The sequence below is a fragment of the Thalassospira xiamenensis M-5 = DSM 17429 genome, assembly GCF_000300235.2.
Lineage (GTDB): Bacteria > Pseudomonadota > Alphaproteobacteria > Rhodospirillales > Thalassospiraceae > Thalassospira > Thalassospira xiamenensis.
Window position 1 is genome coordinate 1,256,482 of record NZ_CP004388.1, and the last position, 55,397, is coordinate 1,311,878.

General features: G+C 55.3%; 61 protein-coding genes and 4 tRNA genes (2 of these 65 only partly in view). 48 read left to right on the forward strand and 17 right to left on the reverse strand.

The genetic code is table 11. The features are described 5' to 3' along the window. The 3 genes from TH3_RS05820 to TH3_RS05830 form a co-directional block, all read left to right on the forward strand. Positions 1–276, forward strand: the 3' portion of a protein-coding gene (locus TH3_RS05820) for a sigma-70 family RNA polymerase sigma factor (RefSeq protein WP_007092255.1). Its footprint begins 279 nt before the window's first position; 276 of the gene's 555 nt are visible here — the last part of the coding sequence; its start codon lies beyond the left edge, outside the window; its stop codon occupies positions 274–276. After that, complete coding sequence (locus TH3_RS05825; RefSeq protein ID WP_007092254.1) at positions 273–1,004, forward strand: anti-sigma factor; 732 nt, start codon at positions 273–275, stop codon at positions 1,002–1,004. Before TH3_RS05820 ends, TH3_RS05825 begins: the two co-directional genes overlap by 4 nt. A gap of 132 nt (positions 1,005–1,136) precedes the next feature. Further along, a complete protein-coding gene (locus tag TH3_RS05830; protein WP_007092253.1) occupies positions 1,137–1,571 on the forward strand; it encodes a DUF7282 domain-containing protein in 435 nt (144 codons plus the stop codon). Positions 1,572–1,627: 56 nt separating this feature from the next. Here the strand turns inward: TH3_RS05830 and TH3_RS05835 are convergent, their stop codons facing one another. The 12 genes from TH3_RS05835 to TH3_RS05890 form a co-directional block, all read right to left on the reverse strand. Further along, positions 1,628–2,641 (reverse strand): nickel/cobalt transporter, encoded by a 1,014-nt coding sequence (locus TH3_RS05835; protein WP_007092252.1) that lies wholly within the window; start codon positions 2,639–2,641, stop codon positions 1,628–1,630. After that, positions 2,604–3,242, reverse strand: a complete 639-nt coding sequence (locus tag TH3_RS05840; RefSeq protein ID WP_007092251.1) for a DUF1007 family protein — start codon at positions 3,240–3,242, stop codon at positions 2,604–2,606. The genes TH3_RS05835 and TH3_RS05840 overlap by 38 nt, the downstream gene beginning before the upstream one ends. Positions 3,243–3,258: 16 nt before the next feature. Beyond that, positions 3,259–4,338, reverse strand: a complete 1,080-nt coding sequence (locus tag TH3_RS05845; RefSeq protein WP_007092250.1) for a zinc ABC transporter substrate-binding protein — start codon at positions 4,336–4,338, stop codon at positions 3,259–3,261. A 339-nt stretch (positions 4,339–4,677) separates the two neighbouring features. Beyond that, positions 4,678–5,559 (reverse strand): hypothetical protein, encoded by an 882-nt coding sequence (locus TH3_RS05850; RefSeq protein WP_139328194.1) that lies wholly within the window; start codon positions 5,557–5,559, stop codon positions 4,678–4,680. A gap of 150 nt (positions 5,560–5,709) precedes the next feature. Then, complete coding sequence (locus tag TH3_RS05855; RefSeq protein WP_007092248.1) at positions 5,710–6,336, reverse strand: hypothetical protein; 627 nt, start codon at positions 6,334–6,336, stop codon at positions 5,710–5,712. After that, positions 6,333–7,025 (reverse strand): hypothetical protein, encoded by a 693-nt coding sequence (locus TH3_RS05860; protein ID WP_007092247.1) that lies wholly within the window; start codon positions 7,023–7,025, stop codon positions 6,333–6,335. Before TH3_RS05860 ends, TH3_RS05855 begins: the two co-directional genes overlap by 4 nt. Then, complete coding sequence (locus tag TH3_RS05865) at positions 7,025–8,569, reverse strand: ABC transporter substrate-binding protein (RefSeq protein WP_007092246.1); 1,545 nt, start codon at positions 8,567–8,569, stop codon at positions 7,025–7,027. The genes TH3_RS05860 and TH3_RS05865 overlap by 1 nt, the downstream gene beginning before the upstream one ends. 10 nt (positions 8,570–8,579) lie before the next feature. After that, a complete protein-coding gene (locus tag TH3_RS05870) occupies positions 8,580–9,449 on the reverse strand; it encodes an ABC transporter permease (protein ID WP_007092245.1) in 870 nt (289 codons plus the stop codon). Then, a complete protein-coding gene (locus tag TH3_RS05875; RefSeq protein ID WP_040060629.1) occupies positions 9,450–10,388 on the reverse strand; it encodes an ABC transporter permease in 939 nt (312 codons plus the stop codon). It lies immediately after the preceding gene. A 332-nt stretch (positions 10,389–10,720) separates the two neighbouring features. Beyond that, the gene (locus tag TH3_RS05880; protein ID WP_007092243.1) at positions 10,721–12,298 is read right to left on the reverse strand and encodes a SpoVR family protein; all 1,578 of its coding nucleotides are present in this window, start codon (positions 12,296–12,298) and stop codon (positions 10,721–10,723) included. Beyond that, complete coding sequence (locus TH3_RS05885) at positions 12,295–13,644, reverse strand: YeaH/YhbH family protein (RefSeq protein ID WP_007092242.1); 1,350 nt, start codon at positions 13,642–13,644, stop codon at positions 12,295–12,297. Before TH3_RS05885 ends, TH3_RS05880 begins: the two co-directional genes overlap by 4 nt. Positions 13,645–13,790: 146 nt before the next feature. Then, positions 13,791–15,737: a PrkA family serine protein kinase gene (locus tag TH3_RS05890; RefSeq protein WP_007092241.1), complete on the reverse strand. Its 1,947-nt coding sequence runs from the start codon at positions 15,735–15,737 to the stop codon at positions 13,791–13,793. 663 nt (positions 15,738–16,400) lie between these two features. On the opposite strand from TH3_RS05890, the gene TH3_RS05895 reads away from it, so the two are divergent. The 7 genes from TH3_RS05895 (at position 16,401) to TH3_RS05925 (ending at position 22,162) form a co-directional block, all read left to right on the forward strand. After that, entirely contained in the window at positions 16,401–16,736 is a 336-nt protein-coding gene (locus TH3_RS05895) for a rhodanese-like domain-containing protein (RefSeq protein WP_007092240.1), read from the forward strand. A 209-nt stretch (positions 16,737–16,945) separates the two neighbouring features. Further along, positions 16,946–17,500: a helix-turn-helix domain-containing protein gene (locus tag TH3_RS05900; RefSeq protein ID WP_007092239.1), complete on the forward strand. Its 555-nt coding sequence runs from the start codon at positions 16,946–16,948 to the stop codon at positions 17,498–17,500. Positions 17,501–17,521: 21 nt separating this feature from the next. Next, entirely contained in the window at positions 17,522–18,061 is a 540-nt protein-coding gene (locus TH3_RS05905) for a GNAT family N-acetyltransferase (RefSeq protein ID WP_007092238.1), read from the forward strand. A 296-nt stretch (positions 18,062–18,357) separates the two neighbouring features. Then, complete coding sequence (locus tag TH3_RS05910) at positions 18,358–19,356, forward strand: TRAP transporter substrate-binding protein (RefSeq protein ID WP_007092237.1); 999 nt, start codon at positions 18,358–18,360, stop codon at positions 19,354–19,356. Between the two features lie 165 nt (positions 19,357–19,521). After that, positions 19,522–20,010 (forward strand): TRAP transporter small permease, encoded by a 489-nt coding sequence (locus tag TH3_RS05915; RefSeq protein ID WP_007092236.1) that lies wholly within the window; start codon positions 19,522–19,524, stop codon positions 20,008–20,010. Further along, the gene (locus tag TH3_RS05920) at positions 20,007–21,275 is read left to right on the forward strand and encodes a TRAP transporter large permease (RefSeq protein ID WP_007092235.1); all 1,269 of its coding nucleotides are present in this window, start codon (positions 20,007–20,009) and stop codon (positions 21,273–21,275) included. Before TH3_RS05915 ends, TH3_RS05920 begins: the two co-directional genes overlap by 4 nt. Positions 21,276–21,280: 5 nt before the next feature. Continuing rightward, positions 21,281–22,162 (forward strand): isocitrate lyase/PEP mutase family protein, encoded by an 882-nt coding sequence (locus tag TH3_RS05925; RefSeq protein ID WP_007092234.1) that lies wholly within the window; start codon positions 21,281–21,283, stop codon positions 22,160–22,162. A gap of 83 nt (positions 22,163–22,245) precedes the next feature. Here the strand turns inward: TH3_RS05925 and TH3_RS05930 are convergent, their stop codons facing one another. After that, positions 22,246–22,638 carry a RidA family protein gene (locus TH3_RS05930; RefSeq protein ID WP_007092233.1) on the reverse strand — a complete coding sequence of 131 codons (393 nt, stop codon included), beginning with the start codon at positions 22,636–22,638 and terminating at the stop codon, positions 22,246–22,248. A gap of 74 nt (positions 22,639–22,712) precedes the next feature. After that, entirely contained in the window at positions 22,713–23,105 is a 393-nt protein-coding gene (locus TH3_RS05935) for a RidA family protein (RefSeq protein ID WP_007092232.1), read from the reverse strand. Between the two features lie 170 nt (positions 23,106–23,275). On the opposite strand from TH3_RS05935, the gene TH3_RS05940 reads away from it, so the two are divergent. Continuing rightward, on the forward strand, positions 23,276–23,872 hold the full coding sequence (locus TH3_RS05940; protein ID WP_007092231.1) for a TetR/AcrR family transcriptional regulator: 597 nt from the start codon (positions 23,276–23,278) through the stop codon (positions 23,870–23,872). 84 nt (positions 23,873–23,956) lie between these two features. Further along, positions 23,957–24,775, forward strand: coding sequence for a LysE family translocator (locus tag TH3_RS05945; RefSeq protein ID WP_007092230.1), 819 nt, complete (start codon positions 23,957–23,959; stop codon positions 24,773–24,775). A 118-nt stretch (positions 24,776–24,893) separates the two neighbouring features. On the opposite strand, the gene TH3_RS05950 is transcribed toward TH3_RS05945, so the two are convergent. From TH3_RS05950 to rlmB, 3 genes are all read right to left on the reverse strand, one after another. After that, positions 24,894–26,789: a DUF4209 domain-containing protein gene (locus tag TH3_RS05950; protein WP_007092229.1), complete on the reverse strand. Its 1,896-nt coding sequence runs from the start codon at positions 26,787–26,789 to the stop codon at positions 24,894–24,896. Positions 26,790–26,963: 174 nt separating this feature from the next. Beyond that, positions 26,964–27,040: transfer RNA gene (locus TH3_RS05955), tRNA-Thr, on the reverse strand. Between the two features lie 154 nt (positions 27,041–27,194). Continuing rightward, a complete protein-coding gene (rlmB, locus tag TH3_RS05960; protein ID WP_007092228.1) occupies positions 27,195–28,073 on the reverse strand; it encodes a 23S rRNA (guanosine(2251)-2'-O)-methyltransferase RlmB in 879 nt (292 codons plus the stop codon). A 194-nt stretch (positions 28,074–28,267) separates the two neighbouring features. Here rlmB and TH3_RS05965 point away from each other — a divergent pair. The 36 genes from TH3_RS05965 to rpmD form a co-directional block, all read left to right on the forward strand. Further along, positions 28,268–28,352: transfer RNA gene (locus tag TH3_RS05965), tRNA-Tyr, on the forward strand. Between the two features lie 36 nt (positions 28,353–28,388). Beyond that, a tRNA-Gly gene (locus tag TH3_RS05970) sits at positions 28,389–28,462 on the forward strand. A 76-nt stretch (positions 28,463–28,538) separates the two neighbouring features. Further along, entirely contained in the window at positions 28,539–29,729 is a 1,191-nt protein-coding gene (gene tuf, locus TH3_RS05975; RefSeq protein ID WP_040059651.1) for an elongation factor Tu, read from the forward strand. 132 nt (positions 29,730–29,861) lie between these two features. Further along, positions 29,862–29,937: transfer RNA gene (locus TH3_RS05980), tRNA-Trp, on the forward strand. A 49-nt stretch (positions 29,938–29,986) separates the two neighbouring features. Then, positions 29,987–30,184 carry a preprotein translocase subunit SecE gene (secE, locus tag TH3_RS05985; protein WP_007092435.1) on the forward strand — a complete coding sequence of 66 codons (198 nt, stop codon included), beginning with the start codon at positions 29,987–29,989 and terminating at the stop codon, positions 30,182–30,184. A gap of 3 nt (positions 30,185–30,187) precedes the next feature. Next, on the forward strand, positions 30,188–30,718 hold the full coding sequence (nusG, locus tag TH3_RS05990; RefSeq protein ID WP_007092434.1) for a transcription termination/antitermination protein NusG: 531 nt from the start codon (positions 30,188–30,190) through the stop codon (positions 30,716–30,718). Between the two features lie 103 nt (positions 30,719–30,821). Then, the gene (rplK, locus tag TH3_RS05995) at positions 30,822–31,250 is read left to right on the forward strand and encodes a 50S ribosomal protein L11 (protein ID WP_007092433.1); all 429 of its coding nucleotides are present in this window, start codon (positions 30,822–30,824) and stop codon (positions 31,248–31,250) included. A gap of 4 nt (positions 31,251–31,254) precedes the next feature. After that, positions 31,255–31,953: a 50S ribosomal protein L1 gene (gene rplA / locus TH3_RS06000; RefSeq protein ID WP_007092432.1), complete on the forward strand. Its 699-nt coding sequence runs from the start codon at positions 31,255–31,257 to the stop codon at positions 31,951–31,953. Between the two features lie 282 nt (positions 31,954–32,235). Next, positions 32,236–32,754, forward strand: coding sequence for a 50S ribosomal protein L10 (gene rplJ, locus TH3_RS06005; protein ID WP_007092431.1), 519 nt, complete (start codon positions 32,236–32,238; stop codon positions 32,752–32,754). A 46-nt stretch (positions 32,755–32,800) separates the two neighbouring features. Then, positions 32,801–33,178 (forward strand): 50S ribosomal protein L7/L12, encoded by a 378-nt coding sequence (gene rplL, locus TH3_RS06010; protein WP_007092430.1) that lies wholly within the window; start codon positions 32,801–32,803, stop codon positions 33,176–33,178. A 364-nt stretch (positions 33,179–33,542) separates the two neighbouring features. Then, a complete protein-coding gene (gene rpoB, locus TH3_RS06015) occupies positions 33,543–37,709 on the forward strand; it encodes a DNA-directed RNA polymerase subunit beta (RefSeq protein ID WP_007092429.1) in 4,167 nt (1,388 codons plus the stop codon). 105 nt (positions 37,710–37,814) lie between these two features. Then, the gene (gene rpoC / locus TH3_RS06020; RefSeq protein WP_007092428.1) at positions 37,815–42,008 is read left to right on the forward strand and encodes a DNA-directed RNA polymerase subunit beta'; all 4,194 of its coding nucleotides are present in this window, start codon (positions 37,815–37,817) and stop codon (positions 42,006–42,008) included. Positions 42,009–42,382: 374 nt separating this feature from the next. Continuing rightward, entirely contained in the window at positions 42,383–42,754 is a 372-nt protein-coding gene (rpsL, locus tag TH3_RS06025; RefSeq protein ID WP_007092427.1) for a 30S ribosomal protein S12, read from the forward strand. A gap of 12 nt (positions 42,755–42,766) precedes the next feature. Next, a complete protein-coding gene (rpsG, locus tag TH3_RS06030; protein WP_007092426.1) occupies positions 42,767–43,234 on the forward strand; it encodes a 30S ribosomal protein S7 in 468 nt (155 codons plus the stop codon). 27 nt (positions 43,235–43,261) lie between these two features. Continuing rightward, the gene (gene fusA / locus TH3_RS06035; RefSeq protein WP_007092425.1) at positions 43,262–45,343 is read left to right on the forward strand and encodes an elongation factor G; all 2,082 of its coding nucleotides are present in this window, start codon (positions 43,262–43,264) and stop codon (positions 45,341–45,343) included. Positions 45,344–45,371: 28 nt separating this feature from the next. Continuing rightward, the gene (gene tuf / locus TH3_RS06040) at positions 45,372–46,562 is read left to right on the forward strand and encodes an elongation factor Tu (RefSeq protein ID WP_040059651.1); all 1,191 of its coding nucleotides are present in this window, start codon (positions 45,372–45,374) and stop codon (positions 46,560–46,562) included. A gap of 118 nt (positions 46,563–46,680) precedes the next feature. Further along, positions 46,681–46,989, forward strand: a complete 309-nt coding sequence (gene rpsJ / locus TH3_RS06045; RefSeq protein WP_007091508.1) for a 30S ribosomal protein S10 — start codon at positions 46,681–46,683, stop codon at positions 46,987–46,989. A gap of 16 nt (positions 46,990–47,005) precedes the next feature. Further along, complete coding sequence (gene rplC / locus TH3_RS06050; RefSeq protein ID WP_007091507.1) at positions 47,006–47,722, forward strand: 50S ribosomal protein L3; 717 nt, start codon at positions 47,006–47,008, stop codon at positions 47,720–47,722. A gap of 5 nt (positions 47,723–47,727) precedes the next feature. After that, positions 47,728–48,348, forward strand: coding sequence for a 50S ribosomal protein L4 (rplD, locus tag TH3_RS06055; RefSeq protein ID WP_007091506.1), 621 nt, complete (start codon positions 47,728–47,730; stop codon positions 48,346–48,348). Continuing rightward, a complete protein-coding gene (locus TH3_RS06060; protein ID WP_007091505.1) occupies positions 48,345–48,647 on the forward strand; it encodes a 50S ribosomal protein L23 in 303 nt (100 codons plus the stop codon). The genes rplD and TH3_RS06060 overlap by 4 nt, the downstream gene beginning before the upstream one ends. Positions 48,648–48,650: 3 nt before the next feature. Continuing rightward, positions 48,651–49,478 (forward strand): 50S ribosomal protein L2, encoded by an 828-nt coding sequence (gene rplB, locus TH3_RS06065; RefSeq protein WP_007091504.1) that lies wholly within the window; start codon positions 48,651–48,653, stop codon positions 49,476–49,478. Positions 49,479–49,494: 16 nt separating this feature from the next. Further along, positions 49,495–49,773, forward strand: a complete 279-nt coding sequence (gene rpsS, locus TH3_RS06070; protein ID WP_007091503.1) for a 30S ribosomal protein S19 — start codon at positions 49,495–49,497, stop codon at positions 49,771–49,773. A gap of 2 nt (positions 49,774–49,775) precedes the next feature. Then, positions 49,776–50,156 (forward strand): 50S ribosomal protein L22, encoded by a 381-nt coding sequence (rplV, locus tag TH3_RS06075; protein ID WP_007091502.1) that lies wholly within the window; start codon positions 49,776–49,778, stop codon positions 50,154–50,156. Beyond that, entirely contained in the window at positions 50,156–50,842 is a 687-nt protein-coding gene (rpsC, locus tag TH3_RS06080) for a 30S ribosomal protein S3 (protein ID WP_007091501.1), read from the forward strand. The genes rplV and rpsC overlap by 1 nt, the downstream gene beginning before the upstream one ends. A 12-nt stretch (positions 50,843–50,854) precedes the next feature. Further along, the gene (rplP, locus tag TH3_RS06085; RefSeq protein ID WP_007091500.1) at positions 50,855–51,274 is read left to right on the forward strand and encodes a 50S ribosomal protein L16; all 420 of its coding nucleotides are present in this window, start codon (positions 50,855–50,857) and stop codon (positions 51,272–51,274) included. A 6-nt stretch (positions 51,275–51,280) separates the two neighbouring features. Further along, positions 51,281–51,481: a 50S ribosomal protein L29 gene (gene rpmC / locus TH3_RS06090; protein ID WP_007091499.1), complete on the forward strand. Its 201-nt coding sequence runs from the start codon at positions 51,281–51,283 to the stop codon at positions 51,479–51,481. A 26-nt stretch (positions 51,482–51,507) separates the two neighbouring features. Then, positions 51,508–51,741 (forward strand): 30S ribosomal protein S17, encoded by a 234-nt coding sequence (gene rpsQ, locus TH3_RS06095; RefSeq protein WP_007091498.1) that lies wholly within the window; start codon positions 51,508–51,510, stop codon positions 51,739–51,741. 34 nt (positions 51,742–51,775) lie between these two features. Further along, entirely contained in the window at positions 51,776–52,144 is a 369-nt protein-coding gene (gene rplN / locus TH3_RS06100; RefSeq protein ID WP_007091497.1) for a 50S ribosomal protein L14, read from the forward strand. Further along, positions 52,144–52,461, forward strand: a complete 318-nt coding sequence (gene rplX / locus TH3_RS06105; RefSeq protein WP_007091496.1) for a 50S ribosomal protein L24 — start codon at positions 52,144–52,146, stop codon at positions 52,459–52,461. Before rplN ends, rplX begins: the two co-directional genes overlap by 1 nt. 11 nt (positions 52,462–52,472) lie before the next feature. Then, complete coding sequence (gene rplE, locus TH3_RS06110) at positions 52,473–53,012, forward strand: 50S ribosomal protein L5 (protein ID WP_007091495.1); 540 nt, start codon at positions 52,473–52,475, stop codon at positions 53,010–53,012. Between the two features lie 14 nt (positions 53,013–53,026). Beyond that, entirely contained in the window at positions 53,027–53,332 is a 306-nt protein-coding gene (gene rpsN, locus TH3_RS06115; protein WP_007091494.1) for a 30S ribosomal protein S14, read from the forward strand. 12 nt (positions 53,333–53,344) lie between these two features. After that, a complete protein-coding gene (gene rpsH, locus TH3_RS06120) occupies positions 53,345–53,743 on the forward strand; it encodes a 30S ribosomal protein S8 (protein WP_007091493.1) in 399 nt (132 codons plus the stop codon). 12 nt (positions 53,744–53,755) lie between these two features. After that, entirely contained in the window at positions 53,756–54,289 is a 534-nt protein-coding gene (gene rplF, locus TH3_RS06125; protein WP_007091492.1) for a 50S ribosomal protein L6, read from the forward strand. An 11-nt stretch (positions 54,290–54,300) separates the two neighbouring features. Beyond that, positions 54,301–54,654: a 50S ribosomal protein L18 gene (gene rplR / locus TH3_RS06130; protein ID WP_007091491.1), complete on the forward strand. Its 354-nt coding sequence runs from the start codon at positions 54,301–54,303 to the stop codon at positions 54,652–54,654. Between the two features lie 11 nt (positions 54,655–54,665). Then, positions 54,666–55,247 carry a 30S ribosomal protein S5 gene (rpsE, locus tag TH3_RS06135; protein WP_007091490.1) on the forward strand — a complete coding sequence of 194 codons (582 nt, stop codon included), beginning with the start codon at positions 54,666–54,668 and terminating at the stop codon, positions 55,245–55,247. Positions 55,248–55,253: 6 nt separating this feature from the next. After that, positions 55,254–55,397, forward strand: partial view of a 50S ribosomal protein L30 gene (rpmD, locus tag TH3_RS06140; protein ID WP_007091489.1) — the 5' portion only. It continues 51 nt past the right edge of the window; only the first 144 of its 195 coding nucleotides appear in the window; it begins with the start codon at positions 55,254–55,256; its stop codon lies beyond the right edge, outside the window.

The following is a 55,397-nucleotide window of genomic DNA, read 5'->3' on the forward strand; positions in this document are numbered from 1 at the left end:
CGTCATGAGGTGGTGGTGGATGATTTCGATATCGATCAACTGGCCGATCATGATGATCTGTCGGTTGCCGATGATGCCGAACGCAATGATGACCTGCGCCAGCTTGAATTCTGCCTTGGCGGGCTGGATGATGAGCGCCGCACAATGGTCAGGTTGGCCTATCTCGACGGATTTTCGCGCGCCGAACTGGCAGAACGGTTTGCCCAACCGGTCGGCACGATCAAGACATGGCTGCATCGCAGCCTGAAACAGTTGAAGGAATGCCTCGGATCATGACCGACCGGGAAGATATCGACATGCTGGCGGCGGAATATGTGTTGGGAACGCTTGATCCCGACATGCGCCGCCTTGTCGATGAACGGCGGACAAATGAGGCGGAACTGAATGCGGCGATTGCCGATTGGGAAAAACGCCTGTCGCCGTTAAATGCACATTACCGCGCAGAAATGCCATCGCGCGACCTGTTTCCGGCCATTCGTGCCCGTATTGAAGGGGCGCGGATCGAGAGGGAGCGTGTGCAGGCGGATAATATTGTTGAGATCGATCTGCTGAAACGCAAGCTTGCCCGGTGGCGGATCGGGACATTTGCCACCGGCGCACTGGCGGCAAGCCTGATGGTGGCGGTGCTGGTATCGGATTTTGCCGCCCCGGTTTCTGATCGGCAATTTGTCGCCGTGTTTCACCGTGACGATACCGAGCCCGCCTTTGTCATGAGCATTGATCTGGATACCCGTGCGGTGATCATCCGCCCGGTTTCGGCAACATTGCCCGAAGGCAAGACCTATCAGTTGTGGATTGCATCCGATGAGTTGGGCCCGGCACCCAAATCGCTGGGGCTGCTTGAAAACGCATCCGCGCCAACAACCCGGTCGCTGGGTGAATTTGATCCGGCCCTGCTGCGCAATGCGACCTTTGGCATCAGTCTGGAGCCCGAGGGCGGTTCGCCCACCGGGCGTCCGACCGGTCCTGCCATTCATGGCCGTCTGATCCCGGTCGAACACTGATTTCAAAAAAAAGTTTCCCGATCTGAAACCCGGCCTGTCTGGTCTGCGTAGCTTCGATGTGCGCAACACAGCGCGACACGAGCGGACGGCAGCAAACAGCCCGTCCCGGTTTAACAGACAAGGAGACTTCAAATGCTGGTGACCAAGAAAATGGTCGGTATTTTCGGTGGGGCTTTGATGGCCGGTGCCCTGAGCGTCGCCATTCCGGCGGCGGCCAACGCCATGGGGCCGATGGTCGAGGCGATGGATCAGGATGTTTCGGGCGGAACGGTCAGTGCGTCGAAAATCATGGCTGGTGAAAATGGCTGGCTGGTGGTGCATCGCACCGATTCCGAAATGAAGCCCGGCCCGGTTGTCGGTTATGCGCCGCTTAAAAAGGGCGAGAATATGGATGTTACCGCCATTTTGCAGGAACCGGTCAAATCCGGTGAGATGCTGATGCTGATGATCCATTCCGAACAGGGCGGCATGAAAACCGGCTATTTCGAATATACGCTGGGTGCCAAGGAAGACGGCCCGATCAAGCCGGATGGCAAACTGGTGATGAAGGTCGTGACCGCCCAATAATCCGGTTGGCAGTTTAAATCAAACGGCTCGCAAGCGACCTTGCGGGCCGTTATCTTTTACAGCCAGCCAAGCTGCCGGGCGGCCGAAAGCAGTAGCAACAGGCCAAACAGCGTAATCAGGGCGGCCCCTGTCAGGCCAACCCCACGCCGAAGCCAGCCCGAAGTGCTTTCCGACACAGTGAAAAGATGCTGGGTGCCGGTGCGAATGCCGATGGCCGCCAACCCGATCAGGCTGATGGTCAGTGCCACCCCGAGTGCCATGGCAAAGGCCGATGCAACCCCGATCAGGAACAACCCGTTGGCCAGCGTAAACAGCAGCACCAGTATCGATCCGGTACAGGGACGCAGGCCGACCACGACACCGCTTGCGATCATCTGCCAGCGCGATTTGATCGGGGCGTGGTTGTGGTCATGATCGTGATGATGGTGCGCATGATCATGATGATGATGGGTGTGATCATGATGGTGATGATCATGCCCGCCGTGATCGCAACAATCATCACGCCCCTGCAAGATGCGGATACACATCAATCCGCCCAGCCCGGCAATCAGGGCATAGGATATGGCTTCCAGTACCAGTCCGTTTTGCGTAACCGCCGCCGGGCCGAGATTAAGGATCAGGGTCAGCGAGCCGACAAGGACAATCGCCGTCACCGCCTGAACGGCTGCAATCAGGCTGCCCATGGCGACACCCTGTTTCCAGCCGGCATCGCGTGACAGGAAATAGGTGGTGGTGACCATCTTGCCGTGGCCCGGCCCCGCGGCATGAAACACGCCATAGGCGAATGAAAGCGCGATAATGGTCAGCCCCGGCCACCACGCATCGCCGGTTTTGGCACTACGCAATGTTGCGGTCATCTGCCGGTTAAGCTGCGTCTGGATCACCACCACCTGACCGACAATATCCGATAGCCATCCCGGCAGGCTGATCAGGCTTTCGCCATCATTTTGTGTCGTCTGATCGGGGGCATTCGGGGCCTGTTCGCTGCTTGTGCCGCGGCCCAGAAGGTTGCTGGCCTGGGCAAAGGCCGGATTACTCGGCAGAAACGAAATCGCCAGCAGAAAGGCCATGATCAGAGCCGGCATCCGCAACCTGTTTTTCGCAGGCAAGGTCGGCGCGGATCGGCGAAACCAGATCAAAATAGATGCGGTTCTTTTCATCTTCGCTCATTTCATAGTGGCATTTGAGATGGCGGTTGCCGCGAAACAGGATCGGATCGACCTGGGTGAAGGCAACATCAATATAGAATTCCGCATCATAGACCGACAGGGCAATCGCATCTTTTATCGGATCAAGCGGTTCTTTAAGCGTCAGGGTGAAATCGTAACTTACCCGGCGATCATCGGTGATATCGGCCTTGAAGTCCGTTGCGTCGGCAAATGTCACCAGTTCCTCGTTCCGGCGCAGGTGGGTGAGCCAGGAAACTTCGGAAAGCAATGCAAAGGCATTGTCGTGAACATCGGTGTTTTCTGCGTCAAAGAATCGCAAATCGTGATTTTTGTCGAACTGGTCGATCAGGGTCAGGCTGAACAGATCATCAAATACCCAATGCAGCCGGATCGCGGTGATTTTGTCATCTTCAAAAACCATCTGTGCATCGGCATCGATCCAGACATGCGGATGGGCCGATGCGGGCATGCCCGATCCGGCCCAAAGGACGGATGCGAGCATACCGGCGGCAAGATTTTTAGGACTGCGACAGGCAGTCAACCAGTGCGCCCACATTCTGGCGCAGGATGTTCTGATAGGCATCCGGTCCTGCCGGAATATCCGCGCCCAGCGGGTCAAGCGTTCCGATATGCGCGCCCGTATCGGCAACCACGGCCTCGACGATGGCCGGGCGGAATTGCGGTTCGGCAAAGACGCAGACAGCATTGCTGTTGCGGATTTTGTCTTCGATCTCATGCAGGCGCTTTGCTCCGGGCTTCTGTTCCGGTGAAACCGTAATCGAACCAACCGCGTTCAGGCCAAATCCCGCTTCGAGATACTGATAGGCATCATGGAAAACGACGAACGGCTTTTCGCGAACCGGTGCGAGTTCGGTTTCCAGATCATTCCCAAGTGCATCAAGGCTGGCAAGGAACTTTTTCAGATTGTCCTGATAGGTGCCTGCATGGGCCGGGTCGATTTCACCAAGTTCGGTGGCAATTGCTGTTGCGATGGCAGCCCCGTTGGCCGGATCAAGCCAGATGTGGGGGTCGGCACCTTCTTCGTCATGATGGTGACCTTCTTCACCCTCATGGGCGTGATCATGATCATGATCGTGATCGTGTTCTTCGGCATGGGCGTGTTCATCATGACCGTGTTCGTCATGACCGTCATGACCATGTTCATCATGATGTTCGTCTTCATGGTCTGCGTGATCGTGACCTTCGTGATCATGGTCATGCGATTCCCATGCGCCACCTTCGCGCATTGCCCGGACGGCCAGACCATCAATATCAGCCAGTTCAAGCTGATGGGCACTGCCCGACAGGGTTGCCAGCGGCTTTTTCAGGAAGCCCTCAAGACCGTGGGAGACATAAATCACCAGATCGGCTTCCTGAAGCGAGCGGGCTTCGCTGGGGCGTAGCGAATAGGCATGCGGCGAGGACGCCCCATCAATCAGCAGTGCCGGTTTGCCAACGCCTGCCATGATCGCACTGGCAATACCGTGGATCGGTTTGATCGAAACAACGACCGACGGATTTTCTGCCGCCTGTGCCGTAAATGGCAGGGCAAGCAACGGCAGGGCAAGCAGGGTGCTGCGAAGGCTTGAGAGGGGCATGATATCAATCCGGTTGGTAACAGGGATGGGGTGATCGGTGAGGATATGTTTGTTATGTTATATCATAACGTTTCGTCAAGCGATAATTACATTCCTGATCCGGCGGGGGTGTTTTGATCCTAATAGATGCTTTTTATTGATCAAAATAAGTGAGTTTCGTCTTCGTAACGAAAAATCCGCATCCGTAGTTGAAGGCGCATTTTTGCCGATTTCATTGCAGAACAAATGTTGGGGAATGGTAATGATGTGGTTGCCATATGCGACCTGAACCGGCAAGAAAAAATTCGCATCGAAGGCGGTTCCATCTTTTCGGGCCGGTTCAAATATCCTGCCGGGATGTTACATCCGGCACGGAGGACACTTCAGATCCGGGCTGCCGGTCTCGCGATCGGTATGCAAATCAGAAACGTTCAGCCAGAAACGGTCATCGATGTTTCTTGTCGTCTCACTCATGATGGTATTTTCGATGTTGAAAACGTGCCGCCGTTCTGTTTTCAGGGCATCAAGGGCGCGTGCAATCGCCGGGGCATTGTGAAAATGTTCCATGAAGGCACCGGTTCGATACGCTTCAAGAAGGCCGTCTGTAATGGTTTGCCACAGGGCGCTGTTTTTCCTGTTCACATAGATGAAAAAGTCGAACGGATAAACCAGCATGACGGTGTCATTGAGAACCACATCCGGATATTGCGCCTGGATTGCGGGCAATTCCCGATAGGCTTCGTGAACGGCACGGGTTAAAGCATCAAACCGCCTGTTTTCCAGCATTTCCCAAAGGTTGCTGCGCGGGCCGCGTTCAACACAGAAACCGTTATCTTCCATGATGTCGCCATCGGGCCAGTCAGACCCCACCCCGATGCAGAACTGGCGCAATTCGTCCAGGGTTTCGACATTCCTAAGCGCCTCGGCCCGGTCCTTTTTGACCATGAAAACACGGTGCCCCAGAATGCCGCGCGTGATGGGAATATTGACCTGGCGAAATCTGCTTTCACGCTCTGCACTGTAACCGGCAAACATCACATCGATATCACCGGCCAACAGCATTTCGCTGATGCGTGACTGTGTTGCGCCTTTTAATTCCTCGATATCCATAACGTAATCAGTGCCCGACAAGTCCAGCGCCATTTCGATGACGCCGAATTCATAGGCAAAAAATTTCTTCAGACCCTCGGGGAAGGCCATTTTGATGGTTCTGGTATCGGCCTGTGCGGTTTCCTGGAGCAAAAGGCAAACACAAACGACCCAAAATGCAAAACGCAGGATTTTCAAAACATTCGCCCATATAAAGGTCACGTGAGGCTCAGCCTACGATGTATATTGGGCGCGCTTTGCGATGTTAAAGAGACCTCCTCTGAATATTATGTATTGTTAATGTTACGGGCGTCTTGTCGAGGACGGCTTCATGCCCTTTAGCCATGGCAGGAAGCCATCGAGAAATCGTGTGGTCGCGGGCATGAAATGGCTGCCGTGATGATACATCGGGTCCAGCGTGGTGACGATCATCCGGCCCGGCGTGGTGACCGTGTCGTCATAAAGAACCGATCCCAGATCACCGACATCGATCAGCGATACCGCACCATCAGGTACGATAAGATGTCCGTGATGATGCCACGTCGCATCGGCCAGCGTGATGTGATCAAACAATGGATGATCGGGCGCGGTTACGTGAAGGCCAAGGCTGCCGCCTTCTTTCCACCACCAGAAATTGGTCGGCGTGAAATGCCATTCGATCCCCGAGATCCATTCCGCCGGTCCGGTCGATCCCATGATGACAAGTGTTCTGCCGCTTTCAAGGAACTGCCTGAATTTTTCACGGTGCGGCCGCAGCACGGACGGATCGGTACGGCATGACACAATCAGCGTGTCATAATCCTCAAGCACCGTATCGCCGAGTTCACGGGTATAGATCACACCATCGAAAAAGTCGCGATAGCGCGGTTCATAAAGCGTTCTGTGGTGGTAATAGGTCCCGCTATCAAGGGCTGCGATCCTATGGGTCATGATACAGCTTCCTGTCCTCTATCGCCGCTACCGGCCCACTGGCAAAGCTGTGGCACGATCCGTGCGGTGCTGTCCTCTGATCCGGCATACATCCATAAATCATTGCCTGCATGCATCAGGATGCGGCCGCCTTCGGGGCGATGATAAATCCAGTCGCACGGCAGACGGTCCGGGCCAACCCCGTGCAGGGCAATCGCCCCTTTGGGGGGCGGGTTGTAACCGCGGGCATAAAACCCCGCCACACCGCGCCGGAATGTCAGATGATGCGTATCCACACCTTCGAAAACCGGGTGATCAGCAAGGCGATGAATGATCAGGTTTTCAAGCGACTGGCTTTCAAGCGGAACAAAGGTCTGGAATTCCGGCAACATTGGCCATGCGACATGCCCGTTGAACACAAGCGTCCCGCCGTCGGCAAGGAACCCCTCGATCTTGGTTGTCAGCGTCCCGAAAAACCGCTGATCAAGATGGGCGGGCAACATCAGGGCGGCATAGGGCGAAAGATCGATATCGCTCAGGTCGTAATGATCGATCTGTGCGATACCGGGCGCATGATCACCCACATCGGGCAAATCATCCCCGGCCCCCTTGATCGGATTGATAAACAGGCAAAGTCCCATGGCTGTTTCCTGCAAGAAAAGCGGGTGAAATCCCGTCCCCGGCGACAGTGCCGGGGACGGGAAGACCATCAGTCTTTCGACACACTCTTGAAGTCATAGAAGAAGCCGGACGGATGGATGCGATAACCTTCAACATCCTTGGCCGACGCGCCGACCGAAACCTTGTGCACCAGCGGAATGATCGGTGCATCGTCATGCAGGATATTCATCGCCCTGCGATAGGCTTCGTCCTTTTCCGCACCGGGCGAAAGGGTCCGGCCGGTATCGACCGCCTCGTCAAATCCGGCATTGTTCCAGAACTGGTAATTCAGCCCGGCCTTCGAATGGAACTGCGATTTAAGGTGCAGGTCCGGGTGGCCGGTCATTTCCGGGGTCCAGAACACGACCGAGATGTCGTATTCACCGCGCTTGACCAGATCAAGCATTCCTTCCCAGGTATACATCTGCACATCGGTGGCGATGCCGTTCTGGTTCAGAAGGGCGGCGAGTGCCTCGGTAATCGCGGGCATTTCGGTCCGGCTGGAATAGCTGAGGATACGCAGCGTAAGAGGCTTGCCATCCTTTTCCCATTTGCCGTCATTCTGTTGATATCCGGCATCGTTCAGAAGCGACGTCGCCAAATCGGTGTCAAGCTTGAAGGGCGCATCGGCCTTGGGCGCCCAATCAAATTGCGGGCCAAAAAACTCCCATGCTGGTTCGCCAATCCCGTCAAGGGCACCCTTGACGATCAGGTCGCGATCCACCAGCGCATTGACCGCCTGACGAATGCGCACATCCGAAAGCGGGCTTTTATCCCCGGCATTGAATGCGCCGTAATAAAGCCCGGCAATCGGTTTGGAATAGACCTTGAAATTTTCATCGCGTGACAGGCGTGCCACATCGGATGGCAGCATATTGTCGATGAAGTCTACCTCGCCCGCCTCAAGGGCCAGCGTGCGCGAATTATGATCGGGGATGAAGCGGTATTCGACTTTCGAAAGGGCCGGTTTTTCACCCCAATACCCATCAAAACGCGTCACGATGGTGCGGTCCTGTTTGCGGTATTCCTCGAACTTCCAGGGGCCGGTGCCGACCGGTTTGACGAATTCACCTGCATCATTGAACGATGCCTTGGCATAAATGCCGGTGATCGCGTCGGTGAGCTGGTTGGGAAGTGCGGCAAACGGTTCGTTGGTCTCGATCTCCAGAACCAGCGGTGCGGTGGCTGACATCTGTTTGATGTTCAAAAGGTCGGCGGCATAGGGCAGAAGCGCAATCACCCGTTCGAGCGAGAATTTGACCGCCCCGGCATCAAGTTTTGTTCCGTCATGGAAGACGACATTTTCACGCAGGTTGAAATGCCAGACCGTCGGTGAAATGCGTTCCCACGATGTCGCAAGACCGGGAACGGTATTCAGGTCATAGTCCTGTTTGACCAGCGTATCGAGGATCTCGCTTTCATTGAAAAAGCGTGACCGGCGCGGCTGCATCGCCAGCGGCAGCGCTTCCCACATCGTGCCGACAACCAGCGTATCCTGTTCGGTTGCGGCTGCTTTCTGCGGGGCGGCTGCGATGGTGCCGATTGCCAATGTTGCAAAGGCAAAAGTGCAAAGGGCCTTCCTGAATATCGTCATAGTGATCCTTCTAGTGAAGATAGTTGATCTGACTGAGCCGGAAACGATCGCCAAGCGCGTCTCCAAGCAGGTTTACGGCAACGACAAAACCGGCAATGGTCAGGCCAGGTGCCAGAACCAGCCGCGGATAATCGCGAAGATAGTTGCGGGATTCGGCAATCATCAGGCCCCATTCCGGTGTTCCCGGTTCCACGCCCAGTCCAAGGAAACTGAGCCCGGCAAAGGACAGGATCACCCACGACATGGAATAGGCACCAAGGGTTAAAAGCGGCCCGATGATGTTGGGCAGGATATGGCGTCTGGCGATCCGGTGGCGTGGCGCGCCAAGCGCCTCGGCGGCCATGACATAGGGCTTGGCCCGTTCGACAATCACCGCATTGCGAACGATCCGGGCATAGTCGGTCCAGTGAATGGCGATCAGGGCGATGATAACGGCGTTAAGTCCAAGCCCCAGCACCCCGGCAATGATCATGCAAATCGCCAATGCCGGGAAAACCGAAATGCCTTCGCAGAACCGCATCAGGATACGGTCTGGCGTTCTGCCGATCATTGCGGCAACCGTGCCAAGCAGGCTGCCAAACAGGGATGATGCAATCACCACAACAATCGCCGAGGCGGTGGTAAGCCGCGCGCCATAAAGCAACCGCGAAAACACGCAGCGCCCCATCGCATCCGTGCCCAGCGGATAATCAAGACTTGGCGGCTGCAACCGAAACAGGAATTGCGCCTGATAGGGATCATGCGGCGCAAAAAACGGCAGGATCAGGATCGCCAACATCACCGAGAAGACGACGGTCGCATACATATTGCCATTTCGGCCAAGAAGGGCGGTCAGCTTTTCGTGGGCGATGGATTTGGGGACAAAGGATCGCGCCAGCATCTAGACGATCTCGCGCGTGCGGGGATCGTAAACCGATATGGTGATATCGACGATCAGATTGACCAGAATGTAGGATGCTGCAATCAGAAGGAAACAGGCCTGTATCGCCGGATAATCACGATTAAGCAGTGATTCCACCAGATACCGCCCGATCCCCGGCCATGCAAACAGCGTTTCGACAATGATCATGCCATCAAAAATCCGGGCAAATTGCAGCCCGGAAAATGTCAGAAGTCCCGGCACGATATTGGGAATGGCATGATGCAGAATGACGCGCCGCCGTCGCCCGCCCTTGGCGCGTGCGGTACGGATATAGGGTTTTGACAATTCTTCCAGAAGACTGCTGCGCACGAACCGTGACAGAACGCCTGTGATCGATGTTGCAATCACGAGGGTCGGCAAAATGGCATGTTGCCATGTACCGTGCCCGCCGGTCGGCAACCAGCCAAGTGCAAGCGAAAACAGCAGGGCAAGCAGCAGCGAGTACCAGAAATTCGGGATCGACATGCCGATCACGCTGATGATTCCGGCAACCCGGTCAATCTTGCTGTCGGGATAAACCGCACACAAAATGCCGATTGGCACCGCAAGAAACAGGGCAACCGCCAGCGCACAGATCGCAAGGATCAGCGATTGTTCAATCCGCAACAGAATGTCGGTGATAATCGGTTCACGGGTCACAAGCGAAAGACCGAGATCGCCCTGCATCAATCCGCCAAGCCAGCGCAAATACTGCATCGGCAACGGATCGTTCAGACCATGACTATCGGCAAATCTTGCAACCTGGGAGGCATCGGGCAGGGTGCCATCCATCTGCGCCATTAACAGAACTTCGGCAAAATCACCGGGCATCAATCGCAGCAGCATAAAACCCGCAACCGAAACGGCAAGCAGCAGAACAAGGGCATGTGCAATGCGGGCTGCCAGGCGGGACGCCATCGGATCGATTTTCCATCTTGTGTCATGAACCGGGAATTCGAACCGCATCGGACACGGTTCGAATTAATATCGCAAGTAATATGCAGTTGCATTAAAATGATGCAACTGATTTCCATTATTAATTAAGTGGCTTGCGAATATGTTGATTGTATCTGCTGATAAGGCACAATCTTTGGGTGTGGATGTGCTGAAGTCACGGTTTTAGATGGACAAGTTTGTGGTCTGATACAGCTTCAGGTTTTCTTTGGCGCGCAAAAAGGCAAATCCTGTTCCGCCGTACGTCAACGAAACGGATCGGATTCTGGGGCGGCTAAACTGCCGCAATGCCAATATCAGGTGTTGGCAAGGTCTTCGGGCGTGAAGTTCATTTCATGCAGGATTTCACCGGTTTCATTGTCAACCGCCTGCAAGGTCACGCCATATCCCCATAATTGCCCGATATAGCCCAGTGTCATTTCCGCTTCGGATTTTTCAAGCCGGATGCCGTCATGTTCGGTGTGCTGGATGTAAAGCTGCCGGTTGCCGCGCAGGTCGACATCAACCACCTGCATGTCGGGTTCGCGTACCGAAATGTCATGCATGCGTGCCAAGGCGCGGCGCACCTTGCGGTATCCGTTATCGTCGTGGATGGCGGCGACTTCCAGATGCGGGCTGGAACTCAGATCGTCGATCAGGAACATCCGCATGTCGCGCATCAGTTTGGGCGACAGGAATTGCAGGATGAAACTTTCATCGCGGTAATGCGCCCACGCTTCTTTTAGCGTTTCGACCGGCGCGTTATTGCCCGCAATATCGGGGAACCATTTGCGGTCTTCCTCGGTCGGGTCGACACAGATGCGGTGAATGTCCTGCATCATGGCAAAGCCAAGCGCATAGGGGTTGAACCCGGAATAACGCGGATCGTCATATTCCGCCTGAAACACCACGCGCGAATGGTAATCGATGAATTCCATCATCGCACCTTCGGAAATCAGGCCCTTGTCATAGAGGCTGTTCATGATCGCGTAATGGACATAACACGCACAGCCTTCATTCATCATTTTGGTCTGTTTCTGCGGATAGAAATATTGCCCGATATTGCGCACGATCCGCAAAATCTCGCGCTCCCAGGCTTGCAGGGTCGGGGCGTTTTTCTCCAGGAAATACAGCAGGTTTTCTTCGGGTAATCCGAACTGGGCCCGGCGTTCCTCGACCCGCATCTTGCGACGCATTTCATCAAGGTCTTCGTCGTCCTTTTCGGCCTGCGGCAAGGTCCGCCACAGATCGTTATAGGTTTCGTCCTCGTATTTGGCGCGTTCGCGTTCACGTTCCAGTTCTGCCGCCAGATTGGGCTTTTCCGGGTGGGAATACCGGTTTACCCCCTGTTCCATAAGCGCATGCGCCGCATCAAGAACCCGTTCGACCGCATCAAAGCCAAACCGGTCCTCGCATTTGGCGATATAGCGTTTGGCAAATTGCAGATAATCGAGAATACCCTCGGCGTCGGTCCATTGCTTGAACAGGTAATTGTTCTTGAAGAAATGGTTATGGCCAAAGGCGGCGTGGGCGATCACCAGGGCCTGCATGACGATGGTGTTTTCTTCCATCACATAGGAAATGCAGGGGTTGGAATTGATCACGATCTCGTATGCCAGACCCTGATATCCCTTGCGATACATCACATCGTCGCGCACGAACCGTTTGCCGAACGACCAATGATGATACATCAACGGCATGCCGATGGATGAATAGGCATCGAGCATCTGCTCGGACGTGATCACCTCGACCTGATTGGGATAGACATCCAGTTTCAAGTCGTTGATCGCGATATCCTCGATCGCGTCATAGGTGGCTTTCAGGGTGTTGAAATCCCAGTCGGCACCGGAAAACAGAAGTTCGGGGGCGGTGGCTGGTTCGGTCTTTTTGGTCATCCTTTGACCCCGCTTAGTTTTTCGGCGCGATTTTTGGCAAACAGTTCCCGGAAGACCGGGAAGATATCGGCGGCCTTGGTCACCCGTTTAAGGGCAAATCGCGCATTGGTGCGTGCAACTGGGGCATAGGCCTTCCAAAGGGCGGTTTCCCCTTCGGCGGACGAGAAAATCTCGGCCTCGCGCTCGTCGGTGATTTCGATATAGGCGTAATACTGGCATTTCGGCAATAGGTCCTCGGCCAGCAACGCCGTGCATTTCGCCCCGTCATTGGAATAATTGTCGCCGTCCGATGCCTGTGCGGCATAGATGTTCCACTGATCAGTCGGGTAACGATCCTTCAGCACGCGTTTCATTTCCTCTAACGCGGTGGAAACGATGGTGCCGCCGGTTTCACGCGAATAGAAAAACGTTTCCTCGTCCACTTCGGCGGCGCGCGATGTATGGCGGATGAACACCACATCGACATGTTCGTAGCGGCGATGCAAAAACAGATGCAGCAGCATGAAGAACCGTTTCGCCAGTTCCTTCATCTGTTCGGACATCGATCCCGACACATCCATCAGACAGAACATGACGGCCTGGGTGTTCGGATCGGGGATTTGCTGAAACTGGTTGTATCGCGTGTCGATGGGATCAATGAACGGGATCGCCTTCATGCGGCGCTTGGCTTCTTCAAGATCGGCCAGAAGCCCGTGAAGGGTATCCTCATCGGGCTTGGTCAGTTTGCTGGACAGGCGTTTTTCGGCCTTGGCCTGAAGGGCGGCGATTTTTTCTTCAAGGTCGCGGATTTCGGCGGTTTTCGGGCGGCGCAGGCCAATCCGGCGCGCCAGAGAATTGCGCATGGTGCGCACAAGGCTAAGGTTGGCGGGGGTTCCGTCCGATGAAAAACCCGCGCGCGCCGTGCGAAAGGCGGTGGTCTGTTTCAGGCTTTTTTTCAAAAGGTCGGGCAGTTCCAGATCTTCGAAAAAGATATCAAGGAACTCGTCACGCGACAGGGTGAACTGAAATTCGTCTTCACCGTCGCCATCGGGGCTGGCCTGTGATCCGCCTGCACCGCCATCGCCACCTTGCGGACGGGCAATCCGGTCGCCGGGGACAAACTTTTTATTGCCGGGCAGCACATAATTGCGATCCCCGCCGCGGCGTGCGTGATGAAAACCCGGTTCATGCAGGGTCTTGCCCGGAATGGTGATGGAATCGCCGCTATTGATATCGGTGATGCCACGCGTGCGAATGGTGTCTTCTACCGCCTTTTTGATCTGTGCCTTTGCGCGCCGCATAAAGCGCTGCCGGTTGCCAAGACTTTTGCCTTTCGGGTTCTTGCGGCGGTCGACGATATAAAGCATGGGCAGTTACATCCTTGCTTGCGCACGTATCGTTTCGAGAACCCCGGCCGACGGATCGTTGGAAAACCGTCGACCGGGAGCTCGGTGCACCGGGCGGACAAGGGGACAAACCGCCCGGTGCGGGTCGGCAAAGCCGCAGCTTGGGCTTAACCGGCCTTATTGACACGCATGTACCATTCGACCAGACGGCGTGTCTGACGTTCGGTATAGCTTCGATCAATCATGCGTTTGACGAACTCGTTGTGTTTCTTCTCGGTGTCGCTGTCTTTTTTCGATCCGAATGAAATCACCGGCAGCAGGTCTTCGACCTGGCTGAACATGCGTTTTTCGATGACTTCGCGCAGTTTTTCATAGGACGTCCATGCCGGGTTCTTGCCCTTGTTATTGGCGCGTGCGCGTAGGGCAAACTTGACGACCTCGTTGCGGAAATCCTTCGGATTGGCGATGCCCGCGGGTTTTTCGATCTTGGACAGTTCCTGATCGATGATCTTGCGATCCAGCAACTGACCGGTATCGGGGTCCTTGAAGTCCTGATCCTCGATCCAGGCATCGGCATAGGCAACATAACGGTCAAACAGGTTCTGGCCGTAATCGGAATAGCTTTCGAGATAGGCCTTCTGGATTTCCGCCCCGATGAACTCCGCATAACGCGGGGCCAGTTCGGATTTGATGAAATCCATGTAATCCTTTTCGCGTTCTTCGGGGTATTGTTCACGCCGGATCGCCTGTTCGAGCACATACATCAGATGTACCGGGTCGGCCGCGACCTCGTGGGTGTCATGGTTGAAGGTTTCCGAAAGCACCTTGAAGGCGAAACGGGTTGAAATGCCGTCCATGCCTTCGTCGACACTGGCGGTATCGCGATATTCCTGCATCGATTTTGCTTTGGGGTCGACATCCTTCAATGTTTCGCCGTCATAGACGCGCATCTTGGAATACAGGTTTGAATTTTCGTGTTCTTCAAGGCGCGACAGAACCGAAAACTGTGCCAGCATCTTAAGCGTGCCCGGCGCGCAGGACCCCTGTTCCAGTTCGGATCCCTGCAACAGTTTGTCGTAAATCAGGGTTTCTTCTGTCACCCGCAGGCAATAGGGAACCTTGATCACGCTGATACGGTCGATAAAGGCCTCGTTATTCTTGTTGGCCTTGAAGGTTTGCCATTCCGCCTCGTTCGAGTGCGCCAGAATAAGGCCCTGGAACGGGATCGCACCAAGGTTTTCGGTGCCGATATAGTTGCTTTCCTGCGTTGCCGTCAGCAACGGGTGCAGCATCTTGATCGGGGCTTTGAACATCTCGACAAATTCAAGAAGCCCCTGATTGGCGCGGTTAAGGCCGCCGGAATAGCTGTATGCGTCCGGGTCGTTCTGGCTGTAATATTCAAGTTTGCGGATATCGACCTTGCCGACCAGTGACGAAATGTCCTGATTGTTTTCATCGCCCGGTTCGGTTTTGGCAATCGCAATCTGGCGCAGGCGCGACGGGATCAGTTTTACGACCGAGAATTTGGAAAGATCGCCGTTAAATTCATCAAGCCGTTTCACCGCCCATGGCGACATCAGCCCGGTCAGGCGGCGTTTGGGGATGCCGTATTTGTCTTCGATGGCATCGCCCATTTTGGCCGGATTAAACAGGCCAAGCGGGCTTTCGAAAACCGGGCTGATCTGATCGCCGGCTTTGAGCACGTAGATCGGCTCGACCTCCATCAGTTCCTTTAACCGTTCGGCAAGCGAGCTTTTACCGCCGCCAACCGGGCCCAGCAGATAAAGAACCTGTTTGCGTTCTTCCAGTCCCTGGGCGGCATATTTGAAGAAGCCAACGATGCGTTCGATGGTTTCTTCCATGCCAAAGAAATCTTCAAAGGCCGGATATCGTTTGATGGTGCGGTTCAGGAAAATTCGGCCGAGACGGGAATCGGTCGAGGTGTCGATCATTTCGGGTTCGCCGATTGCCTTGATCATCCGCTCGGCTGCGGATGCGTAGGCCGATGGATCATCGCGACATAGATTAAGATAGTCCCGGATGGTTAGTTCGGTTTCGCGTTTTCCGTCATAGCCTTCCGCATACAGCTCGAAGATGTCCTTGTCTTCAGCCATGGCGCGGTCTCCTTTCCAACGTTATCGCACTTCTGTCAGATGTCGTTTCCTGTGTTCTTTTGATCTTGGGGCTTAACCGGCATGATGGCCGGATTGCCCGATCCTGTTGCAAGACGGCAGCAGGTTTGCTGCGCTGCGGTGGCATTGAAAGTAGCCGCCGTTCATTCTGTCTACGTCCGAAATAAACGAATCGTTCAATCGGGCGGTGAGTAAATAAACTAATGAACTTTATTTAAGGTTCGTTTAAAGGTCTGCCAGATGATGGCAAAGAAAATGGGTTTGATGACTTTTTAGAATGGCTTGCAATATTTGCAACCGGCAATGGTAATAGTCAAAGTCCCGCTTTGCGGCGACCCAAAGTCACTTTTTCCTAGGGGCGGGCGTAGCCGGTGAATGCACCCGGATAAGGTCCGCTCCTGTGACCCTGTCTCTTTGACGTGGGGCTTCCGGTATCATTCCGCAATGGTCAAGCTACGAATATTGTTGGTAAAAACGCTTGCGAAACGATCACGTCGAAGTGACCGGGCCGGATGCCGGGAAACCGGCGCTCTGACGGCGAATTCATCCGCCGTACCCATTTTGCAATTGCACAGTCAAACAACAAAATTATATCAGTTCTGTCTTTCTACTGTGCGCCAAACCCGCCCCGAAGGGAAGTATCGAATGACCGATGGTAGCGTGAATTTCGTCGAAAGTGGTGAACTTGATCACCTGATTGCACAGGGTAACGTGACCCTGATTGACGTCCGCGAACCCGACGAATTCAGGTCCGGTCATATCAGCGGGGCGATCAATATGCCGACCTCGACTTTCGATATTCCGGCACTTGTCGACCTTGCCGACGATACAGAGACGGATTTCGTGTTCATTTGTGCCGTCGGACAGCGATCTTTCGGGGCTGCCAACGCCGTTCTGCCGCATCTTGATTGCAAGGTGATGAACCTGAAGGGCGGTTTGCAAAGCTGGACACGGGACGGGTTTGATCTCGCCCAAGGCTAACAAACGCGCCTTGTGCCTCCGTCCCTATGTGCTTCTGTATGTGCTTCTGTGCTCGAAACGCAATGCAGAGGCGGCTTGGCATTGCAAACCGATCCTCTCAGAGCTCCTTCTTTCTTCGTCCCTTCATTCGCTGCCTCATTCAACAACGACGATGATTCTCGTTGACGATTTCCCGTATATGGGATTAATTCCCTGATATGAAATTTTGAATGAGTAATATGATGGATCGGAAGATTGCGGAGCGGCTTGCTGCGTTGCGGGCGGAGCGGGGTTGGTCGCTTGAGGAGCTGGCGGCGCGGTGCGATGTCAGTCGGGCCAGCCTGTCGCGGCTTGAGAATGGCGAGGTCAGCCCGACGGCGCATGTTCTGGGCAAGCTTTGTGCCGCCTATGGCCTGCCGATGTCGCGCCTGATGCAGATGGTCGAGGACGAGTTCAAACCGCTTGTTTATCGCGGTTTGCAGCGGACCTGGGCCGACCTGGAAACCGGTTTTTTCCGACGGACGGTTTCACCACCCGCGCAGGGGCTGATGGCGGAAGTCATCGAATGCGAACTCGATCCCGGTGCACGGATCGAATACGAGGGATCACCACGCCCGGGGCTTGAACATCATCTGGTGATGCTGGCCGGGCAACTGCATATCACGGTGGAGGGCAAGGCCTATGTGCTGAATGTCGGGGATTGCCTGCGATACCGGCTTTCAGGCCCCAGCAGCTTTGAAGCCCCCGCCGATAAAGGCGCGATCTATCACCTTTTCATCGTATGAGAGTATGAGGCCCCCAAAAAAATGAGCGACCAGATCACCATTGCAAGCTTTGACGCCGATCAGCTTGAAAGCCACCTGGAGGCGTTTGGCGAGATGCTGCATGCCTGCGTTCATGACGGGGCCAGCATCGGATTTATCGAACCGTTTGATGCCGCCGCCGCAATTGGCTTCTGGCGCGATATGGTCCTGCCTGCGATGCGGGGCGGCAGGCGCGATCTGTTCGTGGCCCTGCTGGGGGGCCGCAAGGTGGTCGGAACCGTGCAGCTTGATTGCGCCACCATGCCCAATCAGGTCCATCGTGGCGAGGTCTGCAAACTGATGGTGCATCCGCAATATCGCCGCATGGGAATTGCGCGAAAACTGATGGAGGCACTGGAAAAACGGGCGTCTGCGAAAGCACGTCATCTGCTGACACTTGATACGAGAACCGGCGACAGTGCAGAGCCGCTTTATGCCTCGCTCGGCTTTGAAACGGCGGGCGTGATCCCGGCCTATGCCCGTGATCCGTTTTCCGAAAAGCTGAGCGCAACGACGGTGATGTATAAGCGGTTGGGCAATTAACGCGCAGGTGAACGATTCCCGTATTCTGTATTCAAAACCGTTTTTCTGGCATGCCAGATTACGTAGAAAAAGTGAATAATCAGCCTGATTATTCACTTTTTGCATTGCGGCATGCGATTGCCGGGCAGGGCGCTTTCCCCCGGAACAGAAGACCTTCATGCTGCTGTGCAGCGCACTAAGGGTTAATGCGTGTGACAGTGGTATGACCAAAACATCTTGAATGCCAAACCGGGTTGAGCGCATCTTTGCGCCTGAAAGCTTTTGTATAAAATAAAAAACCCCGGAGGACGTTCGTCATGAAGAAATTTGCCCTTGCGGCGGCCCTGATGGCTGCCGTTGGTTTTACCGGCATGACCCATAGTGCCATTGCAGCCGATCTGACATTGCGGATTTCGCTGCAACTGCCGATGAAAAGCCACCTTGGTCAGAACCTTTTGATGTTCAAGAACGAGGTCGAGGAAAAATCGAACGGCGATATCGCGGTCGAGATTTATGACAGTGCGCAGCTTTACAAGGACAAGGAAGTTCCCGCCGCCGTCGGTTCCGGGGCGATTGAAATGGGTGTCGCATCGCTGACCCGTTATGTCGGTGATGTGCCGGCGGTCGATGTGTTCTATCAGCCGTTCCTGCTTGATTCCGAAGAGAAAGTCCGTGCCGCGGTTGCCAAGGGATCGCCGGTGCGTGGTCCGCTGGATGAGGCGATTGCCGATACCGGCGCGACCGTCCTGTGGTGGCAGGCATATGGCGGATCGATCATGCTGTCGAACGGTGGCCCGATCAAAGGCCCGGAAGGTCTTAAAGGCCAGAAAGTCCGCGTGTTTTCCAAAACCCAGGGCGATTTCATTTCAGCGGCTGGCGGTGCGCCGACCCTTATTTCCGGGTCCGAGCAGTATATCGCCTATCAGCGTGGTACGGTTGATGTCGGCATGACCGGCATGTCGGGCGTCAAATCCCGCCAGCTTTGGGAAGTCATGGATACCGTGACCGCCACCAACGATGCCGACGTTGAATTCATCGTGGTGATCAATACCGATTTCTGGAACGGCCTTTCGGATGCGCAGCGCGACATCATTTCGACCGCGGCGATGAATGCGGAAAAAGACGTCCGTGATCGCATGTCATCGATCGAAGCCGAAGCCTACGAAGAAGCCAAGGCCAACGGCATGACCGTCTATACCCCGACCGAAGGGGAAATGGCGGCATGGCGTGAAGTTGCCAAACCGGTTTACGAGGAATTCCTTAGCCATACCGGCGATCTGGGCAAGCAGGTCTTTGATGCGGCCAGCAAGCTTTAAGCCTTGCCCGCGGACGATAGACTGAACTGCCAATAAAGAAGACATCACCGCATTTTCGACGGCCCCGCCGTTGCGGTGATGTCTTTTCATCTATTCACCAGTCTCTCTTTTCAGGAGGCGGTCGCAACCGGAGGCCACCATCCCGGTACGGCCTGGATTTTTATCATGTTTGATCGTTTGATGCTTTTGCTGGCCTGGATCGCAGCCCTGCTGTTTGTCGCAGCGGGCGTGATGCTGACCTATGAGGTCGTGGCCCGGTATTTCTTTATTCGTCCCACCATCTGGGCGGCAGAGCTTTCGCAGCTTTGCCTGATCTGGGGATCACTGCTTGGCATGCCCTGGGCATTGGCGGCACGGCGGCATATTTCCGTCGATGCGATCACCCGGCTTTGCAAGCCGGGAATGCGCCGCTTGCTTGAAATCATCGCGATGACGGTGGTTCTGGTGTTTTCCGTCATGGTGACGTTCAAGGGCTGGGAAATCTTCCTTGAAAGTTTCGAGCGCGGCCGCACCAGCGGCACGATGCTTGACCTTCCGGCGTGGGTTGCGGAAATCCCGGTCGTGATCGGTTTTGCGCTTCTGGCTGTTCAGGCCGTCATTGAAATTGTCGGCGTGATCCGCGGCAAGGATATTCCGGAAGGGGCGCACGAATGACAATTATCCTGACACTTGCGGCAATGTTTGCCTTGCTGCTGATCCGTGTGCCGGTGGCCTTTGCGCTGGGCGGGCTTGGCCTTGGCATGCTGATCATTGGCGGGTTTTCGCCGCTGATGGCACCGCAGGCGATCCTGTCGACACTGGATGGGTTTATTCTGCTGTCGGTGCCGCTGTTTTTGCTGATGTCCAACATCCTGCTGCGCGCCGGGGTCGGTAATGACCTGTTTGCCGCGGTCAGTGCGTGGGTCGGTCATTGGCCGGGCGGGCTTGCGGTGGCGACCATCCTGTCGTGCGGTGTGTTTGCCGCGATTTCGGGATCATCGGTGGCAACCGCGGCCACGATTGGCACGGTCGCCATCCCGGAAATGGTCCAGCGCGGCTATAACAAGCGTTTCGTCTATGGCCTGATGGCGGCGGGCGGCACGCTTGGCATCCTGATCCCGCCTTCGATCCCGATGATCATTTACGGCTTTGTCACCGAGGAATCCGTGATTGCGCTTTTCCTTGCCGGGGTCGGGCCGGGCATTGCGTTGCTGTTGCTGTTTATCGTTTATTCGATGATCTATGCCCGGTTTGGCGGGCAGGAACGCGAACCAAAACGCGGTTGGGATGAACGAAAGCGCGCCACGTTAAAGGCGCTGCCTGCCGTGCTTCTGGCGGTGCTGATCATATCGGGGATCTATTCCGGGGCCTTTACCCCGACCGAGGCCGCGGCCATCGGCTTTGCGGCTGCCCTTCTGATTACGGCAGCGATGCGGGTTCTGACCTGGAAGGCGTTGAAACTTGCGATTTTTGATACCATGGCGACCACGGTTGCGATCATCCTGATCATTGCCGGGGCCAAGGTGTTTGGCAAGGCGATCACGCTGTATCGCATCCCGCAGGATATCTCGATGATGATCAGCCAGGGGATCGATACCGAACTTGGCTTTATCCTCGTCGTGACGGTCGTATTGCTGATCATGGGGCTGGTGTTTGAGGCACTTTCAATGGTGCTGATCATGACGCCGGTTCTGTTGCCCGCAGCCCTGGCACTTGGCTTTGATCCGATCTGGTTCGGGGTCTATATGGTGATCATGGTTGAATGCGCGCTGATCACGCCACCGGTGGGGCTTAACCTTTATGTCATTCAGTCGGTGGCGAAAACGCGATTGGGCGAAGTGGCGCGCGGCGTGTTGCCGTTCCTGCTTCTGATGTTCCTGACGGCGGCCATTCTGTATGTCTGGCATGATCTTGCCCTGTATATCCCCTTTAAAATGTGACGCTTATGACCAAACAAATCACTCCTGCCGATAAACTCGGTGCGCTTCTGGCGACTGGCGATCTGATTACCATGCCCTGCTGCTTTGATGCGCTGTCGGCCAAGCTGATCGAACAGGAAGGCTTTGGCCTGACTTTCATGTCGGGCTTTTCGGCCGCGGCTTCGCGGATCGGCGAACCTGATCTTGGCCTGATGTCTTATGGCGAAGTTCTTGATCAGGCGCGCAACATCACTGATGCGGTTTCCATCCCAGTGATCGGTGATGGTGATACCGGATATGGTAATGCGATGAATGTGAAGCGCACCGTTGCCGGCTTTGCCAAGGCAGGCTGTGCCGCGGTGATGATCGAGGATCAGCTTGCGCCCAAGCGTTGCGGACATACCAAGGGCAAGGAAGTCGTTGGCCGGGACGAGGCGTTTGACCGTATCAAGGCCGCCGTTGATGCAAGGGAAGCCGGGGCGGATATCCTGATCCTTGCGCGGACCGATGCCCGTCATCAGCATGGCCTGAGCGAGGCGATTGACCGGGCCGCGAAATTTGCCGAACTGGGGGCGGATATTCTGTTTGTCGAAGCCCCGAAAACGGTCGCGGAAATGCGCGAGCTTTGTGCGGCCCTGCCGGGGCCGAAGATGGCCAATATCGTCGAGGGCGGCGAAACCCCCGATCTGACCCCTGATGAATTGACCGATATCGGCTATCAGATCGCGGCCTATCCATTATCGCTTATGGCAGCGGCAATGAAGGCGATGGTTGAAACCCTGCAATTGATGAAAGCGGGCAAGCCACGCACCGATATGCTGATGGATTGGGGCCAGTTGCGCAATCGCATCGGCTTTGATGCCTATTACGAGGAATCGGAACGCTACGCGACCTCGAAACGCGGGTAGGGGCAGCACGTATTCCAATATTACGTCAAACGGCGCGCGAGGGGCTTCTCGCGCGCCGTTTTGCGTTTTGAGGCCGGTGATCATTAGTCCGGAACGCGGGCGATGACCTTGATTTCGAAATCAAACCCGGCCAGCCAGTTGACGCCGATTGCCGTCCAGTTCGGATAGGGGGCTTCGGGGAAGACGTCACCCTTCACCTTCATGATCGTTTCAAACTGGTTTTCGGGATCGGTGTGGAAGGTTGTCACGTCGACGATATCGTCAAGCGTGCAGCCGCCAGCCTTGAGCGTTGCTTCAAGATTGGCGAATGCCAGACGGACCTGTGCCTCGAAATCCGGTTCGGGTGAACCGTCAGAGCGGCTGCCGACCTGACCGGATACGAACAGAAGGTCGCCCGATTTGATCGCGGCGGAATAGCCGTGTTCGGCATAAAGGGCGTGCCGGTTGGCGGGGAAAATGGCGTTACGCTGTGCCATGTGGATTATCCTTTGCGTGGGTCTGGTGTGTGTGTCTGGAAAATGTTGATGCCGGTTTTGTCCGGTTCAGGTCTTCAGCCCGGAATGCGGGCAATGACCTTGATTTCAAAGTCATACCCGGCCAGCCAATTGACGCCGATTGCCGTCCAGTTCGGATAGGGGGCTTCGGGGAAAACTTCGCCCTTTACCTTCATGATCGTTCCGAACTGATTTTCGGGATCGGTGTGGAAGGTCGTGACGTCGACGATGTCGTCAAGCGTGGCACCACCTGCCTTAAGCGTTGCTTCAAGATTGGCGAATGCAAGGCGGACCTGTGCCTCGAAATCCGGTTCGGGTGAGCCGTCAGAGCGGCTGCCGACCTGGCCGGAGACGAAAAGAAGATCGTCCGACTTGATCGCGGCGGAATAGGTTTGATTTTCGTAAAGCTCATGCCGACCGGCTGGGAAAACGGCGTTACGCTGTGCCATCTGGATTTCTCCTTTATGTGTGTCTGAAAATGCTGCCGACGGAGTTGTATCCGGCGTGCAATTTCACATACGATGCGTATATAAAACTCAGATACACAGCGTATGTCAAGTTTTATATACGCGACGTATGTGAAATGATATATGTCAGGCAATCAAAAAGGAGACATGCAATGGCTGTACGACGTCGCCAGGAAACGATGGAAGAAAACCGCGAAAAGCTTATTTCGGCGGGGCGCAAGGCGTTCGGAACGCAGGGATTTGCCGCATCATCGATGGATGAGATGACGGCATCGGTTGGCCTGACGCGCGGGGCGCTTTATCACAATTTCGGTGACAAGAAGGGGTTGCTTGCGGCTGTGGTGGCGCGGGTCGATGGCGAGATGGTCGCACGCGCCCAGGCCGCCAGTGCAGACGCCGGGGACGAGTGGGAACAGCTTCTGGCCGAAGGTGCGGCCTATATCGCGATGGCGCTTGATCCCGAGGTGCGCAGGATCGTGCTGCTGGATGGTCCGGCCTTTCTGGGGGATCCGTCGCACTGGCCGAGCCAGAATGCGTGTCTGGAAGCAACGAAACAGGTGGTCGGGAAATTGATCGCGGACGGCGTTATGAAGCCAGTTGATATCGATGCGGCTGCGCGTCTTCTGTGCGGTGCCGCGCTGAATGCGGCCTTGTGGGTCGCCGACAGTGATGATCCGAAATCAGCGTTGCCCAAGGCGGTTGATGCCTTCAGCCTCATGGCGGAGGGGTTTCTGGTCGTGAAACGATAGTGTCCCCTGGCGGTGAGACGACAATGCCAACGTATTGAGTTTGCCGTACTGCTGACTGGATGCCCGCCTTCGCGGGCATGACGTTTGGGGGCCTTCACAAATCTGCCCGTCACTCCCGCGGAAGCGGGAGTCTATGGTGCCGCGGTTTCGGTGCCGGGGCAGGGAGAGATTGCAGGGAATTCCCGTTCCCGTGTTACCGAAAAACTGGCACTATCGCGCAAATCCCGCATGACGGCGAAGCCGCCAGCCACCATAAAATCCGAGGACGCGATGGAATATGTCCCCTATCTTCTGACCGCCTATGCGATTTTTGCCATGGCGGTGATGTCGCCCGGTCCGAATTTTCTCGCGGTGACCAGTGCCTCCATGACGGTGTCGCGACGGGCGGGACTGGGGATTGCGCTTGGCATCGGTACGGGCACGATCTGCTGGTCGACGATGACGGTCTTGGGCCTGACCGCGATCCTTGCCGCGTCCGAGGAAGTGGCGATTGCCCTTCGCTGGATTGGCGGTGGATATCTGATCTATATGGGGTTCATGGCGCTTCGCAGTGCCTATAAAAGCCGGGGGCAGGGGCTTGAGGTTCCGGTGTCGGATGCGAGGGCGGATCGTCCGTTATGGCGCTATGTCCGGCGCGGACTTCTGGTGCAGATGAGCAATCCCAAGGCTGCCCTTTTCTGGTTTTCGATCATGTCGATTGTGCTTCGCCCCGATGCGCCGGGCTGGGTCGGGCTTGCGATTGTGCTGGGCACGACGACCTTCTCGTTTGGCTGGCATCTGGCGCTGGCGTGGTTCTTTTCAACCGAGGCCGTCATGCGCGTTTATCGCCGCGCCTACCGCGCCATTCAGGGCGTGATGGGGACGGCGTTTGTTTTGCTGGGCGGGCGGATGATCGCAAATTGATCGGGACTCTTTCCAGTTCCTCCCGGCTTTAACGACGATTGATCAATCATATGTACGGCCCCCTTATTTAGGGGAGCGGAATGAGATACTTTTGCTTTGCCGAAATTTAATGGCTTCTTCAACGGCTATTTTGCTCAATGTTGGCTGCTACTTCATCCCATATCTGAAGTGTCGGAATGAAAGCCATTTTGAGTACCAGCCATACGGAGTAAGAAAGTTCAGTATCCCAGAAATCACTTTCTCTCATCTTTCCATGTGAAAGTTCATTACGCACCGATGGACCTCCACGTGAATTAAACAACAAGTCTATTTCCCAAAGCAAATCTTCCGGAATAATGTCCAGTAGTGGTTTCCGGTATTCGTCCAGCAAAGACCCTAACATAGCCTCTTCTTGGGTGCCGTCTTGATTAATACGATTTGTTTCGACGCCATTTTGACTCAGCAAGTACCTCAGAGAATTCTCCAGTTGAGGAATAACTAAATGTGCTGCTTCCAAATCATCTCCATTCAAGAAGCGAAATGCACCTTTTGCAAAAATGATTTCGTGTCCAGGAGGTACGAAAGAACTTGAAGTCATAATTACCATGAGAGCTTCAAGTGAGATATAATGTTGAAACATTATTATGCGTCGGATGGTTGCAATCTTTCCGGCAGCAACCAGTTGACGTCTGGTTTTGTCTCGTTGGTTCATCAAATATCGTGTGCGATCTTCAAGGAGAGCTTCGTTCTTAATGTCTGCATTTGGGACATTATAGTAAACACGTCCTTGATGGTCGTGGACGGTTCTAGAGGCGAAAGACAGTATGCTTGTGCTGTCTTCTCTAATCGCCTCCGAACGAAGCGTCTCGTGGTTAGGTGAGAGCTCGCAAGTAAAACAGGCTCGTATCATTTCTGACAAGGATTTGCGATCTACTGCAGCTTCAACGGCCTTTACAATTTTTGTAATGTCTGTTTCGAGAGAGAAGGGCGACATTTCATCGGAAATTGACGATTGAACTGCAGTCAAGCGGTCTCGCAATTCATTCCGCTTTTCCTTCGTGCCAGGGATACGCATATACGCTTGTATGGCATCATTAAGAAACGAAGCCTGTACCATAGCTGAATCGACCCGAGCGTTAGCACTACTAATATAGGTTTCAGCTGCAGCAACCAAACATCGATTGCTCTCTTTTTCTTCTTTATTGAGGTGATAGGCAAGTGCTGCTAGTTCCCACAATTCTCTTTGAACGAGGAAATCCTTTGCAATTCTCTCGCTCTGAGATAGTCGTTCTGCTGCTTGAGCAACCTTTTTCCGTTCCCAAAGATTATTGTCTAAGCTAAGGCGACCGAAACGTACGAAGCCCCAACCATCATCGGTATCGCAAGCCAATTGGGCAACATTTTCAATGATCTCTCGCAAGGGATCAAATTCCGGTCGTATCCAGCCCATCCGTCTCGCGAGAAATACAGCGCGAGTTAGCAATTCATGTGCAGCAAAGCATGTGGGGCCTGTTTCGGAGTGCATAAATACAGCTTCTCCAAGATAGGCCATGTTGACACATTTAACATATGCTTCGACGGCATTGAATCCTGCGTTCGCGTTTGAGGGGATGCGAACGCAACATACGTCACTTACGCGAGCTCTAAGAGCAGGACTTGGTATTTCAGCGGAGAATTGAATTAAAATCTCAACTTGTTCAAGAAGAAGATCGCCTGGAATTAAAGTACGTTTATCTTTAAAAACGGCCATCGGCTGAAAGGGAGCCAAACGGTTTGAAGGCTCGAAATGATATGAGGCGATGGTTGAGAGAATTTCTAGTGCGCTTAAGGCGGGATCGCCTAACTTTAGAGCCAGCTTTGCTGCGTGCAAACGTTCATGAGCACCATATATGTCGATCTCGTTAGGAAGTCCAATAGCTGTAGTTACTGTTTCGAATAGAAAGCTCTCAATCGGAACTAAAAAATCAATACCAGCGAGGGGTTTATTGTCAGTTTCATCTTTTTGTGTGGTAGATGAAGCGTCTGAATCTGACATAATTACCCTTAATACAGTAGTGATATAATTAGTAAAATCTATATTGGATTTTATTTCTTGTATATTCAAATTGACATGGCAGAGATTTTCTCTGCTAGGCTAGGGCAAATTCATCTGGCAACCGGGCAAAAGAAAACCCCGCAGCCAAAAAGGCGATGCGGGGTTTTCTTTTAATGGTGCCGGCAGAGAGACTCGAACTCCCAACCTTCGGATTACAAATCCGCTGCTCTACCAATTATAGCTATGCCGGCCAAGCGGCGCGAAACATAATCCGGGCCGTTCGCGAATGCAAGACTTTGAAACAGGGAAAAGATCAGAAAATTGCATCCCTGAAAATCACGGTCCTGTCGCGGATGCTGGCGGGCCGTGATGCCGGTTTGGCATCACGGGATTCGCCAAAGGTTTTCAGCCGCGTGTCCGGTACAGTTCGTAAAGGGCAACCGCGGCCGCGTTCGAGACGTTGAGGCTTTCGATGCGATCCGACATCGGCAGTTTGACGAGGAAATCGCAATTTTCGCGCGTCAGGCGGCGCAGGCCGTCGCCTTCGGAGCCCATGACGATTCCGACACGGCCTTTCAGCTTGGCCTCGGCCAGGGTCTGTTCGGCATAGCCATCCATGCCCGCCAGCCAGAAGTGGGCGGCTTTGAGCTTTTCGATGGTGTGATTGAGGTTGCCCGCATGAATATAAGGCACGGTTTCAAGTGCGCCGCTTGCCGATTTGGCCAGAACGCCGGTTTCAGGCGGGGCGTGACGGTCGGGCACGATGACGGCAGCCGCACCAAAGGCGGCCGCACTGCGAAGAATCGCGCCGACATTATGCGGGTCGGTGACCTGATCAAGGATCAGGACCGTGCATTGTTCTTCATCGCGGGTATCGGCGATCAGTTCTTCGACGGAAATCTGGGGCAGGGGGGCGCAATGCATCGCCATGCCCTGATGGACGGTGCCGGGTGGCAGCATTTCATCAAGATCGGTACGCCCGGCGGCGTCAAGCTGGACATCGGTGCGTTCGGTATCGGCAAGGGCGGCAACGATTTCGTCGCGCACGGCCTCGGACGCCCAGATTTTGTGAATCGTGCGTTGCGGATTGTAAATCGCGTTCAGAACCGGGTGACGACCAAATAGAATCAGGCGCGAAGCGTTGCTTGCATTGCCGCCGTCACGACCGCGTTTTCGTCCGCGACGCGAATTGCTGTCACGTTTATCATCGTCTTGCGTGAAGCTGTCGCCCGGACCCGTTCCGGTCGAACGGTTGGCAGAACGTGAATTGTTGCGACGCGACATAATGGCGGAAACCTCCGGACGGTAAGGGTGAGAATGCACTTTGTTTCGCTTTGGAACGAAAGCATGGGGAACATATAGGAAAGGAAATACGATTTCGTGTTTTTTTTGCTGTTGACAAGGAAGGGCCCTGCAACGTATTCCCTCCCTCGCCGAACGAAGCCGGGGGTTAACCCCGACAACGTTTTGACCCTGATGGAGGGGTGGCAGAGCGGTCAAATGCAGCGGACTGTAAATCCGCCGACTTAGTCTACGCAGGTTCGAATCCTGCCCCCTCCACCATTCTCTCGCCCTCGCGAGAGCTCGCAAAGAGAATATGCGGGTGTAGCTCAATGGTAGAGCAGAAGCCTTCCAAGCTTACGACGAGGGTTCGATTCCCTTCACCCGCTCCAGATTTTATATGATCCCGTCGGCTCGTGCGGTGGGTTCTTACGTGTTTTTTTTGGTTCGGATTAGGATCTGAGTGTAATGGCTAAAGAAAAGTTTGCGCGTACAAAACCGCACGTGAACGTTGGCACCATCGGCCACGTTGACCACGGTAAAACCACGCTGACCGCAGCGATCACCAAAGTTCTCGCAGAGAGCGGCGGCGCATCGTTCCAGGACTACAGCATGATCGATAAAGCGCCGGAAGAGAAAGCTCGTGGTATCACGATCTCGACCGCGCACGTCGAATATGAAACGGCGAACCGCCACTATGCGCACGTCGACTGCCCGGGCCACGCTGACTATGTCAAGAACATGATCACCGGTGCGGCACAGATGGACGGCGGCATCCTGGTTGTTTCGGCAGCAGACGGCCCGATGCCGCAGACCCGCGAGCACATCCTGCTTGCCCGTCAGGTTGGCGTTCCGGCCCTCGTCGTGTTCATGAACAAGGTTGACCAGGTCGATGACGAGGAACTCCTCGAACTCGTCGAAATGGAAATCCGTGAACTTCTGTCGTCCTACGACTTCCCGGGCGATGACATTCCGATCGTCAAAGGTTCGGCTCTTGCTGCCCTTGAAGGTCGTGATGACGCGATTGGCAAAGAAGCGATCCTGAAGCTGATGGAAGCTGTTGACAGCTACATCCCGGCACCGGAACGTCCGAAAGACCGTCCGTTCCTGATGCCGATCGAGGACGTGTTCTCGATCTCGGGTCGTGGTACCGTTGTGACCGGCCGTGTTGAAACCGGTATCGTCAAGGTTGGTGAAGAAGTCGAAATCGTCGGTATCAAAGACACCGTCAAAACGATCGTCACCGGCGTTGAGATGTTCCGCAAGCTGCTCGATCAGGGTGAAGCTGGCGACAACATTGGCGCGCTGCTGCGCGGCACCAAACGTGAAGACGTCGAACGTGGCCAGGTGCTGGCACATGTCGGCTCGATCAAGCCGCACACCAAGTTCACTGCAGAAGCTTACATCCTGACCAAGGATGAAGGTGGCCGTCACACGCCGTTCTTCTCGAACTACCGTCCGCAGTTCTACTTCCGTACCACTGACGTCACCGGCTCGATCGAGCTGCCGGCAGGCACGGAAATGGTTATGCCGGGCGACAACGTCCAGATGACCGCGACCCTCATTGCACCGATCGCAATGGACGAAGGTCTGCGTTTCGCAATCCGTGAAGGCGGTCGTACCGTCGGCGCCGGTGTTGTTGCGAAAATCATCGAATAATTTTTGAAGATTTGCACCATTGGGTGCTTGATCTTTGATGTGCGGGCGGATATAAGCCGCCCGCACACCCTGCCGCCCGGGCAGGACTGTGTCGGAAAGACCTGAAGAAATTCAACTTTCTGATTACCTTGTAGGAGTGTAGCTCAGTTGGTAGAGCATCGGTCTCCAAAACCGAGGGCCGTGGGTTCGAGTCCCTCCGCTCCTGCCATTTACCCGGGTCCTGGAATTGAATTTTTGAAAGCGGTGTAACCCCGACAATGGCTAAAACGTCGCCGGCACAATTCGTACAGCAGGTTCGCACCGAGGCCAAAAAGGTCTCGTGGCCGTCCCGCAAGGAAACAACCGTTTCGACCATCATGGTTTTCGTCATGGTGGCTTTGGCGTCTGTTTTCTTTTTTGTTGTCGATCAGCTTCTCGCCTGGGGCGTTCAGTTGATCTTTGGTGTCGGGGGTTAAGTCATGGCGCATCGCTGGTACGTTTTGCACGTCCATTCGGGTTTCGAGAAAAAAGTTGCCCAGTCGATCCGCGAGCAGTCCATCAAGAAAGGTCTTGAGGGCGAAATCAAAGAGGTCCTGGTTCCGACGGAAGAAACTGTCGAGGTTCGTCGCGGTGCGAAGGTCAATGCTGAGCGGAAGTTTTTCCCCGGCTACGTGCTGCTGAATATGGACCTGACGGATGAGAGCTGGCATCTGGTGAAGAACACCGCCAAGGTCACCGATTTCCTTGGCAGCCGTGGCAAGCCGATGCCGATTTCCGAAAAGGAAGCCCAGCACATCCTGCATCAGGTGCAGGAAGGTGTCGAGCGTCCGAAGTCGACCATTTCGTTCGAGGTTGGCGAGGAAGTCCGTGTTTCCGACGGTCCGTTTGCATCGTTTAACGGTGTCGTCGAAGGGGTTGATGAAGAACGTGCGCGCCTTAAGGTGTCGGTTTCGATCTTCGGTCGTTCAACCCCGGTCGAGCTGGAATATACCCAGGTCGAAAAGCTTTAACGAGCTTATCAAGTGAAGTTTCTGTCTGCGTGATGCAGGCAGTTTTTAAAGCGCGGGAGGTCAGCCATGACCGTACCGCGCGCTTCTGTAATGAGGTACTCTAATGGCGAAGAAAATCGACGGCTATATCAAGCTGCAGATTCCCGCCGGCAAAGCCAACCCGTCGCCGCCTGTCGGCCCGGCTCTTGGTCAGCGCGGCGTGAATATCATGGAATTCTGCAAGGCGTTCAACGCAGCGACCCAGCAGATGGAACCTGGGATGCCGATTCCGGTCGTCATCACCGTTTATTCCGACCGTTCCTTCAGCTTTGTCACCAAAACCCCGCCGGCATCCTACTTCCTGAAAAAGGCAGCAGGCATTCCGAAAGGTTCCGGTACGACCGGTAAAGGTTACATCGGTAAAGTGACCAAAGCACAGGTCAAGGAAATCGCGGAAGCCAAAATGGCTGACCTCAACGCATTTGACGTTGAAGGCGCGATGTCGATGATCGAAGGTTCTGCCCGTGCTATGGGCCTCGAGGTTGTGGAGTAAGACGATGGCCAAGACTGGTAAGCGCCTTGCCCAGGCTTATGAGGGCATCGACCGTAACACCCAGTACGAACTGACCGCAGCGGTCAAGCTCGTCAAGGATGGTGCAAAAGCGAAATTCGACGAAACCGTTGAAATCGCAATGAACCTTGGTGTTGATCCGCGTCACGCAGACCAGATGGTCCGCGGTGTTGTTTCGCTTCCGCATGGTACCGGTAAAACCATGCGCGTCGCCGTCTTCGCAAAAGACGCCAAAGCAGAAGAAGCCCAGAAAGCTGGTGCGGACGCTGTGGGTGCCGAAGACCTGATGGAAGCAATGCAGAAAGGCGATCTGAACTATGATCGCGTTATTGCAACCCCGGACATGATGGCTGTTGTCGGTCGTCTCGGTAAGGTTCTGGGCCCGCGCGGCCTGATGCCGAACCCGAAACTCGGCACCGTGACCATGGATGTTGCCCAGGCTGTTTCCGATGCCAAAGCTGGCCAGGTTCAGTTCCGCGCTGAAAAGAATGGTATTGTCCATGCCGGTATCGGCAAGGCATCCTTCAGCGAAGAACAGCTTGTTGAAAATGCCAAGGCATTCGTTTCTGCGATCGTCAAAGCAAAACCGACAGGCGCAAAAGGTGTATACCTTCAGCGCGCTGCCATCAGCTCGACCATGGGCGCTGGCGTGAAACTGTCGATTGCGGACATCGCATCGAAGTAATTCAAGAATTCTGACCGGTCGCATGCGGCCGGTCAGGACCGGAGAGGGTTGCAAGATCCTCTCTACCTGTCTGTCCCAGACTGCAGGTGAACGGTATCTGCCGTTCTTAATCTCCTGCATAGGCAGAGGTTCCGGTTTTTAGTTTTCCCCGGTTAACGGGGCATCACAAAAGGCTTGGACATCTGGCAAACGGACGGGCGTCACAGACCGGTTCGAAAGGGCTGGTCACGTCTGTGAACCCCCCATGGGGTTCAGGGCAATAAGCAATGTCGGAGACTTAAAGTGAACCGCGATGATAAAACACAGTTCGTAGCAGAAATGCGCGAAGTGTTCGAAGGTGCGGAAGGCGTTATCGTTACCCAGTACAAAGGGTTGACGGTTGCGGAAATCACCGCTCTTCGTGCGCAGATGCGTGATGCTGGTGCGGGCTTCAAGGTCACCAAAAACCGGCTTACGCGACTTGCTCTGGAAGGCACCAAATTTGCTGGTCTTGCAGACCACTTCACCGGCCCGACCGCGATCGCCTATTCGGCTGATCCTGCGTCGGCTGCGAAAGTGGCCTCAACGTTCGCAAAAGCCAATGACAAGCTCGTTCTTGTTGCTGGCGCCATCGGTGAACAGATTCTGGACGAACAGGGTGTTAAAGCTCTGGCAGAACTGCCGTCGCTGGACGAACTGCGCGCGAAACTGGTGGGTATGATCCAGACCCCGGCACAGCGTATCGCTACGCTGACCTCCAAGCCGGCGGCCCAGATTGCCCAGGTGCTGAAGGCATACGCCGACAAAGGCGAAGCCGCGTAACCCAATTTACCAACTTATCCAAGTTCAAGCCTAGGAGTTTATACAAATGGCCGATCTTAAGGCACTCGTTGAAGAGCTTTCGAAGCTCACCGTTCTTGAAGCTGCAGAACTTTCCAAAATGCTCGAAGAAGAGTGGGGCGTTTCCGCCGCTGCTCCGGTTGCTGTTGCTGCTGCTGGTGGCGCTGCTGCCGGTGGTGCTGCTGCTGAAGAAAAAACCGAATTCGACGTTATCCTGGCTTCTGCTGGTGACAAGAAAATCAACGTCATCAAAGAAGTTCGCGCAATCACCGGTCTTGGCCTGAAAGAAGCCAAAGACCTGGTCGAAGGCGCACCGAAAGCTGTTAAAGAAGGCGCGTCGAAAGACGAAGCCGAGTCGATCAAGAAGCAGCTTGAAGAAGCTGGCGCAACCGTCGAACTCAAGTAATCGACGGCTTCTTGCCAAGGTTTGGGTCGGCGGCCTTCGGGTCGCCGACCTATCCGTCTCTGCGGTGCGGGCAATGGGTGTCCGGACTGTCGGGACGCGAAAAGGAAATTTACGGTTGACGCTGCCAAAGGTAATCGTACATAACGTAAGGCCGTTTAGGTCAGAGGTTATCTTTGACGGCGTCGACAGCCGAGGGATCAGTGATCTCATTCATGTTGGATGTCACATAACATCCACGGTCATAATCAAGTGAACGCCCGCCCCGTACGGGGCTCGGGCGTCGTTGTGCTGTATGCTTTCTGCATAATGGCACGGGGACGAACGAGTTACGACGGTGTGGGGAGGCGCGATTAAAGGAACGATGATGGATAAGTCCTTTACCGGTCGAAAGCGCATCCGCAAGAGCTTTGGACGGATCAGCGAAGTCGCTCCGCTCCCGAACCTGATTGAGGTTCAAAAGAATTCTTACGACAAGTTTTTGCAGACTGGTACCCCGCGGGAGCAGCGGGACGATGCCGGCCTCCAGGAAGTGTTCAAGAGCGTCTTTCCGATTAAAGATTTCTCAGAGCGCGCAACCCTCGAATTTGTGTCGTATGAGCTGGAGCAGCCCAAATACGATACCGAGGAGTGCCGTCAGCGTGGCATGACCTTTGCCGCGCCGCTGCGCGTGACACTGCGTCTGGTTGTCTGGGATATTGACGAAGATACCGGTGCCCGTTCGATCCGCGATATCAAGGAACAGGACGTGTATATGGGCGACATGCCGCTCATGACCGAACACGGTACCTTTATCGTGAACGGCACCGAGCGTGTTATCGTCTCGCAGATGCACCGCTCGCCGGGCGTCTTCTTCGACCACGACAAGGGCAAAAGCCACAGCTCGGGCAAGTACCTGTTTGCTGCGCGCGTGATCCCGTATCGCGGGTCGTGGCTCGATTTCGAATTCGACGCGAAAGACATCCTGTATGTCCGTATCGACCGTCGCCGCAAACTGCCGGCGACCACGCTGCTTATGGCTCTTGAAAACGAAGAGTCCCAGGCCCTGCGTGCCCAGCGTGCCGAAGAAGGCCGCTCGGTTGATCCGTCGGAAATCGAAGGCCTGACGCCTGAAGAAATCCTCAACTATTACTATGAGTCGGCAGAATACCGCCGCACCAAGGATGGTTGGGTAACCGATTTCAATGCAGATCGCTATATCGGTCAGAAGCTGGTCTTTGACCTGCTTGACGCCGACAGCGGTGAAGTCGTTGCCGCCGCAGGCAGCAAGATCACCAAGCGTTCGGCGGCCAAACTGGTCGAGCAGGGTGTCAAACACATCCTGGTGCCGGAAGAACAGCTTAACGGCTGGTTCATGGCAGAAGACCAGATTGACGGTGAAACCGGTGAAATTCTTGCCGAAGCCGGCCACGAACTGACCGAAGGTGTGTTCGAGCAGCTGAAAGAATGGGGTGTCGACACCGTTCGTCTGCTGATGATCGATCACAACAATGTCGGTGCGTATCTGCGCAACACCGTTGCCCTTGACAAGAACAGCAACCGCGAAGAAGCCCTTGTGGACATCTATCGCGTCATGCGCCCAGGCGAGCCGCCCACCATCGAGGGTGCGGAAGCCATGTTCAAGGGCCTGTTCTTTGACTCGGAACGTTACGACCTCTCGGCTGTTGGCCGTGTGAAAATGAATGCGCGCCTTAATCTGGAATGCCCGGATACGGTTCGTGTTCTGCGTCGTGAAGACATTCTGGAAGTCGTCCGCGTTCTGATCGACCTGAAAGATGGTCGTGGCGAAATCGACGATATTGACCATCTTGGCAACCGTCGTCTGCGTTCGGTCGGCGAGCTGATGGAAAACCAGTTCCGTGTTGGCCTGCTGCGTATGGAACGTGCGATCCGCGAGCGTATGAGCTCGGTCGAGATCGACAACGTCATGCCGCATGACCTGATCAATGCGAAGCCGGTTGCGGCTGCTGTTCGTGAATTCTTCGGCTCTTCGCAGCTGTCGCAGTTCATGGACCAGACCAACCCGCTTTCGGAAATCACCCACAAGCGTCGTCTTTCGGCACTTGGACCGGGCGGTTTGACCCGTGAGCGTGCAGGCTTTGAAGTTCGTGACGTTCATCCGACCCACTATGGTCGTATCTGCCCGGTCGAAACGCCGGAAGGTCCGAACATTGGTCTGATCAACTCGCTGGCGACCTTTGCCCGCGTCAACCAGTACGGCTTCATCGAAAGCCCGTACCGCAAGGTTGTCGATGGTGTGGTCACCCCGGAAGTCATCTATCTCTCGGCCATCGAAGAAGGTCGCTATGTCATTGCACAGGCGAACGAACCGCTGACCAAGGAATTCGGCTTCGAAAACGAACTGATCAACACCCGTAAAGCCGGTGACCACTATATGGCCCGCTCCGAAGAGATCGACCTTATGGACGTCTCGCCGAAGCAGCTGGTATCGGTCGCATCCGCGCTCATTCCGTTCCTTGAGAACGATGACGCGAACCGCGCACTGATGGGTTCGAACATGCAGCGTCAGGCGGTTCCGTTGATCCGCTCCGAAGCGCCGTATGTCGGGACCGGTATGGAAGTTCCGGTGGCACGTGATTCGGGTGCAACCCTGATCGCACGCCGTGATGGTGTTGTTGAATCTGTTGACGCGACCCGTATGGTTATCCGCGCAACCGGTGACATCGCCGCCTCGGAATCGGGTGTCGATATTTACACCCTGCTGAAATATCAGCGTTCCAACCAGGGCAGCTGCATCAACCAGCGTCCGCTGGTGAAGGTGGGCGATGTTGTCGAAAAAGGCGACATCATCTCGGATGGTCCGTGTACCGATATGGGTGAACTTGCCCTCGGCCGTAACGTGCTGGTCGCGTTCATGCCGTGGAACGGTTACAACTTCGAGGATTCCATCCTTCTGTCCGAGCGTATCGCACGTGATGACGTTTATACCTCGATCCATATCGAGGAATTCGAAGTCATGGCCCGCGATACCAAGCTGGGTCAGGAAGAGATCACCCGTGACATTCCGAACGTCGGTGAAGAAGCGCTCAAAAACCTCGACGAGGCGGGCATTGTTTACATCGGCGCGGAAATCAAGCCGGGCGATATCCTTGTCGGTAAAGTGACGCCGAAGGGCGAGAGCCCGATGACGCCGGAAGAAAAACTTCTGCGCGCCATCTTCGGTGAAAAAGCATCCGACGTCCGTGATACGTCGCTGCGTGTCCCGCCGGGACAGTTCGGTACCGTTGTTGAAGTCCGCGTGTTCTCGCGTCGTGGCGTTGACAAGGACGAACGTGCCCTGGCAATCGAGCGTTCCGAAATCGAACGTCTTGCAAAAGACCGTGATGACGAACGTGCGATCCTGGAACGCAACTTCTATGGTCGTCTGAAAAACCTGCTGCTTGGCCAGACCCTGGTCGATGGACCGAAAGGTCTGAATGGCGAGATCACCGAAGACGCCCTTGCGGGTGTTGCACGTGGTCTGTGGCGTCAGATTGCCGTTGCTGATGACAGTGTCATGTCCGACATCGAAGCCCTGAAGAAACAGTTCGAGGAATCGATTGCTGTTCTGCAGGCTCGTTTCGACGACAAGGTCGACAAGCTTCAGGCTGGTGACGAACTGCCGCCGGGCGTGATGAAGATGGTTAAAGTCTTTGTTGCGGTTAAGCGTAAAATGCAGCCGGGCGATAAAATGGCCGGCCGTCACGGGAACAAGGGTGTCGTATCGCGCATCATGCCGATGGAAGACATGCCGCATCTCGAAGACGGTACGCCTGTCGATATCGTTCTGAACCCGCTTGGTGTTCCGTCGCGTATGAACGTCGGCCAGATCCTTGAAACCCACCTTGGTTGGGCGTCACGTGGTCTGGGTGAACAGATCGGCGAGCTTGTCGATGCTGTTACCGATGGTCGTGCCGAGATGGACAGCCTGCGTGGCAAGCTCAATGAAGTGTACGAGGACGAGCAATACGTCACCGGCATCAAAGAGCTGAGCGATGGCGATGTTATCGAGCTTGGGAACAACCTGCGTCGTGGTGTGCCGATGGCAACCCCGGTCTTTGACGGTGCACGTGAGCCTGATGTGGTTCGCATGCTCGAAAAAGCAGGCCTTGATGGTTCTGGCCAGGTCGACCTTTATGATGGTCGTACCGGTGAGAAATTCCATCGCAAGGTGACCGTGGGCTACATCTACATGCTCAAGCTGCATCACCTGGTCGACGACAAGATCCATGCCCGTTCGATTGGTCCGTACTCGCTTGTTACCCAGCAGCCGCTGGGTGGTAAGGCACAGTTCGGTGGCCAGCGTTTCGGGGAGATGGAAGTGTGGGCACTCGAAGCTTACGGTGCTGCCTACACCCTCCAGGAAATGCTTACTGTCAAGTCGGACGACGTTTCAGGCCGTACCAAGGTCTATGAGGCGATCGTTCGTGGCGAAGACACCTTCGAGGCGGGCATTCCGGAATCCTTTAACGTTCTCGTTAAAGAACTTCGGTCGCTTGGTCTCAATGTCGAGCTTGAGCAAGACGACGTTTAAGAGCTTGGCGGGCGGGTACCATTCGGGTAACCCGTCCGCCATCAAGCATCTTTCGGCCTGAAATTGGCGAAACCCGGCGAGACCGGGCATAGCGGGAGAGCCTTTATGAACGAGTTGATGAAGATCTTCGGGCAGCCGCAGGGCACCCAGAGCTTCGATCAGATCCGGATTCAGATCGCCAGCCCGGAGCGTATCCGCTCCTGGTCGTTTGGCGAGATCAAGAAACCGGAGACCATCAACTACCGGACCTTCAAACCGGAACGCGACGGCCTGTTCTGTGCGCGCATTTTTGGTCCGGTGAAGGATTACGAATGCTTGTGCGGCAAGTACAAGCGTATGAAATATCGCGGCATTATCTGTGAGAAATGCGGCGTCGAAGTGACTCTGGCCAAAGTTCGTCGTGAACGTATGGGCCATATCGAACTGGCGGCACCTGTTGCCCATATCTGGTTCATGAAGTCGCTGCCGAGCCGCCTGGGTCTGCTGCTGGACATGACGCTCAAGGATCTTGAGCGCATTCTGTATTTCGAAAACTATGTGGTCATCGAGCCGGGTCTGACCCCGCTCAAGATGGGTGAGCTTCTTTCAGAAGATCAGTACATGACCGCACAGGAAGAGTATGGCGAAGACAGTTTCCGTGCCGGTATCGGTGCCGAAGCCATCCGCGACATGCTTGCAGCGATCGATCTTGATGACGAACGCGAAACCGCGAAAATCGACCTCAAGGAAACCAATTCCGAAGCCAAGCGCAAGAAGCTGGTCAAACGCCTGAAGCTGATCGAAGCTTTCCAGGAGTCCGGTGCGCGTCCGGAATGGATGATCCTTGAAGTGATTCCGGTCATTCCGCCAGAACTGCGTCCGCTGGTTCCGCTGGATGGCGGCCGTTTCGCAACGTCCGACCTTAACGACCTTTACCGTCGTGTGATCAACCGTAACAACCGTCTGAAGCGCCTGATCGAGCTTCGTGCGCCCGATATCATCGTGCGTAACGAAAAACGTATGCTTCAGGAATCGGTTGATGCGCTGTTTGACAACGGCCGTCGCGGTCGTCCGATCACCGGTGCCAACAAGCGTCCGCTCAAATCGATGTCGGACATGCTGAAAGGCAAGCAGGGCCGTTTCCGTCAGAACCTTCTGGGTAAACGCGTCGACTATTCCGGTCGTTCGGTTATCACGGTTGGTCCGAACCTGAAACTGCATCAGTGCGGCCTGCCGAAGAAAATGGCGCTCGAACTGTTCAAGCCGTTCGTCTATGCGAAGCTTGAGCTGTACGGGATGGCAACCACCATCAAGGCTGCAAAGCGTATGGTGGAAAAAGAGCGTGCCGAAGTCTGGGATATCCTTGAACAGGTTATCCGTGAACATCCGGTCATGCTCAACCGTGCACCGACCCTTCACCGTCTTGGTATCCAGGCTTTCGAGCCTACCCTGATCGAAGGTAAGGCGATCCAGCTGCATCCGCTCGTCTGTACGGCTTTCAACGCCGACTTCGACGGTGACCAGATGGCCGTTCACGTGCCGCTGTCGCTTGAAGCACAGCTTGAAGCACGTACCCTGATGATGTCGACCAACAACATCCTTTCGCCGGCTTCGGGTAAACCGATCATCGTGCCGTCGCAGGATATTGTCCTTGGTCTGTACTACATCTCGATGGAACGCGACGGTCAGCCGGGCGAGGGCATGTCCTTTGTCAATATCGCTGAAATCGAACAGGCACTTGATGCCGGTGTTGTGACCCTGCATTCGAAAATCAATGCACGTTACAAAACCGTCGATGAAAACAACGAGCCGATCACCATCCGTGTTCAGACCACGGCGGGTCGTATGTTGCTGTCCGAACTGCTGCCGCGTCATCCGCGCATCCCGTTCGCGACCATCAACAAGCTGCTGACCAAGAAAGACGTGTCGAACGTTATCGACGTCGTCTATCGTCACTGTGGCCAGAAAGAGACCGTTATCTTTGCTGACCGCATGATGGGTCTTGGCTTCAACTGGGCGTGCAAAGCCGGTATTTCGTTTGGCAAGGATGACATGATCATTCCGGAAGCCAAGGAAACCCTGGTTGGTGCGACCCATGACAAGGTCAAGGAATACGAGCAGCAGTATCAGGACGGTTTGATCACCCGCGGTGAGAAATACAACAAGGTCGTCGACGCCTGGTCGCAGTGCACCGATGACGTTTCCGAAGCGATGATGAAAGTCATCTCGGCAACGGCAGAAGGTGACAATGTGAACTCGGTTTACATGATGGCGCACTCCGGTGCCCGTGGTTCTGCTGCCCAGATGCGTCAGCTGGCTGCCATGCGCGGCCTGATGGCAAAACCGGATGGCTCGATCATCGAGACCCCGATTATCTCGAACTTCAAAGAAGGCCTGACCGTGCAGGAGTACTTCAACTCCACCCACGGTGCCCGTAAAGGTCTGGCCGATACCGCATTGAAAACGGCGAACTCGGGTTACCTGACCCGTCGTCTCGTCGACGTCGCACAGGACAGCATCATCACCCAGCATGATTGCGGTACTGAACGTGGCCTCGACATTGCTGCGGTTGTCGACTCCGGCGAAGTTATCGAGACGCTGTCTGATCGTATCCTCGGTCGTTTCACCGCTGACGAGATTGTCAATCCGTCAACCGGCGAAGTCATCGTTCCGAAGAACGAAATGGTTGTCGAAGATCACCTTGATCTGATCGAAAAAGCAGGCGTCGAAATGGCGCGTATCCGCTCGGTCCTGACCTGTGATGCCGAAACCGGCGTTTGCGGCCATTGCTATGGTCGTGACCTGGCACGTGGTACCACGGTGAACATTGGTGAAGCTGTCGGTGTTATCGCCGCGCAGTCGATCGGTGAGCCGGGCACGCAGCTTACGATGCGTACGTTCCACATTGGTGGTGCGGCACAGCGTGGTGCGGAAGTTTCGGGTGTCGAAGCCAACTTCGATGCGACCGTCAAACTGAAGAACCGTGCTGTCGTTACGAATTCGAGCGGTGTCATGATTGTCATGGCACGTAACCTCGAAATCCTGCTGATCGACAAGACCGGCCGTGAACGTGCGAAATACCGCGTCCCGTACGGTGCGAAACTGCTTGCTGATGACGGTGACCAGATCACGCGCGGCCAGAAACTGGCCGAATGGGATCCGTACACCCTGCCGATCATCACCGAGAAAGAAGGTTATGTGAACTATGTCGACCTTCTCGAGAACGTAACCATTCGCGAAGTCTATGACGAAGCGACGGGTATCGCCTCGAAAACGGTTATCGACTGGAAGAGCATGCCGAAGGCATCCGACCTTAAGCCGCGCGTTACGCTTCGTAACGAAAACGGCGAGGTCATCAACCTGGATAACGGCCTTGAAGCCCGTTACTTCCTGTCGGTTGATGCCATTCTCTCGGTTGAGAACGGTCAGAAAGTCAACGCCGGTGACGTGCTTGCACGTATTCCGCGCGAAGGGTCGAAAACCCGTGACATCACCGGTGGTCTGCCGCGTGTGGCTGAATTGTTCGAGGCACGCAAGCCGAAGGACCACGCCATCATCGCCGACATCGCTGGTCGTGTCGAGTTCGGTAAGGATTACAAGAACAAGCGCCGTGTCATCGTGCACCCGCTTGAAGACAGTGGTCTGACCGAACCGGTTGAATACATGATCCCGAAAGGCAAGCATCTTGCCGTTCAGGAAGGGGACTTCGTAGAGAAGGGCGACCAGCTGCTTGATGGCTCGCCGGTTCCGCACGATATCCTTCGCGTCATGGGCGTTCCGGCACTGGCCGATTACCTGGTCAACGAGATCCAGGAAGTCTACCGTTTGCAGGGCGTTAAGATTAACGACAAGCACATCGAAGTTATCGTTCGTCAGATGCTTCAGAAAGTGGAAGTGACCAAAACCGGTGACACCACGCTTCTGGTTGGCGAAATCATCGACCGTGTCGATTTCGATGCCGAAAACGAACGTGCCGTTAAAGAAGGCGGCGAACTGGCCGAAGCTGCACCGGTCCTTCAGGGGATCACCAAAGCATCGCTCCAGACGCATTCCTTCATCTCGGCCGCGTCGTTCCAGGAAACCACACGCGTTCTTACCGAAGCAGCCGTATCGGGCAAAACCGATACCCTGATCGGTCTGAAAGAAAACGTGATTGTGGGTCGTCTGATCCCGGCAGGTACCGGTGCGGTGATGAACCGCTTCCGCGCCCTTGCCGCCGAACGCGACAAGAACGTACAGATCGAGGCAGAAGAGGAAATCGGCGACAATTTCGGCCCGCAGGCCGGTGCCGAGTCCCCGTCCTTGCCAGCCGGCGAGTAATATCGCCGCGCAAGCTTGTTAAAGAATCAGAGGCGAACCGGGAATTTTCTATCGATGCACCGGTTCGCCTCGGCGTTTGAAGCGCCAACTCGAAGGCCCACAGGGTTTTGCTTGACGCGAAATGGGGCCGTCACTAGTATGCGCCCACCGAATCTCGGGGGGTGTAGCTGTGTCGGTGCCATTTTGTTTGGCAGCGGGCGGTTTTGCCCCCCGTCGCTTGAGTGCGACTCTAACGGCCGTCGAGGGCAGGGTGATCCTGCGTAATGGGCGGTCCGTATTTGCGTTTGCAGGTTTTGCAAAGGCATGCGGTCGTTCGTCGTGCGTCGATAGAGCAGCGCCCTTGTGGCGTCCGTTAAAGTACAAAGGGAAAGTTAATGCCCACTATCAACCAGTTGATCCGCAAATCGCGGACTCCGCGCACCCAGCGCGACATGGTTCCGGCACTGGAAGCCTGCCCGCAGAAACGCGGCGTATGCACCCGTGTCTACACCACGACCCCGAAGAAGCCGAACTCGGCACTTCGTAAGGTTGCTCGTGTCCGTTTGACCAACGGCTACGAAGTGACCAGCTATATTCCGGGTGAAGGTCACAACCTGCAGGAACACTCTGTCGTCATGATCCGTGGCGGCCGCGTAAAGGATTTGCCGGGTGTGCGTTACCACATCATTCGCGGTACCCTCGATACGCAGGGTGTCAAAGACCGTAAACAGCGTCGTTCGAAATACGGCGCGAAACGCCCGAAATAAGGAGCAGCTCAGATGTCACGTCGTCACGCTGCTGAAAAGCGCGAAGTTTTGCCTGACGCCAAATATGGCGATAAGGTTCTGACCAAATTCATGAACGGCCTTATGCTCGACGGTAAGAAATCCGCCGCAGAAAAGATCGTTTATGGTGCACTGGAAGTTATGGAAGGCAAGGGTGCCGATCCGGTTGCCCAGTTCCATGAAGCCATGGACAACGTCAAGCCGAACGTCGAAGTGCGTTCGCGCCGTGTTGGTGGTGCTACTTACCAGGTTCCGGTTGAAGTTCGTTCCGAGCGCCGTCAGGCACTGGCCATTCGCTGGCTGGTTGACGCTGCTCGCAAGCGTTCCGAAACGACCATGGTCGGTCGTCTCGCCGGTGAACTGATGGACGCAGCCAACAACCGTGGCTCGGCCGTCAAGAAGCGCGAAGACACCCATCGTATGGCCGAAGCCAACAAGGCTTTCGCTCATTACCGCTGGTAATTCAGACCTCAAGATCAAGAGTCGATTATGGTACAACGTACTCCGATCTCTCGGTATCGCAACATCGGCATCATGGCTCACATCGATGCTGGTAAAACGACGACCACCGAGCGAATTCTATTCTACACCGGCAAGTCCTACAAAATCGGCGAAGTCCACGACGGCGCCGCAACCATGGACTGGATGGAACAGGAACAGGAACGCGGCATCACGATTACGTCTGCTGCGACGACCTGCTTCTGGAAAGATAACCGCATCAACATCATCGATACCCCGGGCCACGTTGACTTCACGATTGAAGTTGAACGTTCGCTTCGTGTTCTCGATGGTGCATGCGCTGTTTTCGATGCCGTTTCCGGTGTTGAACCGCAGACCGAAACCGTATGGCGCCAGGCTGACAAGTACAACGTTCCGCGTATGTGCTTTGTCAACAAGATGGACCGTACCGGTGCGGACTTCTTCCGCTGCGTCAAGATGATCAAAGACCGTCTCGGTGCCAACGCGGCTGTCATGCAGCTGCCGATTGGTTCCGAAATGGAATTCGAAGGCGTTGTCGACCTTGTTGCCAACAAGGAAATCGTCTGGAAAGACGAAAGCCTTGGCGCCGAGTTCGAATATCGCGACATTCGCGATTCGCTCAAAGACCAGGCTGAAGAGTACCGTGAAGCTCTGATCGAACAGGCTGTTGAGTGTGACGAAGCTGCCATGGAAGCTTACCTCGAAGGCGAAATGCCGTCCGAGGAAGTTCTCAAGAAGTGCATCCGTAAAGGTACGCTGAAAGGCGAACTGGTTCCGGTCCTTTGCGGTACTGCGTTCAAGAACAAAGGCGTTCAGCCGCTTCTTGATGCCGTCATCGATTACATGCCGGCTCCGGACGACATCGAAGACGTGCGCGGCATCAAGCCGGGCACCGAAGACGAGCCGGACTCACGTCCGCTGAACGACGAAGCACCGTTCTCCGGTCTTGCATTCAAGATCATGAGCGACCCGTTCGTTGGCTCCCTGACCTTCGTTCGTATTTATTCCGGTATGCTTGAAGCCGGTTCTTACGTTCTGAACTCTGTCAAAGAGAAAAAAGAACGTATCGGCCGTATGCTGCTTATGCATTCAAACAACCGCGAAGAAATCAAATACGCTTGCTCGGGCGACATCGTTGCTCTGGTCGGTCTGAAGGATACCACCACCGGTGATACCCTTTGTGACACGGCCAAGCCGATCATCCTTGAGCGTATGGAATTCCCGGATCCGGTTATCGAGATCGCTGTTGAGCCGAAATCGAAAGCCGACCAGGAGAAAATGGGTCTCGCCCTTGCACGTCTTGCACAGGAAGATCCGTCGTTCCGCGTCAAAACCGACCACGAATCCGGCCAGACCATCATTTCCGGTATGGGCGAGCTTCACCTCGACATCATCGTCGATCGCATGAAGCGTGAATTCAAAGTCGAAGCAAACGTCGGCGCGCCGCAGGTTGCTTATCGTGAGACGATTTCCCAGGAAGTCGACATCGATTACACCCACAAGAAACAGTCGGGTGGTTCGGGTCAGTTCGCACGTATCAAGTTGACCTTCACCCCGGGTGAACCGGGCAGCGGGTTCTCCTTCAAGGACACCGTCGTTGGCGGTAACGTTCCGAAGGAATACATTCCGGGTGTTGCCAAGGGTCTTGAAACCTCGCTTAACAGCGGTGTGATCGCCGGGTTCCCGGTCACCGACTTCTCGGTCACCCTGACCGACGGTGCGTATCACGACGTTGACTCGAGCGTGATGGCCTTCGAAATCGCAGCTCGTGCCGCATTCCGTGAAGGTCTTGCGAAAGCTCGTCCGAAGCTTCTCGAGCCGATCATGAATGTCGAAGTTGTGACGCCGGAAGAATACATGGGCGACATCATTGGTGACCTTAACAGTCGCCGTGGTCAGGTCCGTGACATGGATTCCCGTGGTATTGCACGCGTTGTTAGCGCGTTTGTCCCGCTGGCGAACATGTTCGGTTACGTCAATACGCTGCGTTCCATGTCCCAGGGCCGTGCCCAGTTCGTGATGCAGTTCGATCATTACGCCGACGTCCCGCAGGCAGTTGCGGACGAAGTCAAGGCCAAGTCGGCCGGCTAAGGCGAAGCCAGAATAAACGGAGTTAGAAATGGCTAAAGAAAAATTTGCGCGTACAAAACCGCACGTGAACGTTGGCACCATCGGCCACGTTGACCACGGTAAAACCACGCTGACCGCAGCGATCACCAAAGTTCTCGCAGAGAGCGGCGGCGCATCGTTCCAGGACTACAGCATGATCGACAAAGCGCCGGAAGAGAAAGCTCGTGGTATCACGATCTCGACCGCGCACGTCGAATATGAAACGGCGAACCGCCACTATGCGCACGTCGACTGCCCGGGCCACGCTGACTATGTCAAGAACATGATCACCGGTGCGGCACAGATGGACGGCGGCATTCTGGTTGTTTCGGCAGCTGACGGCCCGATGCCGCAGACCCGCGAGCACATCCTGCTTGCACGTCAGGTTGGCGTTCCGGCCCTCGTCGTGTTCATGAACAAGGTTGACCAGGTCGATGACGAGGAACTCCTCGAACTCGTCGAAATGGAAATCCGTGAACTTCTGTCGTCCTACGACTTCCCGGGCGATGACATTCCGATCGTCAAAGGTTCGGCTCTTGCTGCCCTTGAAGGTCGTGATGACGCGATTGGCAAAGAAGCGATCCTGAAGCTGATGGAAGCTGTTGACAGCTACATCCCGGCACCGGAACGTCCGAAAGACCGTCCGTTCCTGATGCCGATCGAGGACGTGTTCTCGATCTCGGGTCGTGGTACGGTTGTGACCGGTCGTGTTGAAACCGGTATCGTCAAGGTTGGTGAAGAAGTCGAAATCGTCGGTATCAAAGACACCGTCAAAACGATTGTCACCGGCGTTGAGATGTTCCGCAAGCTGCTCGATCAGGGTGAAGCTGGCGACAACATTGGCGCGCTGCTGCGCGGCACCAAACGTGAAGACGTCGAGCGTGGCCAGGTTCTGGCGCATGTCGGCTCGATCAAGCCGCACACCAAGTTCACCGCAGAAGCCTACATCCTGACCAAGGATGAAGGTGGCCGTCACACGCCGTTCTTCTCGAACTACCGTCCGCAGTTCTACTTCCGTACCACTGACGTCACCGGCTCGATCGAGCTGCCGGCAGGCACGGAAATGGTTATGCCGGGCGACAACGTCCAGATGACCGCGACCCTCATTGCACCGATTGCAATGGACGAAGGTCTGCGTTTCGCAATCCGTGAAGGCGGTCGTACCGTCGGCGCGGGCGTTGTTGCCAAGATCATCGAGTAATTTTCTCTTGATCTTTGTGAAGCGGGCGGCTATGTAAGCCGCCCGCAACACTTTTGCGGCAATCGTCAACTCCAGTTGAGGGGCCGGTGTCCTTTTGAGGGCTCCGGTACATAATTACATGGATAGTCAGAACATTCGCATTCGCCTGAAGGCGTTTGACCATCGCGTGCTGGATCAGTCCACGCGCGAGATCGTCAATACGGCGAAGCGCACTGGCGCAGAGGTCCGCGGCCCGATTCCGCTGCCGACCCGCATTGAGAAATACACTGTTCTGCGGTCTCCGCACATCGATAAGAAATCGCGTGAGCAGTTCGAAATCCGTACGCATAAGCGTCTTCTCGACATTGTCGACCCGACTCCCCAGACTGTTGATGCTCTGATGAAGCTCGACCTGGCTGCAGGCGTCGACGTCGAGATCAAACTTTAATCGGGAGTAAGCCGCAATGCGTAGTGGACTTATTACCCAGAAGGTTGGCATGACTCGCGTCTTCACGGACGAAGGCGTGCACCTTCCTGTCACCGTTCTGAAAGTCGATAACCTTCAGGTCGTTGCTAATCGTACCAGCGACACCGACGGTTACGTTGCTGTTCAGCTTGGCTATGGCAAAGCAAAAGTGAAAAACGTATCGAAGCCGATGCGCGGTCACTTTGCAAAAGCCAAGGTTGAGCCGAAAGCCAAACTTGCTGAATTCCGCGTTAGCGAAGATGCGCTGATCGAAGTCGGTGCCGAACTTTCGGCAACCCACTTTGTTGAAGGCCAGTACGTTGACGTCATCGGCACCTCCATCGGTAAAGGTTTTGCCGGTGCGATGAAGCGCCATAACTTCGGTGGTCTGCGTGCGTCGCACGGTGTGTCTGTATCGCACCGTTCGCATGGTTCCACTGGTCAGTGCCAGGATCCGGGCCGCGTCTTCAAAGGTAAGAAGATGGCTGGTCATATGGGTGCGGCGCGCGTAACCGTTCAGTCCCTTAAAATCGTCTCTACCGACGAAGCAAAGGGTCTTGTTCTGGTTCACGGTGCTGTCCCGGGTCATGCAGGCGCTTATGTCCTTGTCAAGGATGCCGTGAAACGTGCTGCACCGGAAGGTCTGCCGTTCCCGGCCGCGCTAAAGGGTGCTGCCCCGGCTGCTGAAGAAGCTGCCGCCGAGGATAAGGAATAAGCATCATGAAGCTCGACATTCTTAAACTTGACGCGTCCAAGGCCGGTAACATCGATCTCGCAGAAGAGATCTTTGGTCTGGACGTTCGTCGTGACATCCTGCACCGCATGGTGAACTGGCAGTTGGCAAAACGCCGCGCCGGTACCCACAAGGTAAAGGAAAAAAGCGAGATCTCTGCGACCACGAAAAAGTTCGTACGTCAGAAGGGCAGTGGCGGTGCACGTCACGGTTCCCGTAAAGCCGTACAGTTCCGTGGTGGTGGTGTAGCGCATGGTCCGCGTGTTCGCGATCATTCGCACGATCTGACCAAGAAATTCCGTAAGCTCGCGCTGAAAACCGCTCTGTCGGCCAAAGCAAAGGACGGTAAGCTTATCGTTCTGGACTCCGCGGAATTCTCGGACGCCAAAACCAAGAATCTGGTCGCTGCTTTCGCTAAGCTCGGCTGGAAATCTGCACTGATCATTGACGGTGCGCAGATCAATGAGGGCTTTGCACGCGCTGCGCGCAACATCCCGCAGGTTGATGTGCTGCCAGAGATTGGTGCTAACGTCTATGACATCCTGCGCCGTGACACCCTGGTGCTGACCAAGGGTGCGGTCGAAGCGTTGGAGGCACGTCTCAAATGACGATCATCAGCAAAGAGCGGATGTACGAAGTCATCCGCGCCCCGCATATCACTGAAAAGTCGACGCTGATTTCTGAACACAACGCCGTTGCGTTCAAAGTTGCGATCGACGCCACCAAGCCGGAGATCAAGGCTGCTGTGGAAGGTCTGTTCGGGGTGAAGGTCAAGGCGGTCAATACCTCTGTGGTAAAAGGCAAGACCAAGCGTTTTCGCGGTACTGTCGGTCGCCGGAGCGATTTCAAGAAAGCGATGGTTACCCTCGAAGAGGGTCAGTCCATCGACGTGACGACGGGAATCTAAGACATGGCTTTGAAGAAGTTTAAACCAACCTCTCCTGGTCGCCGTCAGCTGGTTCTTGTCGATCGTTCCGATCTCCACAAGGGCAAGCCGATCAAAGCGTTGACCGAAGGTCTTCGCAAGAAAGGTGGCCGTAACAACTCTGGTCGTATCACCGCCCGCCGTATTGGTGGTGGTCACAAGCGTCGTTACCGCATTATCGACTTCAAACGCACCAAGTTTGATGTCGTTGGTACGGTCGAACGTCTGGAATATGATCCGAACCGCACGGCGTTTATCGCCCTGGTTCGTTATTCCGATGACGAGTTGGCCTACATCCTCGCACCGCAGCGTCTTGCTGTCGGCGACAACATTGTTGCAGCCGAACGCGTAGACATTAAGCCGGGTAATGCCGCACCGCTGAAGAATATTCCGGTCGGTACCATCGTCCATAACGTCGAACTGAAAGCCGGTAAAGGTGGTCAGATCGCACGTTCGGCAGGCACCTATGTGCAGCTTGTCGGCAAGGACCAGGGTTACGCCCAGCTTAAGCTGTCCTCCGGTGAGGTACGTTTGGTTCGTGGTGAATGCATGGCTACCATCGGTGCCGTGTCCAACCAGGACCAGCAGAACACAAACCTTGGTAAAGCAGGCCGCAATCGCTGGCTTGGCAAGCGTCCTTCGGTTCGTGGTGTTGCCATGAACCCGATCGATCACCCGCATGGTGGTGGTGAAGGTCGCACTTCGGGTGGTCGTCACCCGGTTACGCCGTGGGGCAAGCCTACCAAGGGCAAACGTACCCGCTCGAACAAAAAGACTGACGCGCTCATCATGCGCCGTCGTCATAAGAGCTAACGGAGGAGGCTAGACTATGGCGCGTTCCGTTTGGAAGGGTCCGTTTGTAGACGGATACCTTCTTAAGAAAGCCGAAACAGTCCGTGCTTCAGGCCGGAATGAGGTAATCAAGACCTGGTCGCGGCGCTCGACGATTTTGCCGCAATTCGTAGGCCTCACCTTTGGGGTTTACAATGGCCAGAAGTTTCTGCCGGTACTTGTGAACGAAGATATGATCGGTCATAAGTTCGGTGAGTTTTCGCCGACCCGTACCTACTATGGTCACGCGGCCGACAAGAAGGCGAAGAGGAAGTAACGATGGGTAAAAAAGCTGACATCCGTCGGCTGGCGGACAACGAGGCTGCGGCTTCGCTCCGGGCAGTACGCATTTCCCCGCGTAAGCTCAACCTCGTCGCCGAGTCGATCCGTGGTATGAAGGCAGAGGCTGCTTTGGCAGAGCTCACCTTCTCCAACAAACGCATTTCGCAGGACGTCAAAAAGCTGCTGGAATCGGCAATCGCTAATGCCGAGAACAACCACCAGCTCGATGTTGACCGTCTCTTTATCAAAGAGGCGACTGTTGGTAAGGCATTCGTGATGAAACGTTGGCGGGCCCGCGCACGCGGTCGCGTCGGCAAGATCATCAAGCCGTTCTCCAACATGCGCATCGTCGTCTGCGAACGTGAGGAGGCCGAGTAATGGGTCAGAAAGTAAATCCGATCGGTTTACGCGTTGGCATCAACCGCACGTGGGATTCCCGCTGGTACGCCAACAAGGCCGATTTCGCTGGCCTTCTTCATGAAGACCTGGCGATCCGTAAATACATCTTCGACCGTCTGAAACAGGCGGGTGTTTCGAAGGTGATTATCGAACGTCCGGCGAAAAAAGCCCGCATCTCGATCCACTCTGCCCGTCCGGGTGTTGTGATCGGGAAAAAAGGCCAGGACATCGAGAAGCTCAAGAACGATCTGCAGAAACTGACCAAGTCGGAAGTGCAGGTTAACATCATCGAAATCCGTAAACCGGAAATCGATGCCAAGCTGGTCGCTGACAACATCGCCCAGCAGCTTGAGCGCCGTGTTTCGTTCCGTCGCGCCATGAAGCGCTCGGTTCAGAACGCAATCCGTCTCGGTGCTGGTGGCATTCGTATTAATGCCGCTGGTCGTCTTGGTGGTGCTGAAATCGCTCGTACCGAATGGTACCGTGAAGGTCGCGTTCCGCTGCATACCCTGCGTGCGGACGTTGATTATGGCACTTCGGAAGCTCACACCACCTATGGTGTCTGCGGTCTGAAGGTCTGGATCTTCAAGGGCGAAATCATGGCTCACGATCCGTTGGCTTCCGAGCGTAAAGCGCTCGAGTCGGCTGGTTCAGGTCGTAAGTAAGGAGATAGAGAGATGCTTTCTCCAAAACGTACAAAGTTCCGTAAAGCACACAAGGGTCGCCTTAAAGGTGAGGCCAAAGGTGGTACGGAACTTAATTTCGGCGCTTATGGCTTGAAAGCCTTGGAGCCGGAGCGTATAACGGCGCGTCAGATCGAAGCGGCCCGCCGCGCGATCACCCGCCACATGCGCCGTCAAGGCCGTGTGTGGATCCGCGTTTTCCCGGATCTCCCGGTATCGCAAAAGCCTGCTGAAGTCCGTCAGGGTAAAGGCAAAGGCTCGGTCGAATATTGGGCGGCACGTGTAAAACCGGGTCGGATTATGTTTGAACTTGACGGTGTTCCGCTGGATCTTGCACGTCGGGCTTTCGAGCTCGCAGCGGCAAAATTGCCGATCAAGACCAAGTTTGTCACGCGTCTTGGTGAAGGGGAGTAATTAGTGATGAAAATTGCTGATCTCCGCGCGAAAAGCGCTGATGAACTAAAACAGATGCTGCTCGACCTGCGTAAGGAATCGTTCAATATGCGTTTCCAGCAGGCTTCCGGTCAGTTCGAGAACACTGCGCAGGTCCGTAAGGTCCGCCGTGATATCGCCCGCATCAAAACCCTTCTCGGAAACGAGAAGGGTGCTACTGCGGCCTAACTGGACACGCATAGGAGTTAAGACACATGCCGAGGCGTGTATTGCAGGGGACAGTCGTTTCGACAAAAAACGACAAGACTGTGGTGGTCCGTGTGGAACGCCAGGTCATGCACCCGCTGTATAAAAAGTATGTGCGCAAGTCGAAGAAATTCCACGCGCATGATGAAGAGAACCGCTTCAAGACGGGTGACGTCGTTCGTATTCGCGAATGCCGGCCGATCTCGAAATTGAAGTCTTGGGAAGTAGTGGTCGAGGAGTGAGTCCTCAGCCCAACCATAGTCAAGGGGTAAACCCATGATCCAGATGCAGTCCAATCTGGACGTTGCCGATAATAGCGGCGCTCGCCGTGTTCAGTGCATCAAGGTGCTGGGCGGCTCGAAGCGCAAAACCGCTAATGTCGGTGATGTTATCGTGGTTTCCGTCAAGGAAGCCATTCCGCGCGGTCGTGTTAAGAAGGGTGCAGTACACAAAGCTGTCATCGTTCGGACCGCAAAGGAAATTCGTCGTTCCGATGGTTCGGCGATCCGCTTTGACCGTAATGCTGCCGTTCTTATTAATGCGAACGGTGAGCCTATCGGTACGCGTATTTTCGGCCCGGTGACCCGTGAACTCCGTTCGCGTGGTTACATGAAGATCATTTCGCTTGCCCCGGAGGTGCTGTAATGGCTGCCAAGATTAAAAAGGGTGATCGCGTCATTGTTCTTACGGGTAAAGACAAAGGGAAAACCGGCGAAGTTATCGCCGCTTTCCCGACCGAGAACAAAGTTCTGGTTTCGGGCATCAACCTGGTGAAACGTCACCAGCGTCCGACCGGTGCTGATGCTGGCGGCATCGTCGAGAAGGAAGCGAAAATCAACGTTTCCAACGTGGCGATTGTCGACCCGAAAGAAAACAAGCCGACCCGCGTCGGTTTCAAGACCCTCGATGATGGTCGCAAGGTTCGCGTAGCGAAGCTCAGCGGCGAAGTCATCGACAACTGAGGGACGGAAAAATGACGCGCCTGCGCGAACATTACAAAGAAGTGGTGCGTGACGCACTCCAGAAGGAGTTCTCCTACGAGAACTCCATGGAGGTTCCGCGCCTCGAGAAGATCGTGATCAATATGGGTGTCGGCGACGCCACCCAGGATCGCAAAAAGCTGGAAGGTGCGGCTGCGGATCTCGCTGCCATCACCGGTCAGAAGCCTATCTTCACCAAGGCGAAAAAGTCGGTAGCGGCTTTCAAGCTTCGTGAAGGCATGAACATCGGTTGTAAAGTGACCCTGCGTCGCGACCGTATGTACGAGTTCCTGGACCGTCTGGTTTCGGTCGCGCTTCCGCGCGTTCGTGACTTCCGCGGCCTGAACAAAAAATCCTTCGATGGTCGTGGCAACTTTGCCATGGGCCTCAAGGAACAGTTCGTCTTTCCTGAAGTCGAGTACGACAAAGTCGACTCGGTCCGCGGGATGGACATCATCATTTGCACCACGGCAAAGTCCGACGCCGAAGCTCTCGCCCTTCTCAAGGGCTTTGATCTTCCGTTCGGAAACTAACTGGAGGTTGGCCCATGGCCAAGAAAAGCGCCGTTCAGCGCGAACTTAAACGTGAGCGCCTGGCTAAGCAGCATGCTGCCAAGCGTGCCGCCCTTAAAGCGGTCATTAACAATCGCGAGACCTCTCCTGAAGAGCGTATCGCGTGCGTGATCAAACTCGCCCAGCTGCCGCGTAACTCGGCCCGTATCCGTCAGCGTATCCGCTGCCAGGTTTCCGGTCGTCCGCGCGGTGTCTATCGCAAATTCCGCCTGTCCCGTATCGCGCTTCGTGAACTTGCTTCGCGTGGTCAGATCCCGGGCATGGTGAAGTCGAGCTGGTAAGGAGGACATCACATGTCGATGACTGATCCCGTAGGCGATATGCTCACGCGTATCCGCAACGGTCAGCGCGTTGGTAAATCCAACGTTGCTTCGCCGGCTTCAAAACTGCGTACCGGTGTGCTGGATGTTCTCCAGCGCGAAGGTTACATCCGCGGTTACAGCATTAATGAAATTCGCAAGGGCGTCAGCGAAATCAACATCGAACTCAAATATTTTGAGGGCGAAGGCGTGATTAAGCAGATCGACCGCGTCTCGACCCCGGGTCGTCGTGTGTATTCGAAGATCAAAGATCTTCCGAAAGTATACAACGGCTTGGGCATCGCAGTCCTATCCACTCCGAAAGGGGTTCTGTCGGATCAGGAGGCTCGCGAGCAGAATGTCGGCGGCGAAATCCTCTGCAAGGTATTCTAAGGAGGGCCAACGATGTCGCGAGTAGGAAAAAACCCGGTGGTCGTGCCTAGCGGCGTTACCATCACCCTGACCGAAGAACAGATCAGTGCAAAAGGCAAGCTCGGTGAGCTTCGTCTGCCGCTGACCTCGGACGTAACTGTTTCACAGGATGACAACCAGATCACCGTGAAACCGGCCAACGATACCAAGCGCGCCCGTGCCCTTTGGGGTACCACACGCGCCAATATCGCAAACCTCGTAACCGGGGTTTCGGACGGCTTCACCAAGAAACTGGAAATCACCGGTGTTGGTTACCGTGCGCAGGTCCAGGGCAATAAACTGGTTCTGCAGCTTGGCTTCTCTCATGACGTGGAAATGGAGATCCCCGCGGGTCTTAACGTCGTCGCAGAAAAGCCGACCCTTATCGCCATCTCTGGCGCAGATAAACAGCTCGTTGGTCAGTTCGCTGCAAATGCACGCGGCTGGCGCGGTCCGGAGCCTTACAAAGGCAAAGGTGTCCGTTACGAAGGCGAGTATATCTTGCGCAAAGAAGGCAAGAAGAAGTAAGGACTGGCACGATGAAAAACGCGAGAAACCTCTTCGAGCGCCGCAAACGCCGCGTTCGTTTTGCGATCCGCCAGAAAGCGGCCGGTCGCCCGCGCCTCAGCGTGCACCGTTCCAACGCGCATATCTATGCACAGATTATCGACGATCTGGCAGGCAAGACTCTTGTCTGCGCTTCGTCGGCCGAGAAAGATCTCGGTGGCAAAGGCAGCAATGCCGAAGCAGCTGTGCTGGTCGGTAAAGCTATTGCCGAACGTGCCGTTGCCGCTGGTGTGAAAACGGTCGTATTTGATCGTGGCGGGTATTTGTTCCATGGCCGGGTGAAAGCTCTGGCCGATGCCGCCCGTGAGGGCGGTCTGGACTTCTAAGGAGCACGACCATGGCACGTAATCAGAATACACAACAGCAGCAGCAGGCGCCGAAAGCCCGTGAAGAAAACGAACTCGTCGACAAGCTGGTTGGTATCAACCGCGTCGCGAAAGTCGTTAAGGGCGGTCGTCGCTTTGCTTTCTCCGCAATGGTTGTCGTCGGTGACCAGCGCGGTCGCGTCGGATACGGCACGGGCAAAGCCCGTGAAGTTCCGGAAGCGATCCGCAAGGCTACCGAAGCAGCCAAGCGCAACATGATCCGCGTTCCGTTGCGTGAAGGCCGTACCCTTCACCACGATGTGCAGGGCCACTTTGGTGCAGGTCGGGTTATTCTCCGTTCTGCTCCGGCTGGTACCGGTATCATTGCTGGCGGTGCGATGCGCGCAGTTTTCGAAACCATGGGTGTTCAGGACGTCGTGTCCAAATGCACCGGTTCGAACAACCCGCACAACGTTATCCGTGCAACTCTTGACGCTCTGGTCAACGGCGCTTCACCGCGTCAGGTCGCTGCAAAACGCGGCCTGAAGGTTGGCGAGATCGTTGCCCGTCGCGATAGCGGTTCGGCTGCGGCCGCCGTTCTCGAAAAGGAGTAATTCGATATGGCTGCTAAGAAAAAAGCGACCGTTCGCGTTACCCAGACGGGTTCGCCGATCGGACGTCCGGCTGATCAGCGCCAGACCCTTGTGGGTCTTGGCCTGAACAAACTGCACCGGACTCGTGAGCTGGAAGATACTCCGGCTGTT

Excerpts from the sequence above, each read along its gene's own strand:
- TH3_RS05875 (WP_040060629.1), bottom strand. The coding sequence starts at position 10,388 with ATGGCGTCCCGCCTGGCAGCCCGCATTGCACATGCCCTTGTTCTGCTG.
- rplV (WP_007091502.1), top strand. The coding sequence starts at position 49,776 with ATGGGTAAAAAAGCTGACATCCGTCGGCTGGCGGACAACGAGGCTGCG.
- TH3_RS05865 (WP_007092246.1), bottom strand. The coding sequence starts at position 8,569 with ATGACGATATTCAGGAAGGCCCTTTGCACTTTTGCCTTTGCAACATTG.
- rplN (WP_007091497.1), top strand. The coding sequence starts at position 51,776 with ATGATCCAGATGCAGTCCAATCTGGACGTTGCCGATAATAGCGGCGCT.
- rpsQ (WP_007091498.1), top strand. The coding sequence starts at position 51,508 with ATGCCGAGGCGTGTATTGCAGGGGACAGTCGTTTCGACAAAAAACGAC.
- fusA (WP_007092425.1), top strand. The coding sequence starts at position 43,262 with ATGGTACAACGTACTCCGATCTCTCGGTATCGCAACATCGGCATCATG.
- TH3_RS05880 (WP_007092243.1), bottom strand. The coding sequence starts at position 12,298 with ATGACCAAAAAGACCGAACCAGCCACCGCCCCCGAACTTCTGTTTTCC.
- TH3_RS05895 (WP_007092240.1), top strand. The coding sequence starts at position 16,401 with ATGACCGATGGTAGCGTGAATTTCGTCGAAAGTGGTGAACTTGATCAC.
- TH3_RS05860 (WP_007092247.1), bottom strand. The coding sequence starts at position 7,025 with ATGGTCTTCCCGTCCCCGGCACTGTCGCCGGGGACGGGATTTCACCCG.
- TH3_RS05870 (WP_007092245.1), bottom strand. The coding sequence starts at position 9,449 with ATGCTGGCGCGATCCTTTGTCCCCAAATCCATCGCCCACGAAAAGCTG.
- rplF (WP_007091492.1), top strand. The coding sequence starts at position 53,756 with ATGTCGCGAGTAGGAAAAAACCCGGTGGTCGTGCCTAGCGGCGTTACC.
- rplX (WP_007091496.1), top strand. The coding sequence starts at position 52,144 with ATGGCTGCCAAGATTAAAAAGGGTGATCGCGTCATTGTTCTTACGGGT.
- rpsS (WP_007091503.1), top strand. The coding sequence starts at position 49,495 with ATGGCGCGTTCCGTTTGGAAGGGTCCGTTTGTAGACGGATACCTTCTT.
- TH3_RS05900 (WP_007092239.1), top strand. The coding sequence starts at position 16,946 with ATGAGTAATATGATGGATCGGAAGATTGCGGAGCGGCTTGCTGCGTTG.
- TH3_RS05920 (WP_007092235.1), top strand. The coding sequence starts at position 20,007 with ATGACAATTATCCTGACACTTGCGGCAATGTTTGCCTTGCTGCTGATC.
- TH3_RS05940 (WP_007092231.1), top strand. The coding sequence starts at position 23,276 with ATGGCTGTACGACGTCGCCAGGAAACGATGGAAGAAAACCGCGAAAAG.
- nusG (WP_007092434.1), top strand. The coding sequence starts at position 30,188 with ATGGCGCATCGCTGGTACGTTTTGCACGTCCATTCGGGTTTCGAGAAA.
- tuf (WP_040059651.1), top strand. The coding sequence starts at position 28,539 with ATGGCTAAAGAAAAGTTTGCGCGTACAAAACCGCACGTGAACGTTGGC.
- rplA (WP_007092432.1), top strand. The coding sequence starts at position 31,255 with ATGGCCAAGACTGGTAAGCGCCTTGCCCAGGCTTATGAGGGCATCGAC.
- rpsL (WP_007092427.1), top strand. The coding sequence starts at position 42,383 with ATGCCCACTATCAACCAGTTGATCCGCAAATCGCGGACTCCGCGCACC.
- rplB (WP_007091504.1), top strand. The coding sequence starts at position 48,651 with ATGGCTTTGAAGAAGTTTAAACCAACCTCTCCTGGTCGCCGTCAGCTG.
- TH3_RS05855 (WP_007092248.1), bottom strand. The coding sequence starts at position 6,336 with ATGACCCATAGGATCGCAGCCCTTGATAGCGGGACCTATTACCACCAC.
- rpmC (WP_007091499.1), top strand. The coding sequence starts at position 51,281 with ATGAAAATTGCTGATCTCCGCGCGAAAAGCGCTGATGAACTAAAACAG.
- rpsN (WP_007091494.1), top strand. The coding sequence starts at position 53,027 with ATGGCCAAGAAAAGCGCCGTTCAGCGCGAACTTAAACGTGAGCGCCTG.
- rpsC (WP_007091501.1), top strand. The coding sequence starts at position 50,156 with ATGGGTCAGAAAGTAAATCCGATCGGTTTACGCGTTGGCATCAACCGC.
- TH3_RS06060 (WP_007091505.1), top strand. The coding sequence starts at position 48,345 with ATGACGATCATCAGCAAAGAGCGGATGTACGAAGTCATCCGCGCCCCG.
- TH3_RS05845 (WP_007092250.1), bottom strand. The coding sequence starts at position 4,338 with ATGCCCCTCTCAAGCCTTCGCAGCACCCTGCTTGCCCTGCCGTTGCTT.
- rpsG (WP_007092426.1), top strand. The coding sequence starts at position 42,767 with ATGTCACGTCGTCACGCTGCTGAAAAGCGCGAAGTTTTGCCTGACGCC.
- rpsH (WP_007091493.1), top strand. The coding sequence starts at position 53,345 with ATGTCGATGACTGATCCCGTAGGCGATATGCTCACGCGTATCCGCAAC.
- TH3_RS05930 (WP_007092233.1), bottom strand. The coding sequence starts at position 22,638 with ATGGCACAGCGTAACGCCATTTTCCCCGCCAACCGGCACGCCCTTTAT.
- rplL (WP_007092430.1), top strand. The coding sequence starts at position 32,801 with ATGGCCGATCTTAAGGCACTCGTTGAAGAGCTTTCGAAGCTCACCGTT.
- TH3_RS05935 (WP_007092232.1), bottom strand. The coding sequence starts at position 23,105 with ATGGCACAGCGTAACGCCGTTTTCCCAGCCGGTCGGCATGAGCTTTAC.
- TH3_RS05835 (WP_007092252.1), bottom strand. The coding sequence starts at position 2,641 with ATGGCCTTTCTGCTGGCGATTTCGTTTCTGCCGAGTAATCCGGCCTTT.
- TH3_RS05885 (WP_007092242.1), bottom strand. The coding sequence starts at position 13,644 with ATGCTTTATATCGTCGACCGCCGCAAGAACCCGAAAGGCAAAAGTCTT.
- rpoB (WP_007092429.1), top strand. The coding sequence starts at position 33,543 with ATGGATAAGTCCTTTACCGGTCGAAAGCGCATCCGCAAGAGCTTTGGA.
- rpoC (WP_007092428.1), top strand. The coding sequence starts at position 37,815 with ATGAACGAGTTGATGAAGATCTTCGGGCAGCCGCAGGGCACCCAGAGC.
- secE (WP_007092435.1), top strand. The coding sequence starts at position 29,987 with ATGGCTAAAACGTCGCCGGCACAATTCGTACAGCAGGTTCGCACCGAG.
- rplC (WP_007091507.1), top strand. The coding sequence starts at position 47,006 with ATGCGTAGTGGACTTATTACCCAGAAGGTTGGCATGACTCGCGTCTTC.
- tuf (WP_040059651.1), top strand. The coding sequence starts at position 45,372 with ATGGCTAAAGAAAAATTTGCGCGTACAAAACCGCACGTGAACGTTGGC.
- TH3_RS05905 (WP_007092238.1), top strand. The coding sequence starts at position 17,522 with ATGAGCGACCAGATCACCATTGCAAGCTTTGACGCCGATCAGCTTGAA.
- rpsE (WP_007091490.1), top strand. The coding sequence starts at position 54,666 with ATGGCACGTAATCAGAATACACAACAGCAGCAGCAGGCGCCGAAAGCC.
- TH3_RS05825 (WP_007092254.1), top strand. The coding sequence starts at position 273 with ATGACCGACCGGGAAGATATCGACATGCTGGCGGCGGAATATGTGTTG.
- rplP (WP_007091500.1), top strand. The coding sequence starts at position 50,855 with ATGCTTTCTCCAAAACGTACAAAGTTCCGTAAAGCACACAAGGGTCGC.
- TH3_RS05925 (WP_007092234.1), top strand. The coding sequence starts at position 21,281 with ATGACCAAACAAATCACTCCTGCCGATAAACTCGGTGCGCTTCTGGCG.
- TH3_RS05950 (WP_007092229.1), bottom strand. The coding sequence starts at position 26,789 with ATGTCAGATTCAGACGCTTCATCTACCACACAAAAAGATGAAACTGAC.
- rplR (WP_007091491.1), top strand. The coding sequence starts at position 54,301 with ATGAAAAACGCGAGAAACCTCTTCGAGCGCCGCAAACGCCGCGTTCGT.
- TH3_RS05910 (WP_007092237.1), top strand. The coding sequence starts at position 18,358 with ATGAAGAAATTTGCCCTTGCGGCGGCCCTGATGGCTGCCGTTGGTTTT.
- rplK (WP_007092433.1), top strand. The coding sequence starts at position 30,822 with ATGGCGAAGAAAATCGACGGCTATATCAAGCTGCAGATTCCCGCCGGC.
- rlmB (WP_007092228.1), bottom strand. The coding sequence starts at position 28,073 with ATGTCGCGTCGCAACAATTCACGTTCTGCCAACCGTTCGACCGGAACG.
- rplD (WP_007091506.1), top strand. The coding sequence starts at position 47,728 with ATGAAGCTCGACATTCTTAAACTTGACGCGTCCAAGGCCGGTAACATC.
- TH3_RS05830 (WP_007092253.1), top strand. The coding sequence starts at position 1,137 with ATGCTGGTGACCAAGAAAATGGTCGGTATTTTCGGTGGGGCTTTGATG.
- TH3_RS05840 (WP_007092251.1), bottom strand. The coding sequence starts at position 3,242 with ATGCTCGCATCCGTCCTTTGGGCCGGATCGGGCATGCCCGCATCGGCC.
- TH3_RS05915 (WP_007092236.1), top strand. The coding sequence starts at position 19,522 with ATGTTTGATCGTTTGATGCTTTTGCTGGCCTGGATCGCAGCCCTGCTG.
- rplE (WP_007091495.1), top strand. The coding sequence starts at position 52,473 with ATGACGCGCCTGCGCGAACATTACAAAGAAGTGGTGCGTGACGCACTC.
- TH3_RS05890 (WP_007092241.1), bottom strand. The coding sequence starts at position 15,737 with ATGGCTGAAGACAAGGACATCTTCGAGCTGTATGCGGAAGGCTATGAC.
- rpsJ (WP_007091508.1), top strand. The coding sequence starts at position 46,681 with ATGGATAGTCAGAACATTCGCATTCGCCTGAAGGCGTTTGACCATCGC.